Origin of the sequence: Enterococcus pseudoavium NBRC 100491 (assembly GCF_001544295.1) — a bacterium.
GTDB lineage: Bacteria > Bacillota > Bacilli > Lactobacillales > Enterococcaceae > Enterococcus_A > Enterococcus_A pseudoavium.
On sequence record NZ_BCQF01000008.1, the window covers coordinates 1 to 57392 of the forward strand.

Sequence of the window (57392 nt, forward strand, 5' to 3'; positions counted from 1 at the left end):
CTTAGGCTGGCTCTTCAAATAAAAAAGTATTTCTGAACAATCAATTTTTAATCGCTCTTTTACTTAAGATCTTTTCCTTGATAAAACAGTCTCAATGACTTACTTCTTTTTGCGATCATTTTGCATGATCGTGATCGATTGTTTCAACGCACTTAGCGTTCCGCCTTCGCTATAAACTAAGACATTTGATTTGTACAGTTGCGCCGAGAAAACCGTCAATAAAACCGTGAATAAAATCAAGATTCCTAAGGACACAATCGCACTGGAAAGTTCAGCCGTATTTGATGCTAAACGCAGTGGCATACTGTAGGACGATAAGAATGGAATGTAAGAAGTGACTTTGATGATCACGTTGGTCGGATCAGAAGCACCTAGGATTAACCCTAACATATAGCCGATCATCGACAGATACATCACGGGTTGAATGGCCTTAGCGGTATCCTCTGGTTTGCTGACCAATGATCCGCACAATGCTGAAAGGACCGCATATAAAAAGATTCCAATTAACATGAAGGTAATAATCACCAGTACATTGCTACCTAATAGACTTTTGATTGAGGCATTATTGATAAACTCTTTGACCATTGGCATGTCTTTAAATTGCCGATAACCGACAAGTAAAGCTATCCCATAAATCAATAATTGCGTCAATGCCACCAGTAAGACCCCTAATAATTTTCCGTAATAATGAGTTTTGGCCTTCATACTAGAAAGTAAAACTTCCATAATCCGAGTTCCTTTTTCTGAAGCAATCTCTTGGGCAATAATCGATGAATAACTCATAATAAATACAAACATAATAATCGTCGTTAAGAAGCTCAAAGCAAATTGGACACTGGAATCGCCACCGTCGCTTTGCATCTTGCCCTTTTCAAACGTGACTTTGTTGGCTTTAAAGGTAGCCGGTTCCATCACCTTTTGAACTTGCGCTGTCGTTAACTGTAATTGACTCGCGCGGATACTAGTTTGCAGAGAACTCAAAATTTGTTGCAGCTGACTTTCGGTCGAGGTTCCTAAAGCAGACTTGCTGTATAGTTGACCGGATACTCGATCCTCACCCATTTCCAATTTAAGATAGGCATCAATTTTTTTATCTTCTAATTGACTTTGAGCCTTTTTTTCAGAGCTAACTACTTTAAAGCTATAATCTTTATTTTTAGTTTTGGCCAGTTGCTCAGCAATTGTCGATTGCTCACTAACAAGTCCGATTTTATTAATGTCATTGGCATCGCCAAAAAAATGCTGCGACAGATAAAAAATTCCCATCACGAAAAACGGTGCCAAGATCATAATCACAAAGGCAGTAGATTTCACATTTTTTTTATAAACATCTTTGATAATAATTCCCATTTTACTCATCGATCGCACCTGCTTTCCATTTGAAAATTTCCTCCAGCGTTGGCGGTTGTTGATTGAACATCGGGATATATCCTTCTTTAGTCGCTTGAGCAAATATTTCGCGTCCTGCGACTGGATCGGACAACGTGATATCAAAACTGCCATCCTCTTTTTGAACTACCCTTTGGACACCGGCAAAATTTTCTAATTCTGCTTTGGATAGATGGGATTCTAAATACAATTTACTGCGACCAAATGATTCACGAATCTCATGAACCTTGCCATTTAAAACCGTTTCGCCGTTACGCAGCATAATCAGATGATCACAAATTTTTTCCACATTATCCATATTATGACTAGAAAAAATGACGCATGAACCTTTTTCTTTTAGCTCGATGATTCCATTCTTTAATAATTCGGCATTCACCGGATCGAGTCCGCTAAAAGGCTCATCCAAAATAACCAGCTTGGGTTCATGGATCAAGGTCGAAATCAACTGAACTTTTTGTTGATTCCCTTTAGAAAGCGATTTGACTTTATCAGTTTTCTTGCCTTTAACTTGAAATTTTTCCATCCATTCATCGATTTTAGGGGCGATTTCTTGTTTTTTCTTGCCACGTAATGATGCAAAAAAGAGCAATTGATTTTCAATGGTCACTTTGGGGTAAAGTCCTCGTTCCTCTGGTAAATAGCCAATCAGATTGTAATCTTTCCCCGATAATTCATGACCATCCCAAAGTACACTGCCGGAATCCTTCGACAAAAAATCCAAAATCAAACGAAAGGTCGTCGTTTTCCCAGCACCATTTTGTCCAATCAACCCTAGAATTTTCCCGTCTTCAATCGTAAAATTCAGGTCATTCAATGCTTTATACGATCCAAAGCTTTTACTCAAATCTTTAACTTGTAGCATTTTTCTCACTCCTTACTTAAAAATTATAAATTGATTGCCTAAATAGGCAGTCTTCATTAATTGACCAACACATCCACATTTAATTAGGAATTACTAAAGTTTTTTCCCAAAATAGAAATAACAGATTAAGAAGCTGATTAAAAAGACATAAATTAATCCAGCGGCCATCATCATCATTACCTGAGAAATAAAACTTCCGATCACACTCAGTATGGCTAGTGTAAAAATCAAGACATAGCTCGTGACACAGAATGTTTTACTGATGATTTGAATATTCCGTTCATCTGTCTTTTTGATCCGTTCTTGCTTCAACTTGGCTGGATTATTCATGATTCTTTTATTCCTAAAGAGAACAACTACAATTGCCGTACTCATTGACACAAAAAAGCCAGTCAAAAACCCTCTCGTTCGCTCATGGGGGATTTGTTGGTTTTTAATCCCAATGGCTAAAATGATCAAGCACACAATAATGAAAAGAAGCGATGCGAGATATAGTCTATTCAACTTTCGTAGTTTTTCATAATACTCACGATCGGCTTTAGTTAAATCTTTCTTCATTCTTCATCCTCCTCATCAAAAATGAATACCTCTTCTATCGTTAAATCAAAAAAACGGGCAATTTTATGGGCTAAGACCAACGAGGCATTATAGCGCCCACTCTCTAAAGAAATGATTGTTTGCCGAGTTACTTCTAAATAATTTGCTAATTCATTCTGAGTCAGCTTACGCTCTTTACGCAGTTCATGGATTCGATTATGCAAACGATCAACTCCTCAATGTATAGTAACCTTTACATTTGTTAAAAAAAGTATAGCACCCTTTACTTTTTATGTAAAGGGTGCTATACATTATTTTTTTTGCAATTGCTGCTGCGTATTCTCAGCGACTGCTTTTGGCAGCCCAACTTTTTGTAATTCTTCTACTGAGGCTGCTTGAATATTCTTTAAAGATTTAAATTCCTTCAGCAACATTTTTTTCCGTTTCGGACCTAGCCCTTCAATATTATCTAATTTTGATGCAAAACTATTTTTGCTCCGTAGTTGGCGGTGGAAAGTGATGGCGAAACGATGGACTTCATCTTGAATTCGTTGCAATAAAAAGAATTCTTGTGAGTTTCGTTCCAAGGGAACCACAGTCAATTCAGGGCCAAAAAGCAATTCGCTAGTTTTATGTTTATCGTCTTTTGCTAGTCCAGCGATGGGAATATCTATCCCCAATTGATTGGCTAACACATCTTTGGCCACATCGACTTGGCCCTTCCCACCATCGATCACAATTAAATCAGGAAACGGTAAGCCTTCTTTTAATACCCTAGAATAGCGGCGATAGATAACTTCCCGCATGGAAGCATAATCATCGGGGCCTTTAACCGTTTTAATCTTATACTTGCGATATTCCTTTTTAGCAGGTTTTCCATCGATGAAGACGACCATCGCAGAGACCGGATCTGTTCCCATGATATTCGAGTTATCAAAGGCTTCAATCCGGATCGGAGCAGGAATATTCATGGCATCGCCTAATTTTTCCACTGCACCGATTGTTCGTGCTTCACTGCGACCGATTAAATCAAACTTCTCATTCAACGCAACTTGTGCATTTTTACCAGCTAATTTAACAAGTTTTTTCTTTTCCCCTCGTTGTGGCTGTAAAACTTTGGTGTCCAACAGCGCTTCAACACTTGGTTTGTCAATATTATCAGGAATCAAGACCTCTTTGGGAATAAAGTGTTCATTTTCTTGGTAAAATTGACCAATATAGGTCAAGAAATCATCTTCCGCGTCATTATAAAAAGGAAACATCGACACATCTCGTTCAATCAGCTTTCCTTGGCGGACAAAAAAGACTTGGACACACATCCAGCCTTTGTCGGTAGCATAACCAAAAATATCTCGATCAACTAAATCTGTATTGGTCATTTTTTGCTTCGTCATTACCGTCTCAATTGCTTTAATCTGATCTCGATATTCAGCTGCTTTCTCAAATTCCATATCGGCTGCCGCTTGATTCATTTTTTCTACTAGTTGATCCTGGATCTGATTATGACCGCCATTTAAGAAGTTTTTGATTTCCTCCACCATATCTTTATAGACTTGCGGATCCACATGAAAGGCATAGGGACATAGACACTGCCCCAAATGATAGTACAAACATGGCGTTTTCTGTGATGGCTTACACTTTCTTAGCGGGAATAGACGGTCTAATAATTTTTTCGTTTCATTCGCTGCATTAACATCGGGATAAGGACCAAAATAATGAGCTTTGTCTTTCAAAACCTTCCGCGTAATCATTAAGCGTGGATATTTTTCATTCGTGATCTTCAAGAATGGATAGGTCTTATCATCCTTTAGCATGATATTGTACTTAGGGTCATTTTTCTTGATCAAATTGATTTCAAGTAGCAAAGCCTCAATATTTGATTCCGTCACGATGTATTCAAAATCTGTAATCTCACTAACTAAACGTTCAGTTTTGGTATTGTGGCTACCAGTAAAATAAGAACGGACACGATTCTTTAAAATCTTGGCTTTCCCAACATAGATGATCGTACCATTCTTATCTTTCATCAGATAACAACCGGGTTGATCTGGTAAAAGCGCTAATTTATTTTTGATTCGTTCGTTCATAGTCTACTTCCCTTCTCGAAAAGTCTTCGTGGCAAAAATTTGCTTCGGAAAAAGTGGGTGTGGCATCAGCCACACCCACCTTCATTTTACATGTGAGCTTGGATTAGCTCTTTTAATTGATCTTTACTGTGAACACCGATTACTTTGTCCACAACTTGTCCATCTTTTTTCAAAACTAGTGTAGGAATACTCATGATACCAAATGAAGCTGGCGTTTCTGGATTTTCATCAACGTCCATTTTCACTACTCTAAATTCATCTTCATCATATTCCTCAGATAATTGTTCTAAGATTGGTGCTTGCATCCGACAAGGGCCACACCAAGTTGCCCAAAAATCGATTAAAACAAGACCTTGATCTGTTTCTTCATTAAATGTCTTATCAGTAACTACTTGTGCCATTCAAAATTCCTCCTAATCGCTTGGATGCTACCAATTAGGCATCCAATTTTCTTACTAAAAGTAGTATAGCACGCTGACTTTTTCTATGCTACTCTTCTGCTTACACTTGTAAACTATTTAAAGGTCACCACGGTTGCCCCGCTGCCCCCTTGATTAGCTGGTGCAAATTCAAAACTTTTGACATTACGATTATTTTTCAAATACTCCGTAATCCCTTTGCGCAACGCTCCGGTCCCTTTACCATGAATAATCCGAACTTGCGCAAAATTTGCGAGCAAGGCTGCATCGATATATTGATCGACTTCTGCTAAGGCTTCTTCGTAGCGTTTGCCTCGCAAATCAAGTTCTGGTTTAACTTTAGCACTAGCTCCGCGTTGCACTCCAGTGATTACCCGTTGTTTTGGTTCTTCGATCGGTGTCGTCAAGGTCATATCATCCTCGGAAACAGTCATCTTTAAAATACCTAGTTGGACTTGCCAGTCTTTTTCGCCAACTTTTTTGATTAATGTCCCCCGTTGACCGTATGTTTCGACGATTACTTCATCGTTTGGTTTGAATGTCTTCTGAGCCTTGGCTTTTTGTAAAACTTTATTTTTCTTCAGTTGTTCGTCTTGTTTCAAATCAGCTAATTGTGTTTTAGCATCGATTAATTGATGCTCTTTGACGTGTCCTTGACCGGCTAATTGCATTTGACGAATCTCTTTAATAATCTTTTCAGCTTTTTCTTCTGCCTCACTGACGATTTGATTGGCTTCTTTACGAGCTTGATCCATTTCCTTTTCACGTTCGTCGAAGAAATAAGAATAGGCATTTTTCAAATCACGATAGAGCTTTTCGGATTCATCTACGTAATGACGAATCTCTAAATATTCTGTCTCCGTGGCTTTCCGCTGATTTTCAAGGTCGGAGATCATCTCATTCAAGTCTTGGCTTTCTTCATCAATGATCTGTTTCGCACTTTCAATTACCAGTGGATCCAGCCCAAGACGACGAGAAATCTCAAAGGCATTACTACGGCCAGGGACACCGATCAACAGACGATAAGTTGGACTTAAGGTATCTACATCAAATTCCATACTAGCATTTATGGTATTCGAACGATTGTAGCCATAGATTTTCAATTCTGGATAATGAGTGGTCGCCATAACATAGGCAGATTTAGCTCCAACAGCATCTAAAATCGCAATGGCCAGCGCCGCGCCTTCTTGTGGATCTGTTCCCGCGCCTAGCTCATCGAACAATACTAAACTATGTTCATCGATTTTATCTAAAATTGAAACAATATTTGTCATATGAGAAGAAAAGGTGGATAAACTTTGTTCAATCGATTGCTCATCACCGATATCAGCAAAAATTTCATCAAAGATTCCCATTTGACTCTCTTCCGCAACTGGTAACGGGAATCCCGTTTGCCCCATCAATTGTAATAATCCCAGTGTTTTCAAGGAAATCGTCTTCCCACCCGTATTAGGACCTGTAATCACGACTGCTTGGAAATCTTGGCCGATCATAAGATCATTTGCCACGGCTTTTTCTTGGTCCAACAGCGGATGACGGGCTTGCTTGAAGAAAATATGATTCGCTTGATTGATCGTTGGCACAACCGCCTTTAGATTTTTAGCAAAACGAGCCTTGGCGTTCATTACATCAAAACGACCTAAAACGTAAGCATTATGCAAAATATCTTTCCGCGGTGCGACGAGCTCTGCCGATAATTCTGCCAAGATTCGTTCAATCTCTGTGCGTTCAGCAATTTGCTGCTGACGCAAACGATTATTCAGCTCTACGATTTGTTTAGGTTCCATAAACAAAGTTTGACCGGAAGCACTTTGGTCGTGGACCACACCGCCAAAAATACCGCGATACTCTTGTTTTACTGGAATCACGTAGCGATCATTCCGCATTGTAATCAAACTATCACTCAAATATTTGGCATTTTTACCGCGAATCAAGCCGTCTAACTGCTCACGAATCGTTTGTTCGCTGCGGCGAATTTGACTGCGGATTGTCCGCAACTCTGGCGATGCTTCGTCCCGCACCCGTCCATCTTCTTCCACCGAGCGACGTAACTTCCCACTTAATTCAGGTAAAGTTGTCAACTGTTCTTCCCAAAAATACAGACGTAAAAATTCTAGCTCACTGTCTTTTAAGTCATCGATAAAGCGCACCAATTCACTCGTAGTAGATAACACACGGGAAATCTCTGCTAGCTCCAGCCCATTGAGATTGGCACCAATCTCAATTCGTTTCATATGGGGTTTGATGTTATTTAGTTTGGGAATCGGGAGTCCTCCACGTAAACGTTGAACTTTCATGCCATCTTCTGTCTCATCTAACCAGGCCTGTACCGTTTCTTCATCACTTGAAGGGGTTAATTGGCGGAGTTCTTCTTCCCCTGCTTCCGTAGTTAAATATTGTTGAATCATTTTTTTTACTTGTTCAAACTCTAAAGTATTTAGAATGCGTTCATTCATTTTTTTCACCTTCTGTACATAAATAAACCGAAACCTGTCAAACAGCGTCCCGGTTTTTCTACTTTATCCAATAATTTTTGTGACCCACAAGTTGTCAAAGTGTGAACTTAAAAACAGCGAATGCTCAATCATAAAACGAGCGTACCAACTGCCTTCCAGCTGATTTTGAACTAGCGCCATCGGTACAAAACTGACTAGTTTCAAAATCAAAAAGATTCCTACATAACAGATGATTAATTGCAAGATCCCTGCAACGATTCCATCATACTGAGGAACGATTACTTTAAATAATAAATCTTTAAAAAAGATCGCGATTAAATGGGTCAATAACCACCCCACCGCTAAAATCAGCATGAAAGCAAATCCAGCGTAAAAGGCTTTATCTAGATTAAACGCTTGCTCTGTCGAATAATAAAGCATCTTGGATTCGCTGACGACCGATGGATACGGTACAAATAGATCCAAATGCGAGCCTAATCTTTGATAAAAGATCCGCGCGACAATAAATGATAGCAAATAACCAACTGAAAATACGATCTGATAAGCTGTCCCTCGGCGATATCCCGTGTAAAAAGATAGCAGTAATGCAAATAAAATTACCAATGTTAACATAGTATCCCTCACTTATTTATTTGCCGCTCTTTTTTGAATCTCACGCTTCCGATTTTCATTGACGATTTGTTGCGCCTCTACGTGATTACGGATTGGAACATTTTCTTTTCCATTTTTCCGCATGATTTCCTTAGCTTCGGCTTCAATGGCTTCGATTTTTTTAATTCGATTCTCTAATTCTAAATTATGAGCAGCTTGTCCCTCAAGTGTTGTTTGCTGCTTTTCTAACTTCATCAATGCTTCTTGCTTTTTTATTTGGTCTGAGATTGCATTGATTGCCAGCAACATTGCTGCCTTTTCTTGCGTAATCTCAGGTGACAACGCTAATATCTCTTCTAACTGTTCATTGACCACAGCCGTAACCATATCCATATGTTGCTTGGATTCTTGTCCAATGATAGTATAAGTCTGACCGGCAACAACTGCCTTATAGCGATTTTGCGCCATATTGATCAACCTTCCTAAAAACTTTTTTAAATAGCCTAGTAACAAAAATACTAATTTATTATATGCTAAAACCTTTCATATGTACAACTTTCATCAATTAAAAGTAAACGAATTTAAAGAAAAGAGAGAAATTATGAGTTCAGCTGTCTTAAAACTATCAAAAACTGAAATTCAAAAACTAAAAGACTATTACGCCGACTATTTACTAAATAAAAAGGTCCCTTACAGTGAATTCTCCGCCAAAAAAAATGGGATTAGTATTACCGCCTACACCTCCGGAAAAGTTTTGTTCCAAGGCAACCAGGCGGAACAAGAAGCCGCTCGCTGGGGTAAAACAGAAGCTTCAGCTACAAAAAAAAGCAGCAGTCTCCCTGCTAACTTTGCCTCCTTATCAGTTCTAGGCAGCGACGAAGTGGGAAATGGCAGCTACTTTGGACCATTATGTGTTTGTGCTGCTTACGCTGATCGAGAACATCTGGCTGTTTTAAAACAACTAGGTGTGAAAGATTCCAAAATGCTGACCGACGAACAGATTCGTCAAATGGCAGTAAAACTCAAAGAATTGATACCCTATCGCTTGTTGGTGGTTAAGCCCGAAAAATATAACCAGATCCAGCCTAAATACAATGCCGTGCGCATGAAAGTCGCGCTCCACAATCAAGCGATTCGCTTGCTGTTAGCAGAAATCTCCCCCATCAAACCCGAGGCAATTTTGATTGATCAATTTACTTCGGAAGCAAATTATCTAAAATACGTGAAACAAGAAGCACAACCAGTCAAAGAAAAAATTTATTTTGTCACTAAAGGCGAGCAATATCATTTAGCGGTTGCCGCCGCCTCTATTATTAGTCGTGCAAGTTTCCTTGAAGAATTAGATAATGCTTCCCTTGAACTTGGAACCAAAGTCCCTTCTGGAGCGGGTACCCCTTCTGACCGTTTGGCTGCGAAATTATTACGTCAAGGTGGTATGGATTTACTGGGTAAATATGCAAAGCTTCATTTTGCTAATACCGAAAAAGCTAAAAAAATGATTTAATCAACAGAAAAACGAGTAGCTTGAAAACGGCATGAGCCTTTTTAAGCTACTCGTTTTTTTACTTATCTCAATGCTATTAGCAATTACGCTGAAAAATCGACTAGATTACCACAACCTAACGATAATAAACCGGCAGTTGGAATCCATAGGCAGACTCAAACAACTTCCCGACTTGCAACAATAAATCTTCGCGACCCCGCGCTGCCATAAACTGAATTCCTAATGGCAAGCCTTTTTGTGTCAAAGCCGTTGGCAAACTAATCGCCGGTTGGCCGGTCAAATTAGCCAGTTGGGTATACGGGGTAATCTGCAAGCTCTGATCAAACATTTGATCGATTAATTCCGCTAATTCCAGCTCAGAGAGTGTATCTGCGCCTTCTAAAGACTGGCGAATCTCATTACTTTGCAACTCTTGATTGATTTTAGGCGCAGCCGCGGCAGTTGTTGGCGACAATACCAAATCATAGGTTTTAAACAGTTGCTCCATTCTAACCGTTGCCTGATCCCAAATGTTTAACGCACGAATATAGTGACTGGCCGGAATTTTTTTGCCATATTGATAAATCCCCCAAGTCATTAACTCCATATCCTGTTTTTCTACTGCCCGTCCGATCCCTTGTTCAATGCCCGCAAACATTGCAGCAGTCTCAGCCCCATTCATCAAATAGTAGCTGTCGATCAAGACTTGACCATCAAGCGGGTAATCAAGAATCTCTACTTGATGCCCTTGTGCCAATAAAAAATTATAAGCCTGTTCTACTGCCGTGATAGCTTCGCCAGAGACCGGTGAGCCAATCGGCGACTCAAGCATGACTGCAATTTTCAATTGTTTTAGATCAGCTGCCTGTGTATGGCTCCATTCTGTGATTGGTGCTTGGTAAGGCGCTGCTGAGTTGATTTTCCGCATCCCATAAAAAAGTTGTTCCGTATCCCGCATGGAAACAGTCAAAGCAAAATCAATGGCGGCGCCTTGCCAGCCGCGCCAACTACCTGGGCCAACCGGCATCGCTCCACGCGTTGGTTTCAAGCCAATCAAACCGCAAAAAGAAGCCGGAATACGGATCGAACCACCGCCATCGCTCGCACCAGCTATAGGAACAATCCCGGCAGCTACGGCGCTTGCGGCCCCACCACTCGAACCACCAGAATAATAATCGAGATTCCAAGGATTTTTAGCAGGACCATAAACTTGCGCATCCGTGATATTCTTAAACCCAAATTCTGGTGTATTGGTCTGAGCAAAGGGAATCAAGCCATTGCTGAGCAATTGATTGGTATAATTACTATTCTCAGTGGCACGATGAGCCAACAATAGTTTAGAGCCTGAAGTACTTAACCAATCCTTCTTTTCTTGACCTAACATTTTTAAGGGAATCGGCAAACCCGCAAAGGGCCGTTCCAATATTTTCTCTTGATTATGATATTCTGCCAATGCTTCCTGATCCAGCATAGTGACAAAGGCATTCAGCGTCGTGTTTTGTTGCTGAGCCCTAGATTTAAACTCTTCTAATAATTCTTGAAAGCTGATTGTTTTATCACGTAATTTTTCAGCCCAGTACAAACCATCCTTCATTTTCAACACCTCTTCAGCGACTTTGTCTTATTATCACAAATTCTGTTTAATAATACTAGACTTGACCATTCAGTGAAAAATAATGACTCAATCAAAAACAGTTTGTTAAAGGATTGTCATGGCTTTAATCCTTTAACAAACTGTTTCGGCTTAATCTAATATTTTCTCAAAACATCAAACTCAGGAACGTGTAAGAAAGAGCATTCTCGTTCTTTCACAAAAATATTATAAGAATGATAGTTTCGCTGAGAAGAACAGGATAACTCTGTATCTTCGATAACACCTGTGAAAATAGTTTCTGCGACTCTAAATTGTACATGGTCATTCATAGCAAATTTCAAAGGTGGTAACTCCATCGCTGACACATCCAATCCTTTTTTAACCTTAGTTTACCACTTGTTTAAGTTAAGACTGTATTTTACCTAAAATTATCAGTAAATCAAGAAAAAAGGATTGATACTAAAACGTTGTAAAGATAAAATCGAGTCTTTTGAGGGAAGTCCACTGGTCACCAAGCATCACTAAATTTTACTTGTGCTGATCTTTTTTAACCATTGCATCACCATACTAAAACGATTTCTCAGCGATATTTTGCTTGAAAATAGTCTTCTAAACGGTGTTGAATCAACCCAATGCCGATGCACAAAAGCCAATAAATTAAGGCAACTAACAGGTACATCGACAAGTAATCAAAAGTACGGCCACCAACGATTTTAGCTTTTTGAAAAATATCTGGAACGGTAATCATCGCTGCTAATGACGTCCCTTTCAACAGATCCATCGCAACGTTGCTTAAGGCTGGAAGTGAGATTCGCAAGGCTTGCGGCAAAATGATATAGCGCATAGTCGGCCAAAAACGATTTCCCAGTGCATAGGCTGCATCCCATTGACCTGTAGAAACGCCTGCAATCGATCCGCGATAAATCTCACCAATGAAGGCACTACTTGTCAGACTAAAACAAATAATTGCAGCGACTACCGCATTTAATTGATAAGGCAGTCCAAAATATAGTAAGAACAGCAAGACTAAGGCTGGTGTCCCTCGTAAAAAGGATAAATAAAAGCGGACAACTGTTTTTACAAAGCGCCCAGGAAGCAGTCCCAAGACTGTGATTAAAACTCCTAGCACATTACCAAAAAAGAAGGCGGTCAAACTGATTCCTATTGTATACCCTAAGCCAGTTAACAGAAATGGCAGTGATTCCAGCATCAAGGCTAGATCAATTGTCGGAATGTACATTAATCCGCCGCTACCTGCTCAGTAACCGTCTGTTTTGGTTTTACTGAAACATTCGTACCAAAATATTCTTCAGCTATTTTCTTTAGCGTGCCCTCTTTTTTTAGTTCCACTAAAGCACCATCAATTTTCTTTTTTAATGCTTGATTCTTTTTATCAAATAGAAAACCAGTTGAATTGGCATTAAAATAAACATCCTCTAAAATTTTGACTGGGATCTCTGGCAACGCAGCAAGCGACATTTTTTGTAAATAATAATCATTTAAAATCACATCCGTTCGCCCATTTGCAACATCAGTCAAGTATTGGTCGTTAGTCGCATTGTCATAAGTCACTGCTTGAGCCCCATATTTTTCAGCAATCTTCATATAACTGGTATTAGGTTCCCCCGCAGCTTTTTTGCCTTTTAAATCTTCCAAAGAATGGATCCCAGAATCATCACTTTTTCTGACAATCATACTATCAAAGGAATATTTAATTGGTGAAGATAAGGAAAATTTCTTACTGCGAGCCTTTGACATTCCAAAATCGTTGGCTGCAAAATCGGCTTCTCCGCGACTAACCGAGGTTACTTGACCATCGACATTGTATTCTTTGAATTTAACTTTCAAATCTAGTTTTTTTGCAACTGCCTTGGCAACGTCTACATCATAACCAATCAGTTGATTCTCATCATTATAATAGGAAGTTGGAAATAGCGTTCCGGAAGTTGCCACTGTCAGTTCCTGTTTGTCGGCCACTTTTTCCCAACTATCATCCTTACTCGACTGTCCGCTTCCACAAGCCGCCAAAATTAAACCTATTGCTACAAGGGTTAATGCTAATAATCCTTTTTTCAATCTTATCGTCTCCGTTCATATATTCTCCATTTCGAAATGTTGGTTTATTTATAACATATAAAAAACAACAGACGATAGAAAGTTGCTCATGAAAAACACGAGTAACACAGCAAAGTCAAACTATTTACGTGTACTAAAACATAAATTAGATAACGCGTATTATTAAACGGCCAGAAATTTTCCCATGGAAATACTTTAGTCGATTCGCTGCAATCGAAAATCTTTGATCTCATATATTTCATCTGCGACCTTCTGAATAAAATAGCGATCATGAGAAATGAAGATCACTGTCCCAGGATAGGAAGTCACCAATGTTTCCAGAGCTTCGGTCGTCTGAAGATCAATAAAATTAGTTGGCTCGTCCAACAGTAATACATTTGAGGGGCGAGTAAAAAGTAAAGCGATTTGAACCCGTGTCGCCTCACCACCACTTAGTTTATTGATTGGCTTGCTCATCTCTATTTGAGAAAAACCTAAATTATGCAAAATGCTGCGTACAAGCGCCTCTTTATATTCCGACTTTTCCATCAAATAAGCTAAAATTGACTGATTTCCTTGCAGATTGTAGGACATTTGCTGATAAGTTGAAAAAACAACTTTAGGCGACAAGACGATTCCGGTATCATTCGCCAAAATACTTTTTAGAAGAGACGATTTCCCACTGCCATTTTTTCCAATAATCGCGATTCGTTTCCCTAAGCCAAACTGGAAATCACAGCCTTCAAATAATCTTTTTTCGCCCTTAGTTAGATAGAAATCCTCACCCCGGATCGGAAATTTATTATGGATTTCAACTGTTTTTGAAATTGGAAACTGGATCGACCGAGTTTCCTCAATCGTCGCCACTTCCTTAAGTTGCAAGAGTCGGCTCTCCATTGCTTTAGCCGTTTTTTGCAGATTTTTTTGAACCGTATCTTTTTGTTTCGACGAAGATAAGCGGTCAGGTCGAATACTCTGCTGCTTTTTCTTTGTTGAAATCTTTTTATTTTTTTCAGCCTGTTCTTTCTTTTGATTGATTGCCATAGTCAAACGTTGCTTTTCCTTTAAAAAAAGTTCAACAGCTCGCTCATTTTCAAGTTTTTCTAATTTCTTTTGTTGCTGATACTCTTCATAATTCCCTGTATATTCCTTAATCTCCTCATCCTCGATTACCCAAAGCTTGGTCGCCAGCTGATTCAAAAAGTAGCGATCATGGCTTACAAAAAGCAAGGTTCCATAATAATAACGTAGTTCTTCAATCAATTGTTCAATGCCATTTTGATCTAAATGTGTAGTCGGCTCATCTAAAAGCAGACCCATTTCATAAGTCGACAGCACTCGTGCCAAACGATATTTCGTCAGCTCACCGCCACTGAAAGTATTTAGCGCATTTTGTGGGACGGAAAATCTTCCCAGCAATTCCCAATCTAGTTCATTTGTCTGATCGTTTTCTTCTTCGATGTCCGAAATTTGTCTAAAAGAATGAAAGGCAATTTCTTTTTGAATCGTTCCAGAATCTGGTTTTAATTCCCCTGCAATCAACTTTAAAAGGGTTGATTTCCCTTGTCCATTCGAGCCAATAATTCCTATTCGTTCTCCTTGATAGGCCGACAATGACTCAATTGAAAAAAGTTTTTTAGCACCAAAACTGTGCTCAATTTTATTTAATTTTATAGCTAAATTTTCCATTTTTTTCTTTCCCTTCTCGCTAGGAAAAGGGAAAAAGTGTACAAAAAAAGGCATAGTCTAGCACTATGCCTTGCATTTCTCATTTAGAAAAGTATACACTCATCCCCTGAAATTGCTGCTCCTAGACTTTTGAATTGATATTCAATTAATCATTCAAAAGTTTCTTGCGCAATTTCATTGATGCAGTCATTCCTTTTCCTCCTCTACCTATCTTTCTTAATAAAAAGATAGCACGGGACAAAGAAATAGTAAAGAACAAACTCTGAAGCGACGAATGCTTTTTAGCAGCTTATAAATAACGATTTTCTCTTAAAGTAGCAGTTTTAATATCTGCAATCGTCTGTGTACCAGCCAGTTGCATCACCATCTCGAGTTCTTTTTTAAAGAAATCAAAAACTTGTTGCACACCAACTGATCCACCTAAAGCTAGACCATAAATAACTGGTCGACCAATTGCTACTAAATCAGCTCCTGAAGCAATTGCTTTAAAAATATGTTGACCGCGTCTTACACCGCTGTCAAAAACAATCGGGACCCTTCCGGCTACGGCTTCTGCCACATATTGCAGTGAATCAAAAGCAGCAGGACCTCCATCTAACTGACGTCCGCCATGATTGGAAACCCAAATCCCCGACGCCCCTGCACCAAGCGCTCGTGTGACATCTTCTGCTGATTGTACACCTTTGACATAGACCGGTAATTCAGAATAGTTAGTAATAAATTCCACATCTTTTGGACTTAATTTTTGTTTTGAGGAGCCGTAGACAGCATCCATGGTTTGACCAATTCCTGACTGATAAGCTTGAACGATCGGCATCGCTAATGGAAAAGTAAAACCATTCCGGCGATCAGTTTCACGATTCCCGCCAACAGTAGCATCGGCGGTCAAGACGATCGCTTTTGCCCCATTGCGTTTAGCCATGTCTAGAATATCTCGGTTGATACCATCATCTTTACTCATATAAAATTGAAACCATTGGGGCGCATCAGACCCACCGGCTTCACGGATTTCTTCTAGCGTACAAGACGCGTATGAACTTGCCGTATAAATCGTGCCAAAGCGTGCAACCCCTTTAGCCGAAGCTTTTTCAGCAGCCACATTGGCCAGACCATGGGCCGCCACGGGAGCCATAATGATTGGAGCCGTTAAAGCTTCTTCTGCAAAGCGCGTACTGGTATCTGGTAATTCCACATTCTCCAAGACATGAGGAATGACTAATTTATGATTAAAAGCCCTTTCATTTTCCTGATAAGTAAAACCATCCCCTGCTCCACTACTAATGTAGCCGTAGCCCCCTTCAGGTATGACCTCCTTGGCCGCTTCCTCAAGATCAGACGTATTAATAAAGTCGACGGCACCCTCTGCTGTGCTAGCTTGATAAATCTTTTCCATTTAAATCCCACCTTCAAAAGTATGCGTTTACAAAAATTATGTTACGCTTCCAATTAACTGTTGACAAACAATCTGTTTGCGCTTCATTTTTGTTGATTTTTCGCAAAAAATATCCTGTATTTAGACAAAAAGAGACCAAATCTCTAATTAGAGATTTGGTCTCTTTAATTTTTATTCTTCTTCTTCGGTCATGAATGTGTTGAAAACTTCTTCAATCATATCCCATTCAGCGTCAGTTTCGATTTGTTGTAATTCACCTTCGCTACCGTCTTCGTTTTCAACGTATGCGTATGCTTGCAATTCAACATCTTCCTCTTCCGGTGCGCCGGCTGGGTAAAGCAAAACATAGTTACGATTGAATTCTTCTTGTCCGTCAATCGTTAATAGAATTTCATAAAGTGTTTCATTTCCTTCATCATCAACCAAAGTAATTACTTCATGTTCGTGGTCGTGATCATGCTCGTGATCGTGGTCATGTGTGTGTTCGTGTGCCATTCTTATTCCTCTTTTCTAAAGTTTATTGCCGGTTCGATCAAGATAATTTTGTAAAATCATGACCGCCGCTAGTTTATCGATTACTTTTTTTCTTTTGGAACGTGAGACGTCCGCCTGTTCAACTAACATCCGTTCTGCTTGGACCGTGGTTAGCCGCTCATCTTGAAATTCGACGGGCAAAGCAAATAATTCTTTGACTTTCTCGGCATAGGCCATCGAAGCTTCCGCTCGAGGACCAATCGAATTATTCATGTTCTTCGGGAGCCCTATCACAAATTTAGTTACTTGATACTCTTTGACTAGTTCAGCAAGTCGCTCAAGACCAAATTTGCCTTTTTCTTCATCGATGCGGATGATTTCAACTCCTTGAGCTGTCCAACCAAATGGATCACTAACTGCAATTCCAACCGTCTTCGAGCCAACATCTAATCCCATCACTCGCTTCAAATATTAATACCATGGTCTTTCAAATAATATTTAACTAAAACTTCCATGACTTCATCGCGTTCGTGACGACGAATCAAGTTTCGTGCATCTTGATAACGAGGAATATACGCAGGATCGCCTGATAATAAATAGCCGACGATTTGGTTGATCGGGTTGTAGCCTTTCTCGGCTAAAGCGTTGTAGACGATCGTCAATGTTTCGCTGATCTCTTTTTTGCGGTTGTCGTCAAAATCAAAACGGACTGTTTCATCTGTGTATCCCATTCTTTCACACCTCTCCTTGAACTTATCACCATCTATAGTTTACTAAAAGAAGACAAAACTTACAAACTTTGTAAGTTGCCAATCTGTTGGCTTTAGAAAATCTTCCGAATTATTATAACATGCTTTTACTCAAAACAGACGGCTTTTCTTAAGCATCTTTTTTAATTTAACTTTTTTCTCTTTCGAGCGCTTAACAGTCAACAATCAAAAAGAAAACCTTCTTCTTACTTATTTTTCTCTATAACAATTACCTCAGTATTTTAACACTAACAAAAAAGATACGCCTGAGAAAAATCTCAGGCGTATCTTTTTTGAGTTAGGATTAGTAAAGTTCTAAGTATTGATCGCGTTCCCATTCTGAAACAGTTTGACGGAAAGCTGCCCATTCCATGCGTTTTGCTTCATTGAAGTTCGTATAGATATGATTGCCTAAAGCATCAATCATCGTTTGGTCTTTCCGCAATTCTTTGATAGCATTGTGGATCGTAGAAGGTAAATCATAGATTTCTGCTTCTTTACGTTCTTCTTCTGTCATCACATAGATGTTACGATCAACCGCTGCCGGCGGTGTTAATTTATTACGGATACCGTCTAACCCTGCTTCTAACAATACAGCCATTGTCAAATATGGATTAGCCGCTGGGTCAACTGAACGTAATTCTAAACGAGTTGACAAGCCACGTGATTCAGGAACTCGGATTAACGGTGAACGGTTGCGTCCGCTCCAAGCAACATAAACAGGTGCTTCAAATCCTGGAACTAAACGTTTGTATGAGTTAACAATCGGGTTACATACTGCCGTATATGCACGCGCGTGTTTCATTAACCCAGCAAGGAATTGATACGCCGTTTCACTTAATTGCATAGGACCATCTTCATCATAGAAAACATTGCCTTCGTCGTTGAATAAAGACATGTTACAGTGCATACCAGAACCGTTAATACCGTAAAGTGGTTTAGGCATGAACGTCGCATGCAAACCATGTTTACGAGCGATCGTTTTAACCACTAGCTTAAAGGTTTGGATATTGTCACAAGCTTCAATGGCATCTGCGTATTTGAAGTCAATTTCATGTTGACCAGGCGCCACTTCATGGTGAGATGCTTCAACTTCAAAGCCTAAACTTTCAAGTTCCAATACGATATCACGACGACAATTTTCACCTAAATCGGTTGGGGCAAAATCAAAGTAACCACCACGGTCATTCAAATCTAATGTTGTATTGCCATTTTCGTCCATTTTGAATAAGAAGAATTCAGGCTCAGGCCCTAAGTTAAATGAAGTAAAACCAAATTCGTCCATTCCTTTTAAGACCCGTTTCAAGTTCCCGCGAGGATCCCCAGCAAATGGTTGACCGCTTGGTCCATAAATATCACAGATCAATCGTCCTACTTTGCCATGATTGCTTTCCCAAGGAAAAATCATCCAAGTCGTCAAATCTGGATATAAATACATGTCACTTTCTTCAATTCGAACAAAGCCCTCGATTGATGAACCGTCGAACATCATTTTGTTATCTAGAACTTTTTCCATTTGGCTGACTGGCACTTCAACATTTTTGATTGTCCCCATAATATCTGTAAACATTAGACGTAAAAAGCGGACGTTTTCTTCTTCAACAATTCGTTTAATATCCTCTTTACTTAGATCTCTTTTCGGCATAGTATCTAATCCCTTCCTCACACTTCATTTTTTTATATTCCACAACCACTAAAGTTTAGGCCCTTGTGATTGATATGGATTATTTTGTTGAAAGCCACCTTGTGTCAACATTTCATCATAAAAGATTCGACGAACATCTTTATCCGTCAACGGTGGTTTCGCTTTAGCAGCTTTGACCTCTTCTTGACGCATTTGGTAGACCCGTTTGATTCCGGCCATATTTAAACCATCGGATAGATAATCTTTGATTTCCAGTAGCACATCAATATCATTTAGAGAATACATCCTACGGTTTCCTTCGCTTCGTTCAGGATGGATCAGCTCTTGTTCCTCATAGTACCGAATCTGTCTGGCAGTCAAATCAGTCAATTTCATAACTGTACCAATTGGAAAAACAGCAAGTGAACGACGTAGTTCTTTTTCCCGCATAACCATTCCTCCTTGTTCCTTGATGTTGAAAAAAGAATACCATCCGATAGACCAATCGTCAAGAGTTAATGTCAGATTTTCTTACATAAAGAATCGGAATGTTCGTTTTTTCTAAAAACGCCTTATCCCATCAACGTTTCAACACTACAAAAAAATCTGATATACTACTAAAAAAAGTAGAAGGTGAACTTTTGTCCAAATTTAATATTGGTGAACTAGTTAAAATTAATGATTACCATTCAATGGCCGGCTTAGTTGGAATCGTTACAGCTTGCTATAAAGAGAACCATACCTATCTTGTCCGTTTCAGTCGCGACCTAGAATTATTACTAAAAGAAGAAGCCATAACTATCGAAAAAAGATAAAAAAACCGAAGTCCAGAATGACTTCGGAATGCTCATTATTGATGATACACTTCATTCACTGCATTGGTTACTGCAACTTTTACATGCTCAAAAGTTAGCCCACCTTGCAAATATAATGAATAGGGTTCACGCAATGGACCATCTGCACTTAATTCAATACTAGCACCTTGAATAAAAGTGCCGGCCGCCATGATAATATCATCTTCATAACCGGCCATATAAGACGGAATTGGAGCGACATAAGCATCGATCGGTGAGTATTTTTGAATTGCTTGGCAAAACTGGATCATTCGGTCGCGATCACGAAAATCGATCAACTGAATCAGATCGGTACGCGGTTGATCCCATTTGGGGGTTGATTCTAAATCATACTCAGCTAATAACGCTGCTGAAAAAATCGCCCCTTGAATCGCCTGGCTCACAACATGCGGTGCCAAGAAAAAACCTTGCAGCATATCAAAAACACTGCCTAGCATCGCACCCCCTTCAGCCCCGACTCCCGGGGTCGTTAGCCGATAGGCACAGCGCTCGATTAAGGCTTCTTTACCTGCAATATACCCCCCCGTTTTCGCAATTCCGCCACCAGGATTTTTAATTAACGAGCCCGCCATGATATCTGCTCCAACTTGTGTTGGTTCCAACAGTTCAGCAAATTCTCCATAACAATTATCGACAAAAATCACAACTTCAGGGGCAACGCTCTTAACAAAATCACACATCTCTTTGATTTTTTCAATCGTAAAAGATGGACGTGCGGCATAGCCGCGAGATCGTTGGATCGCAACAACCTTCGTTTTAGCTGTGATCTTTTCTTTTACTTGATCGAAATCAACATTTCCATCCGCTAAAAGCTCAACCTCATCATACCCAATATTGTATTCCTTAAAAGAACCAATGCCATTACCTTGTACACCAATTACTTCTAATAACGTGTCGTAAGGCGTGCCGGTAATGTAAAGCAAATCATCCCCAGGCCGTAGCACACCAAATAATGAGGTGGCGATTGCATGCGTCCCTGATACAATTTGTGGGCGGACCAAAGCAGCCTCAGCGCCAAAGACCTGGGCATAAACTGCTTCTAACACATCTCTTCCTTGATCATCATTTCCATAACCTGTTGAAGGTAAAAAATGACTTTCCGAAACATGATTTTCTCGAAAAGCAGTTAATACTTTGGCTTGGTTTGATAATGCTACTTCCCGTACTTCTTGCAGTCGTTGGGAAATTTGTTGATCCACTCGGTCAACTTTTGCAACTAGTTCTGGTGCTAACTCAGCTGTCCAATTCATCTTCCATTCTCCTAATCCAAAGAGAGTTTTTCTTAGCAAAACCTCGGACGATGTATTGTTCCTTCTCCTCATCAAAAGTTTCGCTCAAGACCAGCGTCTCTCGTTTCATTTCACTTAAAGCCTGACCTTCATCAGCGCCTACCGTTAACAAATAAGGTTCTAATAGGTTCATGATTTCACGCTTAATTGCTTCAGCTAACTGCTCTTTGCCTTTCGTCGTCTTAGCAGAAATCAAGACGTTAGGAAAAAGCGTCGGAGCAAAGCGAAATTCATCAATCCGATCAGCCTTGTTGTAAATCGTTAAAACAGGAATATCATCCATCTCAAGTTCCTTCAACAAATCCATCACAGTTTTTTCCTGTTGTTGCCGATCTTCCGCGCTAGCATCTACGATATGTAGTAAAAGATCCATTCCTTTACTTTCTTCGAGTGTTGATTGAAAGGCATCGACCAATTGCGTCGGCAAGTCCTGAATGAAGCCGACCGTATCCGTAATTGTTGTTTCCATTCCTTGCGGCAGGCGCCAACGTTTCGTCAGCGGGTCCAAGGTTGCAAAAAGCTGATCTTCTGAATAAGTATCGGCATTGGTCAGTAAGTTCAAAATCGTTGACTTACCGGCATTGGTGTAACCGATCAAACCCATTTGAAAAATGCTGGATTGTTGTCGCTTTTGTCTGCTACGCTCACGATGCGCTTCGACTTCTTTCAGATCTTTTTTTATGGCTGTGATCCGCCGACGAATATGCCGACGATCGGTTTCCAATTTCGTTTCCCCAGGTCCTCGGGTTCCGATTCCGCCACCAAGCCGTGATAAACTCTGCCCCTGTCCAACTAGACGCGGTAACAAATAATCTAATTGGGCCAACTCAACTTGCAGCTTGCCTTCTTTTGATCGCGCACGCTGAGCAAAAATGTCCAAGATTAACTGGATTCGATCAATCACAGGGACACCCACTTGATCCTCAATCGTCTGACTTTGACGAGGAGACAAAGCGTGGTTGAAAATGACCAACTCTGCTTCATGAGCCTCAACCAATTGGGCTAGCTCCTCCAATTTGCCTTTTCCAATAATCGTTTGTCGATCAACTTTCGGCCGTTTTTGGGTCAATGAAAAAACAATCTCGCCGTGAGCCGTCTTGGTCAGTCCTGCCAACTCATGCATTGATTCTAAATAGTTACTTTTACTCTCGTCTGTCTCGACGCCGACTAAAATGACTCGTTCTGACAATTCGTTCCCTCCTCGTTCCTCTTTTGGCAATTACTTTTTTTCTGTTTATCTTTATTGATCAATCGAAGACTCCTCAGCTAACCAATTTTCAATCGCTGTTTCAATCTCTTCAATTACATCTGGTTGTTGGACTAAGTCATACCAATGAACTGACATCCGATTGCGAAACCATGTCAACTGACGTTTGGCATAACGTCGTGAATGCAATTTAACTTCTTCGATTGCCGCTTCTAATGAAGACTCTCCTGAAAAATAAGGAAACAGTTCTTTGTAACCAATCCCTTGAGCCGCTTGAACATTCGGGGTTGCTGCTAAGCTTTCCGCTTCCTTTAAAAGGCCTTCTTCAATCATCAAATCAACCCGCTGATTGATTCGCTGATACAAAACGGCGCGATCCGTATTCAATCCAATTAAGAAACTATCATACAGTTTTTGGGGCTGTTCTTTGGGAGCCATAATCGAATGACCAGTCAATTCAAAGACCTCTAAAGCACGGATTATTTTTTTTCGATTATTATAGTGGATTTTTTCGGCTGCCAATGCATCGTTTTGCCGTAGCTTTTCCCACAATGCTTGATTTCCTTTTTCTGCTGCAAAACGCTCATATTTTTCTCGCAAGGAGGAGTCTTCGGGTTCACCTTCGCTACCAAGCTTGTAATCCCATAACAGCGACTGGATATACAGCCCCGTACCGCCCACAATAATCGGTAGCTTCCCCCGCTGAGTGATTTCTTGAATGGCTTGTCTCGCAGCTTTCTGGAAGTCAGCTACTGAATATTGTTCATCGATCTCGCGAACATCAATCAAGTGATGGGGAATTCCTGCCATTTCAGCAATGGTAACTTTAGCTGTCCCAATGTCTAAGCCACGGTAAACTTGCATAGAATCTCCACTGATAATCTCTCCGTTAAAACGCTGAGCCAAATCAATGCTTAAGCTAGTCTTTCCTACAGCAGTAGGCCCTACAATTGCGATTACTTTCATTGTTTGTACCTACTTCTCGTCCGAATGGCCTTTTCTGGGAAATCGGTGATGATTCCCGCTAAATTTTTTTCAAAACAGTTCATCAAGGTATCGTACAAATTAGGCGTCCATGGACGAATCGCTTTTTCATAATTTTTTACAATCTCAGGATGCTGCTTCACCCAGTCATAGCTGGGATGTAATCCTTCAAGATAATCAGTGGTCAAAACAGTCTGATACTTATCTAAGTCATTTTTTTGAATCAAATCAAATTGCGCATCCGGCTCGTATTCATGCATAATCTGCAAGGACTCTAAATTAAAACTTGCATACCAATAAGTAAAGGGCCACTCTTTACTGGTCATTACTGCTGAAATTTTTTCTTCGATCCCAGGATAATGATATTTATTCGTTTTAATCTCAATGCATAAAACGCCGCGAAAACGCATTTGTAATAATAAATTCAACACTTCTTGCAGTGTAGAGATTTTAGTTGCTTGATATTTTTCATCGAACCAGCTACCGGCATCCAGCTCCTTGATCTCTGCTAACGTCAACTCACGAACCAATCCTTTACCATCCGTCGTCCGATCCACGCTCTCATCGTGGATTACTACCAATTGCTGATCAGCCGTCAAATGAACATCCAGTTCAATCCCATCTGCCCCTGTCCGGACTGCCTCCATGAACGCAGGCAATGTATTTTCTGGATGGGTTCCTGCACTCCCGCGATGAGCAATGATTACTGTCATCTGTTATCACCTCGTCCATATTTATAAACATTTCTATTTTACAGCACTCAAAACCACCAATTATTGCACATTAAAATAGCGCAACGGTTGTTTCGTTAAGCGCGTCAGCTGTTGCCGCTTCTCTTCAAGGATTTCTAAAAGCTGCTCTGAAAAAGTCTCCATTACAATCCGCCCGCCTTTATAAGTATAGCCGCCGATTTTAACCGTTTCTTCTGGAGACAAAATAACTTTACGATGAGAGATATTTTTGAAAAACTCTTCAATTAAATAATTAGGTAGATAGAAACTATTTTGAGCCGTAAAAGAATTCAAATAAATGAAATCATCAATCGTAATATAACAATCATCAAAGGAATTGAACGCAACATAATCTTGCATCAACACATTGCGTTTGGACAAAATTTCATTAATTTTTTTATTCAAAAGATTAATGGTTTCTATTTCTTTCACTTGATGCTCTAATTCTCTTTCTCGACGCTGACGTAAATCGATATACCTAAAAATAAAAAAGACTGCAATACCTGTTAAAGCCGCGCCAATTAGTACGCCAATCAGCCCCACAAATGCAATTTCCACTTTTTTTCCTCCTCATCTTATTTACCTAAACGTGTTACGTACAACCTAACGATTATTAAAATAAAAGTTCACGCTGCATACTAACCGTATTTTTTTATGCTCAGCATTTTTCTGCTACGATGCTTCCAGTAAAACACTTTAAAAAAGCAGGGTTTACTTAATTGGATAGAAATGTAATTATTTATTTTATTTCTGTCCATTACATTTGATCCTCTGCGCTATTAATAGTACCATATTTTCATGTTTCTAGGATAGTTCGAGTCAGATAAAAAAACGAAGCCTTCTATTTGACCAAAACTGACCAAGGATGTATAATTTCTTTAGCTTTAGCAATCTAACCTTGTTTGTGCTAAACTAATTATGAATATTATTTAAGGAGGATTCACTATGAATTTAGTTCCTACAGTTATTGAACAATCATCTCGTGGCGAACGTGCTTACGACATTTATTCTCGTTTATTGAAAGACCGTATTATTATGTTAAGCGGTGAAGTGAACGATGACATGGCGAACACTATCATCGCCCAATTACTTTTCTTGGATGCCCAAGATTCTGAAAAAGATATTTACCTTTACATCAACTCACCAGGCGGTAGCGTCTCAGCCGGCTTAGCAATTTTTGACACAATGAACTTTGTTAAGGCTGATGTCCAAACAATCGTACTTGGTATGGCTGCTTCAATGGGGAGTTTCCTATTAACAGCTGGTGCTAAAGGCAAACGATTTGCTTTACCGAACGCTGAGATTATGATTCACCAACCACTTGGCGGTGCTCAAGGTCAAGCAACAGAGATCGAGATTGCTGCTCGTCATATCTTGAAAACCCGGGAACGTTTAAACAACATCTTGTCTGAACGTACTGGTCAACCGATTGAAGTGATTGAACGCGATACTGATCGTGACAACTTCATGACTGCCCAAGAAGCAAAAGCTTACGGCTTGATTGATGAAGTTATGGAAAACAGCAGCGCTTTGAACTAAAACATGGAAAAAGGATGTGTGCCAAGATTTTTGGTACACATCCTTTTTTGGATTTTCCAATAGAATCTGAAGGAACCAAAGCAAACGTACTCATTTCTTATTCGACCGCCTTACTTGATAAATAATCCTTCCCCTATCATAAGTATCGCTACGGGAAGACTCCACACGCTGACTCGCTGGTATTTAACTAAAAAAACTGTAGACAGGCTCGTTAAAGCGAACCTACCTACAGCGTCATTTAGAAAATGACTTATTCTTTTTGTGAATACCCATTTTGATAATCAATCTTAATGCTCTCTTGCACGTTATAGATGAATAGATTCAATGAAATCTGATCATCTTCAACGCTTTGGGCCTCCATCTGAACGCCACGGGCGACTAATTCCTCCCCTTTAAAATAAGGCGTTACACGATAACGGACATGGTGATTGGTTTTACGAATATAATTACCGATCTCGATTTCATGGTCATTCATGCCCGGATCATTCAACGAAGCTGTGCCGGTCATTAAATTTTTCAAATTATTATTCTCGCCAGAAAATTGAAAAGCAATCAGATGGGCACGATTATATAGTGGCTTATCTTGATAAAATTTCTGATGCCAACCAGTCGGCTTCACATATAGACGCTCACGTTCTTCCTGCGGCATCAAGTCCTTTCCCAGCATCCCGTTTGCTACACCCACTCGATTCAAATGATCCAAATCGGAAAAACGAGTCCAAGTGCCCTGATCCATGGACAAATCTTCTTTAGAAAATGCCGGGCGATTGTTGTTCAACTCAATCGTTTGATGTTCACCATCATAATCTGGGATTTCCGATAACTGACTGACCTGTACTTCTTTGACTGCCTCCATTGAGTCATTGTCTGGCTTAACTTGTGAATAAACACCGTAAACTCCAGCTAATAATACAACAATCGCAGAGATAATTTTAGGTGTTTGTTTCTTCGTTGCGATGATTCTCCCACTCCTAGCTAGCGGATCCCCTTTTCAGAAAAATTGACGATAACCGCTTATTTCGTTTGCTGCCAAATTTCTTTAATAGCTGGTACATTGCCCAACTCAGTTAAATTACTTGGCATAATGACGGTATTGCCATTATTTTCAACAACATGTTTGAACGCTTCAATTCCTAGATAAGCAATCATTTCGTCGGTTAAATTACTCTCCGCGATGGCTTGGTTAATCGCCTTGATTCGCGCCGTCTCTGCTTCTGTAATCTTAGCGATCCGCTCTGCTTCTGCTGTTGCATCGATACGCGTCCGCTCTGCCCGTGCATCTGCGTCGATTTTTGTTTGGCGGGCCCGCGCTTCAGCATCAATCTGCATTTCAGAAGATTTTGCCTCGGATTCTAAAATAACCGATTGTTTCTTCCCTTCAGAGATCGTAATCAGCGATTCTTTATCCCGACTGGCCGTAATTAATTTGTTCATGGAATTAACAATTTCATTTGAAACAGAGATTTCTCCAATGTTGATCCGGTCAATCGATAAACCATATCCAGCAGTAATATCTTTGACGCTCTCATATAGATTAACGTTGATTTCTTCTGTTCCATTCAACACTTCATTTAATTCCATCTTCCCAATAATCCCACGTAAGTTTGATTGACAATCCTGAATCATTGACGTAACAGCATCTTCGTTGTCATAGACAAAAGCCCGTGCATCGGTTACATGATACTTGATTGCTTCATCAATCTCAACAATTACGTTATCCCGTGTAATCACACTTTGAGGCTCGATTTGAATCGGCGTTTGTTTTAAGGAAACGCGCCGACGCACCACATACAAAATTGGAATCAAGAAATGCAACCCAGGTTCCAACGTCTTAACATACTTACCAAAACTTTCAACAACTTTAACTTCCCCTTGCTGAACAATTACTATTAACTGACTCAGAATAAACAAAAGAATAACTATAAAAACAACAAACAAAATAATATTAAATACGATCAATGTAATTCACATCACTTTCTACTAAATTATTATTGATAACGACTAACAATTCCCGACTGGTAAAGTCAATAACTTCCAGCATGTCTCCAGGCTCGGGCTGCCCATTAACTACTTTATAATCATACCAACTACCTAAGATTCGGATTAATCCACGTATCTCTGCTTGTTTACTGCGAAAACATTTCCCCATTGTCTTTTGCATCTGATAATCCGCCAACACCATCTCCCCCTTTTAGCTAGTATACCAAACTCCTCACAAACAAATACTACATTCTTGCATATTACTTTACACTTTTCAGCAATTTTCTTAAACTATCAAAGGAACGGAGTGGTAACAATGATCGCAAATAAAAAACAACGGTGGGGGCTTTTAGTGCTACCCGCAGAAATGCTGATTGACGAATATATCTTTCCACTTTTACAACCTGATAAAAACCCCAAAGCCGCTTTGTTAGCGTCCTTTTTATTGTTTTCAGCAGGCTTTTTCATTATGATTTGGTTATTCCATGATTTTTTACGTGCACAATGGCAAATTTTTCGCCAAAAACTTTTTCAACGTTTATTATTAAGCATTCTTTTAGTTATCGGAGTCTTTTTGATCCTTCATTTCGTTCGCGCTTTGATTCCCAGTGACTTATTAACAGTTCCAACAAATAGTAGTTCAATTCAATCGCTTTCTGTCGGCTGGACTGTTTTAGCAGCTATGACTCCCTTCATCGCTCCGTTTACTGAAGAATTGACTTTTCGTTACCTACTATTGGAAAAAATTTCTAACAAAATTTTCCGATTTTTCATGCTATTTGTACAAGGAATCTTATTTGGTCTTATTCATTGGCATAATTTCAATGGAAATATTTATGCCATGATTCCCTATATGGCTATTGGCATTTATTTAGGCCTCATTTATTTGATTGTCAAAAATATTTGGGCCCCGCTTATGGTTCATTGGATGTTCAACGCGATGAATTCACTTTTGCCAGCACTATTGCTTTTATTTTTAAACCTATTCGGAATGCTTGTTTAATCCTCACTAGGAGGATTTTTTTGTAGTTTGCCATATACAAGGGCGCAAATAGACAGCCTGACAATGGTAAATTATCTAGTCGCTCCTAGTAGCTGGCAGCAAGTAATACGATATTTCATCTTAACTAAATAAGTTCTACTAAATAGTTGTTGCCGTATTTTCCCAGCTACTGATCACTTCATTACATCCCTGTGAATTTGGGATTATCGTTGACAAACGGGAATAGATCAGTCGTGAAATTTAAAAAAATATTCCTATAAACATTACACTAATTCACTTAGCTCAAAGATAAACCCCGTCTAACCCCTTTCACTGATTTGCACATAGTATATTCCTGGCTCCAATAGAACTCTAGCAAAATCCATTACGAAAAAAACTTTTTTTCAATCAAAATAATTCCTTCATTAAAGAAATGAATGTCCATTGAAAGGACTCACCAGAAAATATTCTTTTCTGCATAATTTGTTTTCAAATACAAAAAAACCAACGCTCAGCCACAAACGTTGGTTTCATCAGAGGATATACCTCTTCACGGATATACTCTTCCGCAACACCTTCAGCATACATCATTTTTCAATTGAATAGCAAGAGCAGGATTTATAAATCTTTTGGGGCCTTTTTACTAAAACAAAGAAATTACTGCAGCCTAAAAAAAGAGCAGCGAAGCCTTATTTTTTATCAGGCTTTCCCACTCTTCAAACTAAGCGGGTGACGAGAATCGAACTCGCGACGGAAGCTTGGGAAGCTTCTGTGTTAACAGCATGGCTCTCAAATTCTTGCTCTATCAGTATTTTTACTATACCAATACTGGCTAGTTTAGATAATAGTTTAGGTTCATAAAGACAAAAAAGGTGTGGGGTATATAGGAAAAGAATGAAGCTAAATTAATAAGTCCCTTTTCACAGTTATAAAAATAATCAAGTTTTATATTGTTACTAGCTGAATATTTAACATCTGATGATATAGTCCCTCTGCTGAAGCACTATTGATATAACAAGTGCTTCATTATTATTCTCAAATGTTTAAAATTTGAAATATCAATCCTTACTGTAAATAGCTTCATGTGTGAAAGAAAACGATAAAATTTTGATAATCAAAAATAATCCGCTTAAATAACGTGACTTCGTTGTTGATTGTTGGTGTCCCCATTTGGCTACATCACAATAAAGATTTCTTTTGAAATTCTACTTGGTGGCGAATTACTTCGGAAATCAAAAAAATTCATTCGATTATTTTATAAACTCATTTTAATGAGCTAATACTATCTATCTGTGTATTATGTAAAAGAACAATAGCGCATAAGCAAATGATTTTACTTATTTATCTCTAATATAATACAATTAATTCAGTACCTACCGATTGGTACAGAAAAATGGAGGGTTTGTATGAATAAGTATGAAAATATTATCGTTGGCTTTGGTAAGGGAGGAAAAACACTCGCAAAAACATTAACAGCTAAAGGTCAATCCGTATTAGTAATCGAAAAATCTAAGAGAATGTATGGTGGAACTTGTATTAATATTGGCTGTATCCCATCCAAGTCATTAATTTTAAATGGTGAAAAAAAAATGAGCTTCAGCACTGCTATAGAACATAAAGAGAAATTGATTGGTATGCTGAGAAATAAGAATTATCATATGATCTCAGATGAAGCAACGGGAGAAGTGTTAGATGGAACTGCTAAGTTTGTTGCTGATCACATTCTGGAAGTGACTTTGCCCGATGGTTCAATAAAACAAGTTGAAGGTGAAAGAATCTTTATTAACACTGGAGCTGTTCCAGTCATTCCTCCAATAGTAGGATTGAGGGAAAGTACTTATTTGCTAGACTCTACTAGTGCAATGGATCAGGAGAAGTTGCCAGACAATCTTGTTATCATAGGTGCTGGATATATTGGGTTAGAATTTGCCTCTATGTTTAACAGCTATGGTAGTAAGGTGACTGTTTTGGATGCTAGTACTGATTTTATTTCTAGAGAAGACGATGATGTTTCAGAATTGATCTATAATGATTTAGTTGAGGCTGGTATTGAATTCCATTTAGGTGTTTCTATTGATAAAGTGAAAGATCATGCGGATTTTGCCGAAGTAACTTATACCGAAAACGGCGAGAAGAAAATCGTCAAAGCAAACAAAGTTCTAGCAGCTACAGGGAGGAAGCCAAATACATCGGAGCTAGGTTTAGAAAATACAAGTATTCAGGTAACTGATCGCGGTGCTATAGTAGTTGATGATTTTTTAAGAACCACTGCTGACGATGTTTGGGCTATTGGAGATGTTAAAGGTGGATTACAATTTACTTATATTTCTTTGGACGATTATCGCATTATTTTAAGTCAATTGTTTGGGGAAGAAGAACGAAAAGTTTCAGACAGAGTAGTTGTTCCTTATAGTGTATTTATTACACCGCCATTGTCTAACGTTGGGTTAACAGAAAAAGAAGCCCAAAAAAGGAATATCGACTATAAAATATTTAAGTTAATGGCTGCTGGAGTACCTAAAGCACAAGTACTTGAAGATGCGAGAGGTGTTTTTAAAATTTTAGTAGATCCTAAAACTGAACAGATATTAGGGGCAACTATTTATGCAGAGGAATCTCATGAAGTAATTAATTTGATTGCCTTAGCTATTAAGGCTAACCTCCCATATACAATGCTACGTGATAATATTTACACACACCCAACTATGAGCGAATCTTTAAATGACGTATTAAAATAGGAATAAAGAAAGAGAGGTTCTCAATTCAAAATTTGAAGTGATTTATAGCAATCTTGACAATAATATCCTCAGTTGCTAGACTTGCCATACTTTAAACAAAAGAGGAGAACACTATTTTGGGAACGAAGGAAAAGATAATTTCGGCGGCACGCAATTTAATTTATAAAAAAGGTTATAACAATACTTCTATTCGGGATATTTTAGCAGCAGCGGATGCAGGTAAGGGACAATTGTATTACTATTTTGATTCTAAAAAAAGTATTGGTATAGAAGTAATCCGTGAAAACGTTAAGTCTTGGCAAAATGAGCTGTTCGATGATATATTGGCTCCCAGTTTAAATCCTCAACATGATTTTGAAGCAATGTTGGATTGGGTTTATTCATTTCATAAAGATCAGAATCGTTATTATGGATGTCCAATGGGAAATTTAATTGTCGAATTATCACTGGAGGATGAGGACTTTCGTGATTTACTAAATGATTTTATGAATGAGTGGATTATTTCTTTAGCTAAAAATTTACTTTCTTTTAGTTCGTTGAGTTTTGAGGAATCTCAAATTGAAGCGAGATCAATTATTGCTCAGATTCAAGGAGGTATTGTATTATTAAAGGTCACACAAGATCTGTCAGTGTTAGATGAAACAATTAACTCATTAAAGAAAAAGTATTTGGTTGTGACAAATTGAGATAGGAAGTGCGGTCCTGAACCAAAATGAGGAATTAATCTGAATCTTGTGTAGAATAGAGTTATCATGCCAAAAGTCGTGTAGGAAGTATCTGGCCTACTCTAATTACAACTAAATCTTCCAGAAAGTTATTTTGAGGAGTCTACCGAGAATGATTTTGGGATTGTACTTTTTAGACGCTTGCGCCAAAGGTGTTCGTCACAGTCTCTTTTTCCGTTCAACCGAAGAATAAGGAGAGCAGATTAGTGTGCTCTCCTTACTTTTTTATTTCTGATTCCCTAACAAAACAATCTTATCTGCCTTATAATACATCGGGTGCCCAGGTCTACTTGGTTGTAAGTTCTCAAATCGGCATTTGACACTCTCGCGCTTCATAATCTCATCATTGTCAATTGGATGGTCTAAGGTATTCACGGTGACTTGTGTTGCTTTTTTACGGAATTGTCCCTCTAGGATGGTCACCGAATATTTGTACCCGATAATCTCATCGGTATAGAAGTTTCTGGGTTTGTTTTCGCGATCTAGAATGACTTGACCGTTTTCATCGGTGCGAGTTTCGGTCGCAAACTTCGGACTGACCTCATCTAGTTCAAAGGTTGGGCCAATGGCTCCGAAATCAAAATCGTTGATACTTAACATTTTTGGCATCGTGTTTTCTTCCTTTCTTTGCTATACTTGATTTAGAAAATTTTTTAACAGAGCGTTCGTTCACTTATTGGGAAGTGACGGACGCTTTTTTGGTGCGTTCTTGGATAAGCGGAATCAAATCGGGACGTTGTTGCTCACTGACGTATTGAATCATGCGATCAGAAAGTTCGGGTGTCCATTCATAATTGGGGCGAATCTCTAACAAACTTGGATCAATCCCGACACCCTCATGATGCAAGAAAAAGAGTGCTTGGGTTAACGCCATGGGTCCACCATATTCATACCAGTTCAAAGAACGGTCAAAGCTACTCACTTGATACTGCCGAGTGATAGTGGGAACCAGACTTGGTTTTAGGTAGTCCTGCCACCAACGACAGACCTGCTTTAAGGAGCTGTCCGTGTAAAAGGTAAGTTCCGTTTGCAGGAAGCCTCGGATTAAGTTTGCGACACATTGATCTTGTGGTAAAAAAGCAATTGTTCGAAAGAGACTTTCTGCCACATCATTTCGTGTTTCAACTTCCAACCGAATTTGCGGAGCCCGTGCCAGGATTTCCTCTTGTTTCACTCCGTCAAAGTCTTTAGCCATTTCTTTGGCTTTATCGTAGGCCCGAAACATACAAGCCGATCCTCGAACGCCGATACTAACCGTTTTTGCCCGTTGTTTGGCATCAAACTCGCTGTCATGGAGTTGATAGCTTCGTCCTTTTGAAAGGAATTGCTTCCGTTTCACCTTATTGTGGAGCTGGTCCACCGTGAAATAGGGTATTTCGTTGTAATCATCCAAGGCTAAATCCAGACGCTTGATTTCAAAGGTGAAGGCGGTTTGACTGGCATACTCGTAAAAACGGGTAGCGAGTTCTTGAAAGACATTCGCCTTTGGGTTATACGAAAGCAAAATCCATTCATAGGTGGTACAGGCTTGCCCGCTCAGGACAAGAGTTCCGCGTTCTTTGGCCTTTTCTGGCTGGTGATAGGTGTAGTATTTGAGAAAGCCACAGGTGTACACAATATCGTATTCTTCATGTTTTAAACTGCCTGCTTGAATCGAGACGGACTCTAAACTGATTTTTAATAAGTCTTGAAAGACCGTCTGATAGCTGACTTGATGCAAGACGGCTTGAAACCAATCTACTTTTCCTAGCACATTCTGGGTACTTTTGGTCATTTGATCACCTCCTTTAAAATTTGAGCTTGTTCGCAAATCATTTTTGTTGTGAAAAAGCTTGGTAGTATCAGCTTTTTTCGCATTTTTCCGGTAGTTATTAGCCATTATTTTTCTCTTTATAAGGTGCTATTAGAAAAGCACCTTATCCTAAGCCAGTGTCTGGTGTTCGCAAAAGACCCGTGCGTTCCACGCTTCCGTAAGCCTCGTCTGCTTGATTGGCTTTCAGCCATCGCAGTCGAGGTAACGGCTGCGGCAACCACACCAACCCGACACCGGCTCCTTTCCTTGGCCCCACACCGTTGTTTAGTTTTGATAGGTTAATAACCATCTTCTCACCGCTTGAATGCTGTATAAAACCATACCTGAGTCCAATCGAATTTCTGGACAGCCCTGAAGAACCCATTCTTTCAATGTATTGACACTCACATCGAAATGCGCCGCACAATATTTTTGTTTGACGATATCCTGCTGGGTTTGTGTTTCTTCCAAGCGGGTTTCTAACAGGGCAAAGAATTGATTGGTTTGATCTTTTTCCCAATTCAGGAGCGCTTGTTCCAATGCCGACATTTTTCTCACCTCCTTATGATTTCCTTTTAAAACTAAAAAGACTATAAATAAATATAATAGTATCTTTTCGTACACTCTACCGCGATTATAAATAGATGTCAAGTATATTTTAAAAGTTTATTAGAAATACTATTTTGTTTATTTTTCACTTGAATTTTTTAGGGAAAGCGCTTATGATAGACCCGAGGTGAAGAAAATGATAGAAAACTTTGGCGACAATGTCGCTCGTTTACGAAAAGAAATGGGACTTTCCCAAACGGAATTAGCGGAAAAGATTGGTGTACAAAAACAAACCATCTCCAATATCGAACGGGGAATCCGTTACCCGACATTTGAGAGCTTGGAAAAATTTGCGACGGTCTTTCACGCGACACCGATTCAACTCTTTGGTTCACCAAAAGAGATTGCGGTATCAGAAACAACGGTTATTCTCGATCGCATCGACGAGTACGATCAAAAAGTTCAAAATTTGTTTACTTTGGCGAAAATTTTGAATAGCCACACAGTGAAAGAAATAGACGAGGTAGCAGAGAAACTCGCCTTTATCCAACGCTTCTTTACCCCACAAATGCGTTTGGATGAAGACGGCAATCCGATTTTGGATCGTCATGGGAAACCAGAGATGAAACCAGTCTTCTTTGACAACTTACCATTTGAGGAAATTGAAAAAACCGCAAAAGACTTAGCCTTCATTCAAGAAGCAGAACAGAACAAGTAACGAAAGTTCATTCCTTTCCTATGTGCCCCACACATGAGAAGGAGAAAAAAATGCCAACATACACACAATATCAAAAAAGCAATGGAGCAAATTTATGGCGAGTGACGGGATATCTTGGAGTAAATCCCGAGACAAAGAAGCAAGTTAACATTAATAAAGGAGGCTTTCTCACTCAGAAAGCTGCTAAAGCTTATTATCGTCAAGTTTCGTATGACATTTTAAAAAATGGGTTTCAAAATCACAAAGATGCAACATTTAAGGAAATCTATGAACTATGGTTAGAGACGTACGAGCTTACCGTGAAAGAATCAAGTTTTGTAAAACTTAAGCAAAAATTTGACACTCATATTTTGCCAACTTTTGGAGAGAAAGAAATCAAAAAAATACGGGTATCCGATATTCAAAAATTTGCCAATGCCATGAGAGAAAAGAATACTCAATTTAAAGAGTATGTTTCAAACGTCTCTCGGATTTTTGATTTTGCTATTAAGCAAGGTTATGTATCCGAAAATCCAGCAAAAAAAATTGTCATGCCAAGAAAGAAAAAGAACCTTCAAGAAAAGGAAATAAACTTTTATACTAAAGACGAGCTTAAAAAGTTATTGGAATATGCAAAAAATAACGAACATTTTCAAATCTATACATTCTTTTTCTTGCTTGCGAATACAAGTTGTAGACAAGGTGAGATTTTGGGTTTGCAATGGGATTGCATCAATTTTGATGAAAAAGTACTTACCATAAAACAGACTTTGACTCGTGGGAAAAACAGAAGGCAATATCTTGAGGAACCAAAAACTAAGAAGTCTAGAAGAAAAATCCCGTTAACCGATGAGACAATTTCTATCTTGAAAAAGTGGCGTCTGATTCAGAAAGAGGAGTGTCTAAAATTAGGTGTCAATATCTTTGATGGGAAACAGTTTGTCTTTTGTGATGAAAAAGGCGAACCCATCCAACTGTCACATCCAAGACTTTGGTTACACAGAATCTCAAAGCATGCTGGAATTCCTAAACTAAGTCCTCACGCACTCCGACACACTTTTGCAACCATTCTAATTGGACAAGGTATTAATTTTAAAACCGTTTCAGAGCTGCTAGGGCACTCCAGTGTTTCAATGACGTTAGATACCTACGCAGGAGTTTATCAAGAAGAGAAAATAGACTCGATTAATCTCTTAGCTAACGCTCTAAGCTAAATAGTTTAGAGTCTAGAAATAAAAAAAGGATTCAATCGTCTCAATCCCTGCTATACAAGCATTCGCTGAGATGACTGAATCCAAAAAGTAGTTTAGATAATAGTTTAGACGGGCTTGATAATTGCTGATACCCAATGATATCAACAAATCAAGACAAAAAGAAAAAACCTTGATACATCAAGGTTTTTAGACTAAGCGGGTGACGAGAATCGAACTCGCGACGGAAGCTTGGGAAGCTTCTGTTTTACCACTAAACTACACCCGCATGTTTGTTATTATAAACCTGTTTATTTCAGATGACAAGTAATAAACAGGCAAAATACTGGCTCAAGTTGTTGGAATCACTTCAGCCATCCTATTATGTTCAAGTAAATTCTTACAGGACAGCCTTCGATCTTAGCTTTTACGGACAACTAAAATAAGAAATGGCCTTTTGCGAACTTTCTAAACTTTTTTATTTTCCAAATCAAGATACCGATCACAATCAACAAAATGACTAATACAACAACTAAAATCAGCACTGTATTATTTTTTTGAGGCCGAACCAAGGTAACGTCTTGTTCATTTAAAAATTGGTAAATTGATTTCAACACTAGGAATAGCAATTCCAGCAACAACTGGATATTTTTTTTGATTGACTAGCTCTTGAAGCGTTGAGGCCGTATCCACCGGTTCTACAGCTGCTATATCAAACGAAACAATCTCGCTGTTAGTTTTTTGCATTTCTTGTTCAACAATCCGCTGATTTTTTTTATCTCTGCTGCGGAAAAATGCTGAACAGTCGCTTTTTTAACATTGTATTCCACGATATAATCTTTTATGGGATTACTAAAAAGCATTAAAATCCCTAAAACAAGAACTATAGATAACAAAATTCTGATTAATTTCCTATAATTTTCTGCCATAAATTCCCCTTCCTTCACATAAAGTAATTTCTAACAAAAAACAAAAGCGCTTTCTTACAAAAAAATTAGCATCATACTCATCAAAGTACAATTTTAAAAGCTGGAAAAAAGTTACAAACAGGAAAAAATCCTTATTTCTAACTACTTAAATTAGTTTTTTTCAAATTTTTCTTTAATTTCATAAAAGTAGCTTGGGCATTTTTATTGACATATATATTTATTTTAAAGAAGCCCCTAGATCGTTTGTTTGATTGAACAGCTAACTTTAGAAGTGATTGAAGTGCCCACCAAATATTAAAATTTTATTATTCAAAAAATGAAAAGAACCTGGGCTCAATTAGCACAGGTTCTAAAAAATGTGACTATAATAAAACAGGAAAATTGACAATCGAGCCAATATTGATTAACTTTCTGTTAGTATGCAAATACAGTCTGGGAAGGAAATGAGATTATGGAACGCTTAAATGCTGTTAAAGAAGCTTTGAATAACCAAACAAACACGATCGTCTTTATTTCTTCTGAAAATTGTAGTATCTGTCATGTAGACGAACCTAAAGTGAAAAAAATGGCTGAAGACAACGCAATTTCTTTTCATCATTTAGACATTGTACAGCAGCCCGAATTAGCTGGCTTTTTTGAGGTATTAACAGTTCCTGCTGTTTTGGTCTATCATGAAGGAAAAGAAGTTGCTCGGCAAGCCCGCTTTATTGATTTCACTTCCTTAGAAAATATGTTAGAACAATTACCCAAGGATTCAGGAGCGCCGGACTATCAATCATTATTCAGCTGATTTCTGCAAGCCAAAACAAATAGGTCCCAAGCCTATACCAAGCTTGGGACCTATTTTCTCTATAATCTTTTATTTGTTCTCGGGGTTGTGATGTAAAAAATAGATCAACGTTTGCAATTCATTCGTCAAATCGACACTTTGAATGATGACATCGTCTGGCGCAGTCAAACGGGCAGCCGTAAAGTTCAAGATTCCTTTGATGCCAGCCTCGGCTAATTGATCAACAACCGGTTGCGCCTGTTGTGCAGGCAAGGTCAAGATCGCGATCTCAATTTGTTGCAATTTGATTTGTTCCACCATGTTATCTAAAGGATAAACTGGGATACCATCTACAATCCGACCAACAATATCTTCTTTAATATCGAAGGCACAGCTAACACGAATACTGTTGCTTTGATGGAATTTGAACTTTAATAAGGCGCTCCCTAAATTACCAACACCGACCAATGCTACATTGGTCAACTGATCATCATTTAGGATTTTACCGAAGAAGTGCATCAAATCTTCGACATCATAGCCATAGCCACGCTTACCTAGCTCCCCAAAATACGAGAAGTCCCGTCGAATTGTCGCGCTATCGACTTGGATGGCCTCACTTAATTCAGTCGATGATACCTTTGTTTTTCCTGCATTATTCAATATACGTAAATACCGATAGTATAGCGGTAATCGTTTAACAGTCGCTTTTGGAATTGATTGTTCCTTCACAATGACTCTCCTCTACTAAAAAATTCGTAATGTTGACTACTGCACTATAATAGCAAGAATCTTAGTGAAATTGCAACGCTCGTGCTCGAAATTATGTGAAAAAATCACGATTCAAATGAAATGACCGCTTCCAATCGCGTCGGTGCTAAAAATATGTTAGACTAAATCCATTCGGAAAAATAAATTTAAGGAAGATATCCAATGATTTTACTACAAGCAAATCAAATCGCCCGCTATTTCGGTGCCGATACCCTTTTTGAAAACATCCACCTAGAAGTGGCTAGTAAAGCTCGCATCGGCTTAGTTGGTCGCAATGGTGCCGGCAAATCAACCCTTTTAAAAATTATCGCAGGGATTGAAACACCCGATGCTGGTCAGGTGATTAAAAATAAGCAAGCAACCTTAGGCTATCTGGCTCAAGACACAGGTCTTGATTCCACTGAAACGATCTGGAATGAGATGTTGAAGGCCTTTGAAGGCGTCCGTAATATGGAACAGCGGATGCGAGAAGTTGAAGTAGCTATTGGTGAAACACCAGAAAGTAACAGCCGATATGCTTCTTTAATGAAAGAATACGATCAGTTGCAACACGATTTTAATGATCAAAACGGCTACGGCTATGAAAATGAAATCCGTAGTGTGCTCCACGGTTTCAAGTTCGATGAAAGTTTCTACGATAAGGAGATCAGTACCTTATCGGGTGGACAAAAAACCCGCTTGGCGTTAGCTCGGATGCTGTTAGTCAAACCAGATATTTTAATTCTGGATGAGCCAACCAACCATTTAGACATTGAAACTTTGGCCTGGCTGGAAGATTATTTGCAAGGCTATGCTGGTGCTCTTTTAATCGTTTCCCATGACCGCTACTTTTTAGATCAAGTCGTCAATGAGATTTATGAAATTTCTCGTCATAAGATTCGTCACTACAAAGGAAATTATTCACGTTATCTTGATTTGAAAGCCGCTCAGCTAGCGAGTGATTGGAAAGCGTATGAAAAACAACAAGACGAGATTGGAAAACTGGAAGATTTTGTCGCTCGCAATTTAGTTCGCGCCTCGACTACGAAACGAGCACAGAGCCGCCGCAAAGCATTGGACAAAATGGAACGCTTAGATCGACCAGATGGAAAAGAAAAGTCTGCTAAATTCATGTTTGATATTGATAAGGTTTCCGGCAATGTCGTCTTGCAGCTAGAAGAAGCCGCAATTGGCTACGAAAAAACATTAGCCGAACCAGTCGACTTAGATATTCGTCGCGAAGATGCTATCGCCCTAGTTGGTCCAAATGGCATCGGTAAATCGACATTATTGAAATCATTAATTGGTCAACTTCCCTTCATCAAAGGTGATCCACATTTTGGGACGAATGTTTCAATCGGCTACTATGACCAGGGACAAGCCGATCTTCATGGGAATAAAACCATTTTAGCTGAACTTTGGGACGAACACCCTACTACCCCAGAAAAAGACATCCGCAGTGTTTTAGGTGGCTTTCTCTTCAGTGGAGAAGATGTTGAAAAAACGATCCCGCTACTGAGTGGTGGTGAAAAAGCACGGGTCGCTTTAGCCAAGCTATCCATGAATAAAGAAAATTTCTTGATTTTAGATGAACCAACCAACCATTTAGACATCGATAATAAAGAAGTTTTGGAAAACGCCTTAATCGATTATCAAGGCACACTGCTGTTTGTTTCCCATGACCGTTACTTCATCAATCGGATTGCCAATAAAGTGATTGAATTGTCACCTGAAGGCAGTAAACTCTACCTAGGCGATTATGATTATTATTTAGAGAAGAAAAAAGAAGAAGAAGAAATCGCGGAGCTGCAAGCTAAGGAAATCGAACCGGTGGAAGCTCCGAAAAAGAGATTTTACCAAGACAAGGAACAGCAGAAATTAATTCGAAGTCTTAAACGAAAAATCGAAACAATCGAAGAAAATTTATCATTGCTTGATGAAAAAATCGCCGAACTGGAAACCCAAATGAGTCAGCCCGCTGTTTTAAACGATCATGTCCAGTTGTTAGCATTAACCAACGAATTGGAAGCGAAAAAAACTGAACAAGAAGAACAGCTGGCTAGTTGGGAAGAACTCAGCCTAGAATTAGAAGAATTCGAATAAATTACAACTTTTGCCCGATGACGCCTCTCTCCTTTTTCGTTTTAATAAAGGAATGGAGGTGTTTTTTTATGCGACGACGAACTCGTCCTTTTTCGCTTTTTCTTGGTATTTTTTTAGTCATTGCCAGTTTAGGTATATTAGCTTCCCGCTTTTTTACACTTTCTTCCACCGTAAACAGCCAACAGCAAGATTTTTCTGCAGTTGCTAATCAATATTTACAAGAACACGGACAGGATTTTCCTTTATTGCTCCAAACGGATGCCCGCTGGTCGACTAAGGCCTATGGGAGTGGCTCTGATCAAAATGATTTGGCAACTAACGGGTGCGCAATTACTTCTCTAGCCATGGTGCTTTCTTATTATGAAAAGCGGAGCGTCTATCCCACAGAAATCCTGCAATGGAGCGGGAGTAACTATTATCAGACTGGTCAAGGGACCGCTTGGTCGATTTTTTCCGCCTTCGCTCAAAATTATCATTTAACAATGCACGATCTGGGCAAAGATTCCGCCCAAATTCAGCAGTATCTAAATCAGAATCAGCCAATTGTAATTTCAGTCAATCCAGGTGAATTTACGGAAGTTGGCCACATTATGGTGATTAAAAAAGATCTGCAAAGCGAGTCGCTGATTGTCTATGATCCAAATGATAGCTTCGAAAAAAAGCATTACAGTCAAACATATTCATTGGCTCACTTGATGCCCCAACTCGCTAATGCTTGGGTCTATACGAAATAAAGCTGACGCTTTTTTGCGTCAGCTTTATTTGTGGGGGTTCCTGCTTTTACAGGGGAAAAAGAATTACTTTTAGGGTTATCTTTATATTACCCAAAATAGTTGAAAAAGCCATGAGTATATTGTACAAAAATAAGAAAAAAATGTGTTATAAGTGTGAAGTCTTCTGTCATTCCTTCTAGAAAAGTAAAAACATTTACACCAGATGGCATAAATGTTTTTACTGATTAGCTAATTCAGTTGCTCCACCAAGTTTTTCAACGTCTGGTTCATCGTAATCCCATTATCTTTCATGATAACTTTCTCAGAAAGAATGAAGGATCCGCCAACACCAACAACATTCGGATTTTCTAGGTATTCAACGAAGTTCGTTTCATTGATTCCCCCTGTTGGTAGAAACTTGATATCATAGAATGGACCACTCAAAGCATTGATTGCCTTCAACCCGCCATAAATATCCGCGGGGAAAAACTTCACGACTTTAATACCGTAGTCTGCAGCCATTTGAATATCCCGTGGCGTTGCTGTTCCCGGAAAAACAGGGATATCATGTTCCAAACAATACTCAATCACATCCGGTACGACTGCTGGTGAGACAACGAATTGTGCACCGTTTTCGACCGCAATCTTCGCTTCGGCTAAGGTCCGAACAGTTCCCGCACCTACCATCAATTTACCGGAAACTGCTAATTGCTTGATTGCTGCAGCAGCCAATTCACTGCGAAAAGTTACTTCAATCAATGGGACTTCATTTTCTAATAAGATTTCTTCTACTTTAGGTAGATACGCCAAATCTGTCGCGGTATAAAGCGGCAATAATTTCGACTTTGCGACTTGCTGATAAACTGGATGCTTCATATTTACTGACATTTTTCTCTCTCGCTTTCTACACAGCTATGCTTAGCGACTCTTCGTGATTGCTTCATGAAGACCTTGCATATACGTGATCCCCATCGCCCGGTCATACAACCCGTAGCCCGGTCTAGCTACCTCGCCCCAGAGTGTTCGTCCGTGGTCTGGACGAATCACACCGTCATAGCCTACTTCGACCAATGCTTCCATAATAGCATACATGTCTAGTGACCCCTCCGTGGATAGATGCGCCGTTTCCTTAAATTTCCGATAGCCTAAGAATTCCACATTTCGGAAATGGACAAAGTTGATCCGATCACCAATAGCATGAATGATCTCGACCATATCGTTAGCAGGATCAGCCCCCAACGCTCCTGTACACAGCGTCACCCCATTGTATGGGGAATCGACCATACTGATGATTCGTTGTAAGTCGGACAGATTTTTTGTGATCCGTGGAAAGCCGAAAATTTCCCACGGTGGATCATCCGGATGAATCCCCATTTTCACACCCGTTTGTTCACAAATCGGAATGATGCGTTCAAGGAAATATTTTAAATTATCAAATAGAATTTCTTCAGTTACCCCTTCATACATTTCAACTAAAGCGTTGAATTTATTCAGCCGTTCTTCTTCCCAGCCAGACATTTGGAAACCTTTTGACTGACTGCTAATCAATTTGTACATATCTCCAGGTTCCATATTATCCACGACTGCTTGATCATAAAGCAGAGCAAAACTACCATCTTCATTTTCATAGTTTAGCGTTGTTTTAGCCCAACCAAAAATTGGTTTAAAACTGTAGCATATCAAATCCACACCGCATTCAGCCAAATTTTTAATGGTCTGAATATAATTATCGATGTAATGGTCTCTTTCATCTGTACCTGCTTTGATTGCATCATGGATTGCCACACTTTCAATCCCTAATAATTCTAATTCTTCTTTTTCAATCGTTTCTTTTAACTCACGAATCTCTGCTACTTCCCATACGTCACCGGGAAGTTTATTTAATAACGTTCCAACGACTCCATTCATTCCTGGAATTTGTCGGATATTATTCAAGGGAATCGGGTCACCCTTTTCCCCATACCATCTAAAGCCCCACTTCATAGACTTAGTCTCCTATTCCTATTAATATGTTCGATTTTTCTGACTTCACAATTTGAGATTAGAAATCATCCTCATCGTCGTCCTCAGCCATTGCCGAGATATGCCAAACATCTAGACTGTCAGCGCCTTGTGCTAGGACAGCAGGTGCAATTTCCTCCACTGGCGTGCTTAACAGCTGATGATTGATTGTTTCTAAAAGCATTGGTAAGTTAACGCCGCCGATTACATAGACATTCGCCTGCAATTCCGGCTCTAAACCATTGGTAATCAAAACGGATTGATTGTACGGGCTTGCACTGACCAGATCAGTCAATACGATCACACCTTCATTTTGATCGACTTCTTTTACCGCTGTTTCGATTTTACTCCCTAAAGCTTGTACATCATCCCCAGGATTTAAATTGACTGTTGCAATATTATTGGTTGTCCCAACGATCACTTCTGCGGCGTCTTTTAACCCATCACTTAACTTTCCATGTGTAGCAATAACAATTCCTAACATAATAGCCTCCTTGTTCTTACTTAGTCCTTAGACCTTGCTTACTGAAACAAATCTGTTACCGCAACAATATTTTTCATATTTAGCTGTTTTGCTTTTAAATCAGCTGAATTTAAGAAAAAACGGGAGGTTTGCTGATCTTTTCTAGCACTAAAAAGATAACTAACCTTTTGATCAGCTGATTGATAATCAATCGCTTCGTTGTATCTTCCACCTTTAGGCAGCTCACCTAGCAGATGTAGCGGTGCTGAGGCACCCACGCTATCCAAATAATAAATTTTAGCGTTTCTTTTAACTTGAGCTTGCACTTCTTCCAACCCTCGATTGCCATAACTACCTTCATCTAGAAAAGCATAAGCAATGTTTTCTTGCTTATTCTCTCCAATCATTTTTAGCATGGCTAAGATTGATGAAGTGTTGCGAACCAAAGTCTTTCGATTAGACAGACCTTTGGTTACTTTCCCCAATAGATAAAAATAGATCCCATAGATGGCGATAATCAGCAATGTACTCACAGAATTGAATTGAAACGAATTTGGTGAAAAATACATGTAGATCAATGTCCCGATAATACCGAAAAGAAAGGCGATAATCGTACTGACTAAAATGAAGCTCGTTGTTTTTTTCGCCTGATCCTTCCGGTCAAATAATTGATACGAACCAAAACTTTCAGGAGGAGTATCATAAAAGGTGCAGATCACTTGATCAGCTTGTTTGATGTTGCCAACATAAACATTCCGAGAAGCATATTTTTTTTGGCGATCAAATTCGATTACTTGAATATCTTCCCGCATTTTAGCAAGATCGGTTACCAAAGCAGTCAGAAATCTTTTTTTGCTTTTTTCTGTTCGGCGCAAGCGATAAACATATTGGTAGCGAAACAGCCAATCTTTAAATACTTCTGATTGCTCCATCGATTCTTCCTCCTAATTATTAAGTGGTTTTTATAAGCCGAATTGTTTTAAAACATCTTTTAAGCTTGATTTAGGTGCAGATGGGGTTGCTTGGAAATAGATGTTTTCTACTCCATAGTTTTCATTCATATCTTTTAATTTTTCTGCGTCTTCTTTATTTAAATAAACAGATTTTGTAACTAAAAGGTCCTTTTCGGGATCTTTTTGTGCAATCCCACCGATATTTAACTCTTTCATCGGCACACCATGTTTTACTAGATCATAGATGACGCCCACTGTTTTTGTAATCAAGATACAGTTATATTCTTTAAAATTGAATTCATCCCAATAGAATTTTGCTTTTTCTGGCGTGATTACGATCGTTTTTTGCCCTGTACGACTCCCAGCATTCTTATACAAATCACGCATAAATTTATCTTTTGCTACTACTTCGTCAACGACAAAGATTGAATTTACTCCACTTTTTTGTGATAAAGTCACCATTACTTGACCGTGGATCAAACGTTCGTCCACGCGAGCTAAATTAATTACGCCCATTTAAAACACTTCCTTTCGAAATTTATAAGATACCGAAGCCGGCTAAAACAATTAAAATCAACGTCAACCACAGTAATGCTTGCGTGACTTTCAACCCTTTTTTCGTATAGAACCAATAGACACCCATTACTACTGCTAACGGTAAAATACCTGGTACAATCTGATCGAGAATTTCTTGAATCACGAACTTCCGACCTGAGATAGCAAACTTCAAAGTCGATTCGACTTTTACATAATTTCCAGCTAAAATTCCCATCATGAACAGACCTAAAACAGACAATGCTTCAATCGCCGTTTGAACACCGGCACTTTGCATCAAGCCAGTTGCATTTCGTCCCATGGTAAAGGACTGTCTAGCAAAGAACACACCCAACGCTGCTTGGTAGATTGCAAAACATACGAATGGGAACAATGCGCCTAATGCGCTCCCTTGTTGCGCCCATGGTACAGCAATCGCGATGAAAATGTACTGAACTGTTCCTGAGTCAATCGCATCCCCGATCCCAGCTAACGCACCCATCAACCCGGCTTTTGTGTTATACATCAGGTCATCTTGCATCAAGATTTCCTTATTTTCATACTCCTCTTGTGCCCGTTGTTGTTCCATTGAAGACATCAGGCCGGTAATGACACCACCGCCCCAACTTAATTGGGTATTGAAGAAAAGCAGTTGCCGTTTGTAAGCGGCCTTCAAGGCATCATCGTCTTTATATAATTTTTTCAAAATCGGCATCATCCCATAGAGTAAAGAAGGTGCCAGATAGCGTTCAAATGAATGTGGAATTTCATTAGCGAAATGCCATCTCAGATACGCTTTAGTAACATCTTTGCTAGTAATCTCTTCTGGTGCTAAGCTTTTATTTTCTGCTTGATTGGTTGATACTTCAGTCATCTTTTTTCCTCCTTCTTAAAATCCGTCATCATAGTCATCATCATCGTCATCAAAAGTAGTTGAACTATGACCTGCCGATTCAGCGGCTGGTGCAGCACCTTTACCCTTTTGCGATTGAACAAAGATCAAGGCAATTAAGACGCCGAAGATTGCGTAAGTAACCATTGTGATTTCAAGTGATTTCAATACGACACTCATAAAGTAAGCTAGGAAGAAAAAGACCATGTAATCTTTCCGTCCAATAACATAAACCGTCGTGGCAATACCAATCGCAGCTAACCCACCACCAACTACTTCTAAAATATGGATTACTACGGTGCCTTCTAAAGCATTGATTACGTCAGCAATGATCGGAGCTCCCAAATAAAGAGCGATAAATACTAATGGGACAAACAAGACAAATGAAGCAAGTGTTGGATACAAAATAATCGAACGTTTCATCGCCTTAGCATTCAAATCTTCTACTGCTTTATCGGTATACTTCCCTAAAAAAGTATTGATGAAGAAACGGAATTGATATAAGTAACTTCCTAATAAACCAACTGGCACAGCTACCGCAATCGCTGCTTCCGGTTTTAAATTCCCTAGCAATGCTACGGGAACGGCAATCGCTGCCGCAATTGATGGTTCTGCCGGCATTGATCCGCCGGGTGAGAAAACTCCCATATAAATCATTTGCAAAGCAGCCGTAACAATCATGGCTTGTGCCACATCTCCCATTACAATCCCAACGACTAATCCAGTCATCAGTGGTGAAAAACGAAGAGTTAAGGTTGCCCCTCCTCCTAGCCAACGTGACATGACCGCAGCGACCCACAAAGCAATCAGTAGACTCTGCATTACACTTAAAGTATCCATAAGCTCCTCCTTTTAACGCTTGATATAATTTTCTAATTCATAAATCGATTCTTTTAATAATTCCTTTGTAATTGGTATCGGCAATAAATGAACTTTCTTCTTTGAATCTATGAAAGTTGCGATTCGATCGATGATTGCTTCATCTTCAGGAAAGATCTGCATTTGTTCCATAGACATGGGTAATTTCAACTCACGATAAAAGGGTAATAAATCATCGATTTGCGTCCATTTTTTCTCGACCGCTAATTGATAGAAAATACCGTAAGCTACCTTTTCCCCATGCAAGAAAGCATGACTTTCTGGAATGTATTTACTCATGCCATCATGCATCGCATGGGCAATCGCATTTCTCGCATATTTATCACCTAAACCACCAACTAAACCGGCTACTGCGAAAACAATTTCGGATAAACGGACAAATTCTTCTGTGACTTCACCTTTTTCCATATCCGAGATGGCTTTAGCTGATTGTTCTAAAATTGCTACTTTACAAAGATCTGCAGTATAGCCTGCTACTTGTAAAAAAGGTTCATTTTGCAAGTGTGCTTGTTGTAAAATAGCATCTGATTCGTACCACTTCGCGAGTGTGTCTGCTAAACCGGCCACAAAGTTATTTACCGGTGCATCAATCACTAACTTTGGATCTGTAATGAAGAAAGCCGCTTGACGTAAGAAATGTTCACTTTTCCCTTCTGATTCGCCGCTTTCCTTATACATAACTGACAGTGGTGTCCAGGGGGCACAGTTACTGGCCAGTGTCGGAATCACACCGAAGTTAATATTGACTAGATGGGCTGCATAGCCAACCAAATCTGCCAGCTTTCCACCACCCACGCCGATCATAAAATCATTCTGCTTTTCATTTACCACTTCAGCAATTCGTTCAGCCCCGTAATAACTGCATTCACCCGTATACTGCAAAAAGCTAAAAGTATAATCATCTTGCTGTAAAAAATGTAGAAACGGTTGGGCCTTCTCATAAGAAATTCCGCCATGAACGACTAGAACATTCTTTGCTGAAAATTCCTGCAATACTTCGGGCACAACATCAATTGCCCCAACATGATAACGATAAAACTGAGGACCTACCTTAACTTTCAAATCCGTTAACATCGATCTCCTCCTCATCTGAATTCTTCCAAACTTTAGCTAAGCCATTTGCTTTCAGCTTGTACAGCTCGCTCCGGAAGTTTCCCAGCGACCACATCTTCAACGTCACGCAAACATTTCGCACCCATTTCTTGGAGACATTCCATCGTATACGCTGAAGTATGAGGAGTCATAACTACATTAGTAAAGGCTAGATACGGATGGTCTTTCCGCCCTGGTTCCTCTTCTAAAACATCAGTAGCTAATCCAGCGATTTTCCCAGTAGCTAAAGCGGTAACAATTGCCTCTTCATCCAATAATGCGCCACGCGCGCTATTTGAAAGATAGACATTGTCTTTCATTTGAGCGATTTCTGCCGTTGAAATCATATGATGATTGTCGTTATTTAAACTAGCGCAAAGACAAATGATATCCGACTCTTGCAACAATTGAGTAAAATCAACTTTCTTAGCCCCATAGCTTTCAATATGCAAAGCCGACTTATACGGATCATAAGCTAAGACGTTACAACGAAAACCATTTCGTAAGATCTCTACGACACAGCTACCAGTATTTCCAACCCCAATAACGCCAACTGTTTTATTAAATAGTGCTCGACCAACAAAGTTTGCTCGGTCTTCCCATTTATCATTTCTAACACTCAAATCTGCTTCAACTGTTTTTCTCAATAGAGCCAATAGATTCGTAATATTATTTTCAGCTACTGCATCTCTTTCAACTAAAGCAGGAATGATCGTAACCAGCGTGTCATGTTTGCGCGCTGCTTCAATATCAATATTGTTATAACCAATCCCATGTCTAGTAATTAAAATAAGTTCATCTTTATGATCAAAGAATTCTTGGGTAAAAAATGGTGTAACGCTCGCAATAATGATATTGTAGCCAGTTAATAATTCTGCTAGTTCTTTTCCGCCGATTTCTCCATCGACAGTAAAGGAAGCAACCTCACCGATTTTTTCTAGCTGCTCCATTTGATCCTTGAAAATTTTGCCGAAACTACTTGAATTTACAATTGCAATTCGATATTTTTCCATTTCTGAAAGCTCCTTTTAACACTGTATCCGACTATCGTCTATCTACTATTCCAACAAATTTACTTTTAATCTTTTCTATTGCACAAATCCTTTCTATCGAAATCATCAAAGTGTCAGTCAATCTGAACGCGAATACAGAAACCGGTTTCTGATAACGCATTCATTTATAACTCTATTATACAAAAAAATATTTTTTTGTAAACAGGAAAATAAAAAAATATTTTTGTTGATTTTTTTTTCATTACCGAGTATCTTAAGAATTATAAGACTATTCGGTATAGGAGGTGTCATATGTCTAATCCCATCGACTTACAAATCAAATCGATGTATAGCGACTTTAGTCCAAAAGAACAGACCATTGCAGATTACATTTTAGAACATCCCAATAAAGTCAGTCACAGCTCGATTAGTGATCTTGCAGCTGAACTGGGGATTGCAGATTCAACTTTTTTTCAATTCACCAAGACATTAGGCTTTAATGGCTTCAAAGATTTTAAACTGGCCTTATTAAAACAAGAAAATGACTTATCTGCCGTAACGATCCACGAAAATGTCCAAGAATCTGATTCGGAATTAGTCATGGCCCAAAAAGTTTTTGATTCCAATATGAAAACGCTGATAGATACAAGGAAATTATTGAAAGAAGAGGATTTACAAAAGGCCGTCAACATGATCTCTCTGTCTAGGCGCCTCTACTTCTTTGGTGTCGGTGGTTCAGAAATTGTCGCAACTGATGCCTATCACAAGTTTTTACGTTCACCAATTCCCGTAGGACATAGCACAGATTATCATATTCAATTGATGGAAGCTTCTCTACTAACTGAAGAGGACTGTGCTCTATTCATTTCGCATACCGGCAGATCAAAAGAAACGATTCATATTGCGGAAGCCGCAAAAGCAAATGGAGCTAAAATTATCGTAGTCACTAGTCAAGCGAATTCGCCATTGGCAAAACTAGGAGATGTGGTCTTTATCTCACTCTCTGAAGAAATTGAATTTCGTTCTGAAGCGTTGGCTTCTCGAATTGCTCAATTAAGTATCATCGATTCGTTGTATGTTATTTTGATGTTCTATAATCGTAGCAATGCTCAGGAAACTATCTCAAAAGTTCGAAAAGTCATTTCAAGTGTGAAAGAAAATAAAACTGAATAATCAAAGAAATCTGACTAGTGATTAGAAAACTAGTCAGATTTTTTGCTTTGATTGGCTTCCCCCTTTTTTCACACTCATTTATACAAGAAATTCGTCGAAAGAAAAACACTCCAGCATTTCTAGCTTCTTAGTTTAATGAAAGAAAAATTAGATAGTATTGTAATAAAGAAATCGTTTTACTATACTGCTAATTGAAGATTCCCGTTTAAATTCAATTGGAGGTGAAGGATTTGTTGGTATCACATTTATGACTATGAATTACAAACAAACTTAGAGTATCTAAGAATGTAAATGAATCCTTCCTTCCAACTCTATTCTTTTATTAGTAAATGTGAAAACACTCACTACTAGTAGGATTATTGTGAATCCTCTACTACGACGACTCTTTTTTTGTGTGAAAAAATACAGCCGGTATCTTCTACTTTGGATGGAATAGTTCTTCATTTATTTCTAAACACAAGCTTTTTACGAATTGATCAACTCAGAACATTAGGAGGATTATTATGAAAAAAGTTTTAACGTTAGCACTTCTAACAATCAGTTTCATTCTTACAGGATGTGGCAATACAAATAATTCCACAGACGACTCTACGGCAGAAACCACTCGTGCCAAAACAAGCTTTACAGGAGAATACATCGTTGATGCAGATTATGTTAAGGAACATTTAGACTCTATTATTCTTATTGATGCTAGAGGTGAAGATGCCGCCAAAAAAGGCACGATTAAGGAAGCCGTCCCGATGGCATGGCAATACTTAGCTGATGTTGAGAATGGTGCTTCTGGTGATGAAAACTGGGGATTGGTTTTGGCACCTAAAAAATTAGCTGAACGCTTAGGTGATAAAGGGATCGCTAAAGATAAGGAAGTCGTGTTATTTGCCTCAGCTCAAGAAGGTTGGGGAGACGATGGTCGGATCGCCTGGGAATTGCTCGCGGCTGGCTATCAAGATGTCAAAATGGTTGATGGTGGTTTCTCAGCGCTAAAAGAGGCTGGTTTAAAAACCAATAAAACAGGCACTGAATTAAAACCGGTGGATGTTAACATTGAAGCAATTAATCAAGACCATCTGATTAAAACCGATGAACTCAAAGCGGACTACGATGATTACAAAATTGTAGATGTCCGTGCTGATGAGGAATATGATGGGGAAGTATTGTATGGCGAAGCGCAAGGCGGCCACCTTCCAGGCGCGATCCATGTTCGCTACACTGATTTATTCAATAAAAACGGCACACTCAAAGACAATGAACAATTAACTAAACTTTTTGAAGATGCCGGATTATCAAAGAACGATAAAATAGTCACTTATTGTACCGCGGGTATTCGCTCTGCTTATACGCAATTAGTGATGGATATGTGTGGCTTTAAAAATGTGAAGAATTACGATGGCTCATTTTATCGTTGGGCTAAAGTAGCAGATGTAGAGAAATGATCAAGTCACTGAATAAAAAACAAGTCGCTCGAATCCTATTAATCCTAGTTATACTAATATGTATCCTTTGCTTCTTGTATGTCCCTGCGTTTAAATCTAAACTTACACAAGTTTTAATGCTCTTTCGTTCCATGAGTGTCGAGAGTATTGTTGGATATATCAAATCCTTTGGTGTTTGGGCAGTATTGATTTCATTTTTACTAATGATGTTTCAATCGGTTATTGCACCACTCCCGGCCTTTTTACTTACTTTTGCTAATGCCGCCATCTTTGGCTGGTGGCAAGGAGCGATCCTTTCTTGGACGAGTGCGATGGCGGGAGCCTTATTATGTTTCTATATCGCTCGGATTGCTGGTAGAGATGTCGTAGAAAAAATGAATAAAAATTTTTCATTACAAACATTAGACGACTACTTTGATCGCTATGGAAAGCATACCATTCTGATCTGTCGATTATTACCCTTCATCTCTTTTGATTTTATTAGTTACGCAGCGGGATTAACAGCCATCAAACCACTTGCCTTTCTGATTGCAACCGGATTGGGACAATTACCTGCAACGCTTGTTTACTCTTATGTCGGAAGCAATTTAACCGGTAATAGCCAAAAAGTGATGTTTGGATTGATGAGTATGTTTGCCTTATTTATCGGAATTTATGTGATTAAAAAGATCTATACTGATAAAAAGAGAACGTCCTAGATTATGCAATACTTGAGTCAGGCCTGATCATCAGGCACTCGACCGGCTATCTTTTGCTAGTCGGTCGTTTTAGTTCGTGAATCATTCAGCTAAATAAAAAAATACGTGATCAAAATTCTGAATGAATCAGCTTTTGATCACGTGTTTTTTTCTTGATTAGTGACGAATTTATTCTCTTTCAGGAAAGCTAACAATAATAAGACTACTTTGCCTTATTTCCTGTACATCTTCAACAGGAGCAACTCAACCAAAAACACTGGTACGAAAGCATTTGTCTGTCTTCTGGTAGCGTAGTGGAAAACTCAGACTGGTAATAAATCGTCATTTTTCGAAAGAATAGCGCCCTCTTGAACATAATCAATCGCGTTAACTACTTGTTGATCTGACTTCGCATATAAGTGACCGTAAGTTCCTAAAGTGATTTGGATATTCGCATGGCCCAATCGCTCTTGAATCGATAGCGGTTGAATATTCTGCTCAATCAGAAATGCAACATGAGAATGTCGTAGCGCGTGAAGTTTAATCGGTTTGACACCCGCTTTTTTAGCAGCCTCTTTTAACCAGTTTGCGAAAGAATAAGGTGGCGTAAATGTTCCGTCCAACTGAGCAACATATTCAAAATTTCCAATTCGTTTTTGCAAGTCATACCACTGTCTGAGCTTTAATGAAAGTTTCTTTCCCATCCCAATCGTTCGATAAGCACATTTCGTTTTTGGAGTCGAGAAGTACCAATCATCTTTTGTATTATAAATTAGTGTCTTCTCAATCGTTATCGTGTTTTTTTCGAAATCTACATTCGACCAAGACAAAGCTTCAAGTTCTCCAATCCGAATGCCAGTATAAAAGAGCATTTCATACACAATCTTCCGATGGTGGGTTTGAATCTTATCGTCCTTCAATTCATTCATCACTTTTAGAAACTCACTGTGTTCCCAAAACTCAACTTTCTTATTATCAGAAAGAAGTGAAGAAACATCATCAACGGGATTTTTAGCAATCACCCCCTCTTTAACAGCCCGATCCAATACAATTTTTAAGTGTCCCCGAATCCGATTGATATAAGATTTTGATAACGTTTCGCCATTGACTTTTTTCCGCGAATTGCGTGACTCTGTCTGGCTTAGTTCAAATAACCAATCCTCAATATCGTGACTTGTAATATCTCGAACACGAAAATGATAGAAAAACTGCATTCGCTTTTCGAATATGAATTGCGCATTCTCATATGTTTGACTCTTCACCTGTCTCTCGTACCATTTTACAAACCTATCCTTGTAAAACTCTTCGAAAGTCATTTGATTGGTAGAACACAGTTGATTAGGAACTGTCTTGTTGAAATCATGTGTTTCCATATACTTGTCATAAGCAATTTTGGCATCTTTTTGTGAAGCATAACCTCGTTTAGTCTTCTGAACCTTTCTTCCATCTTCATCTATGCCCAGATATGCTCGGAAGAACCATTTTTTTGTCTTTTTATCTTGGTAAATATTTTTAATTTTTGGCATCGTACCATTCCTCCCTGTGCTTGAGAAAAGCTACTTTAATAGTACCGCGCTTGTACTGTTTATTCCGCAACTTGAATGTGAAAAAGATGTTCAATTACTCGAGATGGCACCACACCAACTTGGCGATTATTATAAAAATCTATTCCTTCAACCCGTGCAAGATACGTTTTGCTCTCTTTAATCATTCGTGCAGCTTGACTAGGTTTAAAGCCCATTTCTATCAAAATTGCACGATTTACCATGAAATCACATTTTGTTTCCAATCTCTCACCCCCTGATACTTTACTCCTTTTAAATTAATCCTCTTTATAATCAATTGTTTCTCATTCAATGGTTGTGTTATACTCGTCTTGTCGAGGCGGAGTACGTTGCACAACTTGTTGTGTAAGCAGTACTTTGCTTTTTTAGTAGCTTGTTTTCTCATTTGATATACTTTGTAGTTTTCGTTCATAATACTCAACCTCCTCCTGATAATATTCTGGGTCTGCCTTCATATTTTGGAGAAGTTTAATCTGTCTTGGATTCATTTCTCCTTATTCAATAATCAAAGACAACAAGGAAGAATGAAACATTTGATCCACTTGTGCAATAAAAGCTAGCGATGGCGAAACACCATGAATTAACCAATTCATACTTTTCTCAAAGCTTTGAGGAATTGTCTCTAAAGAAATGGTGATTGCGCCATGATTGCCAATAAAGGCTGCCCATTTTTTATCAACTTTTGCCCCTGGATCATTTGGATCACGGTCATAAAAACAAATTGCTCCATTAAGTAACTCAAAGAACAGTTTGGTTAAATCATGGGTTCTTGAAATAATCTTTGCTAAGCTTTGCGCTTTCTCTTTTCGATACCGTAGTTCAAAGCGATTTTTCACTTCTGCCTCTTCTAAAGGAATTCCTCGTCGCTTTCGTTGTTCATAATCCTTCTGATAAAAACAAAAGCGACATTGACTCTTCTTTGAGCCTAAATACAAGGTCTCGCCATTTGATTCATTATTTGTGATATCCGTCCCGCCATGGGATTCACTCACTTGAAAAATGGTCCACACATGGCCTAGCGTTACCTTACGCTTTAGTTCTGGAATGCTGAGACTCCCCACAAAATCATCTAAAGTAAAATCAATCCGTGTAAAGTTTCCCTGATAATCTAATACCTTACGGAAGAACTCTTGCCAGTTTGATTTTGCGGTCTTCAAACGCATGGCAAGATGTTTACAGCCTTGACCTGAAAACTCCATCACGGTTCCTTTTACCGTATCGTCAATGGAATACCGAATTGTGATTACTTGATTCCATACGTATTGGCCAATATAGCCCTTTGGCGCATAATCCAGTTCCTCAAAGCGTTCAATGGGCATGCCAATGATTGCCTCAATCAGTTTTAAATGTTGATTCGAGAAAAAGTGAATGGTTAGATAATCAATCAAAACACGATTAACTGGAACTAGCTCTTCTTGCAAACTATCCAGTATAAGATTCAATTTTTCTGCACTTAATTGTCTCGTTCCTTTTTCTACTTTCGATAATAACGATCTCGAAATTCCCACTTTTTCTGCTAAATATCGCTGGGTCCACCCCCTTTCTTCTCGAGAAACTCGAATCGATTCCCCGAGATCATGTTGATTCACTTGATTCATAGAAAAACCTCCTTCTGCTATTTACTTGTCAAAGAACTACTGGACTTATTTTAAGTACATATTAATTGTACGCTTGTATTTATTTTAAGTCAATATGTTTTGACTTTTTTTAAGTACGCACGTATACTAAATTTAAGAATTCATCCTGAGGAGGAGTTTTCATGGAGATAGACAAGCAAGCAGTGGGCAATCGAATTCGGCAGATTCGCCAAGAGTTAAAGTTGAGTATGGAGAAATTTGGCAAACTAATTGGTGATTTACCACGAAGTACAGTCAATAACTGGGAACGTGGAATTAACCTTCCAAAAACCGAAACCCTTCACCAAATTGCAGAGGTGGGTCATGTCACAAACGAATATCTTTTGTATGGTGATCAAGAAAATCAATACATTTTAGAAATGCTTCAAAAAAAGGCTGGTAAGCTTGATCCTAAGATTGAAGGACTGATAGTAGACGAAATGAAACAAGCCGGTCTTGTTAGTGAAAAAGAAATGGATCGGATGATTGAATTTTTTATTACAAACCTCATTCCACCAACCGAACAAGACCAGTTTACTTTCCAATGTATCGATGAGAAAAAGCAACTTTACCTTGGTTCAACTAATTTTGGTAAAGAAGCGCAACTCTATTTACAACATGATAATCAAAATCATATTCTGCACATAATGCCCTTTACCTTCTCCAACTTTAGTGTGGATCGCTTACTCGTCTATTTAGCAAATCAAGAATCCTATTCCTATTTTGGGAAACATTTGCCCAAGAAACTTGTTGAAAAAGCCATCCTTCTATACTCGATCAATCAATCAACCGGGGATGTGCGAATTGCCCCGTTGGTCTATTCAAAAGAAACCGCTTCTTATCAGTACACAGAGGACAATCAATATCTACTAGAACAACGATATCTTTATCTACCATTCGTGATGGAAGTCGAGAAAGAACGTCTGTTAAACGCAGCGTATCCATCATCAAAATAAAGTGACAAGCTTTATAAGCATGTGACAAAGAAAATACTGCTAGGACACTCCCCAATGGGTAGTTGTCACAGTTTCCTGTTCTTTGTTAGCCCCCTGTTAGAACCGGGGGCTTTATTCATGCAGTCCGGCTACGCCTTCCTGCAATAGACAAAACTCCAGATCGGGTATTTCGCTTGTGGCGAAACCCGACCTGGAGTTTGTCTTTACAGTATTATTTTGTACTTCTTTCGAATATCTCGAAACATC

The 57392-nt window shown here is 39.0% G+C and carries 60 protein-coding genes and 1 tRNA gene; 15 read left to right on the plus strand and 46 right to left on the minus strand.

The genetic code is table 11. The features are described 5' to 3' along the window. Positions 1-99: 99 nt before the first annotated feature. From EP1_RS05220 to zapA, 9 genes are all read right to left on the minus strand, one after another. A complete protein-coding gene (locus tag EP1_RS05220) occupies positions 100-1359 on the minus strand; it encodes an ABC transporter permease (RefSeq protein ID WP_067624550.1) in 1260 nt (419 codons plus the stop codon). Next, positions 1352-2251 (minus strand): ABC transporter ATP-binding protein, encoded by a 900-nt coding sequence (locus EP1_RS05225; protein WP_067624553.1) that lies wholly within the window; start codon positions 2249-2251, stop codon positions 1352-1354. Before EP1_RS05225 ends, EP1_RS05220 begins: the two co-directional genes overlap by 8 nt. 93 nt (positions 2252-2344) lie before the next feature. Further along, positions 2345-2809 carry a hypothetical protein gene (locus tag EP1_RS05230; protein ID WP_067624556.1) on the minus strand — a complete coding sequence of 155 codons (465 nt, stop codon included), beginning with the start codon at positions 2807-2809 and terminating at the stop codon, positions 2345-2347. Next, complete coding sequence (locus EP1_RS05235; protein ID WP_067624559.1) at positions 2806-3012, minus strand: helix-turn-helix transcriptional regulator; 207 nt, start codon at positions 3010-3012, stop codon at positions 2806-2808. Before EP1_RS05235 ends, EP1_RS05230 begins: the two co-directional genes overlap by 4 nt. A gap of 87 nt (positions 3013-3099) precedes the next feature. After that, complete coding sequence (gene uvrC / locus EP1_RS05240) at positions 3100-4875, minus strand: excinuclease ABC subunit UvrC (protein ID WP_067624562.1); 1776 nt, start codon at positions 4873-4875, stop codon at positions 3100-3102. 86 nt (positions 4876-4961) lie between these two features. Continuing rightward, positions 4962-5276, minus strand: coding sequence for a thioredoxin (gene trxA / locus EP1_RS05245; protein WP_067624565.1), 315 nt, complete (start codon positions 5274-5276; stop codon positions 4962-4964). 113 nt (positions 5277-5389) lie between these two features. Then, positions 5390-7750, minus strand: a complete 2361-nt coding sequence (locus tag EP1_RS05250) for an endonuclease MutS2 (RefSeq protein WP_067624568.1) — start codon at positions 7748-7750, stop codon at positions 5390-5392. Between the two features lie 63 nt (positions 7751-7813). Further along, positions 7814-8362 carry a CvpA family protein gene (locus EP1_RS05255; protein WP_067624572.1) on the minus strand — a complete coding sequence of 183 codons (549 nt, stop codon included), beginning with the start codon at positions 8360-8362 and terminating at the stop codon, positions 7814-7816. Between the two features lie 12 nt (positions 8363-8374). Beyond that, the gene (zapA, locus tag EP1_RS05260) at positions 8375-8809 is read right to left on the minus strand and encodes a cell division protein ZapA (protein ID WP_067624576.1); all 435 of its coding nucleotides are present in this window, start codon (positions 8807-8809) and stop codon (positions 8375-8377) included. Positions 8810-8942: 133 nt separating this feature from the next. On the opposite strand from zapA, the gene rnhC reads away from it, so the two are divergent. After that, positions 8943-9845 (plus strand): ribonuclease HIII, encoded by a 903-nt coding sequence (gene rnhC, locus EP1_RS05265; protein ID WP_067624579.1) that lies wholly within the window; start codon positions 8943-8945, stop codon positions 9843-9845. Positions 9846-9960: 115 nt separating this feature from the next. Here rnhC and EP1_RS05270 read toward each other — a convergent pair whose 3' ends face one another. The 10 genes from EP1_RS05270 to EP1_RS05315 form a co-directional block, all read right to left on the minus strand. Then, positions 9961-11418 (minus strand): amidase, encoded by a 1458-nt coding sequence (locus EP1_RS05270; RefSeq protein ID WP_067624582.1) that lies wholly within the window; start codon positions 11416-11418, stop codon positions 9961-9963. 580 nt (positions 11419-11998) lie between these two features. Next, positions 11999-12658, minus strand: a complete 660-nt coding sequence (locus tag EP1_RS05275; RefSeq protein WP_067624586.1) for an amino acid ABC transporter permease — start codon at positions 12656-12658, stop codon at positions 11999-12001. Further along, positions 12658-13494: a transporter substrate-binding domain-containing protein gene (locus EP1_RS05280; protein WP_067624590.1), complete on the minus strand. Its 837-nt coding sequence runs from the start codon at positions 13492-13494 to the stop codon at positions 12658-12660. The genes EP1_RS05275 and EP1_RS05280 overlap by 1 nt, the downstream gene beginning before the upstream one ends. Positions 13495-13689: 195 nt before the next feature. Further along, entirely contained in the window at positions 13690-15162 is a 1473-nt protein-coding gene (gene abc-f / locus EP1_RS05285) for a ribosomal protection-like ABC-F family protein (RefSeq protein WP_067624593.1), read from the minus strand. Between the two features lie 289 nt (positions 15163-15451). After that, complete coding sequence (locus EP1_RS05290; RefSeq protein WP_067624596.1) at positions 15452-16555, minus strand: alpha-hydroxy-acid oxidizing protein; 1104 nt, start codon at positions 16553-16555, stop codon at positions 15452-15454. Positions 16556-16726: 171 nt separating this feature from the next. Further along, positions 16727-17050, minus strand: coding sequence for a DUF1292 domain-containing protein (locus tag EP1_RS05295; RefSeq protein ID WP_067624599.1), 324 nt, complete (start codon positions 17048-17050; stop codon positions 16727-16729). Between the two features lie 15 nt (positions 17051-17065). Next, positions 17066-17485, minus strand: coding sequence for a Holliday junction resolvase RuvX (gene ruvX / locus EP1_RS05300; RefSeq protein ID WP_067624602.1), 420 nt, complete (start codon positions 17483-17485; stop codon positions 17066-17068). Between the two features lie 8 nt (positions 17486-17493). Continuing rightward, a complete protein-coding gene (locus tag EP1_RS05305) occupies positions 17494-17760 on the minus strand; it encodes an IreB family regulatory phosphoprotein (protein WP_067624605.1) in 267 nt (88 codons plus the stop codon). 322 nt (positions 17761-18082) lie between these two features. Then, complete coding sequence (glnA, locus tag EP1_RS05310) at positions 18083-19423, minus strand: type I glutamate--ammonia ligase (RefSeq protein WP_067624609.1); 1341 nt, start codon at positions 19421-19423, stop codon at positions 18083-18085. 48 nt (positions 19424-19471) lie between these two features. Further along, positions 19472-19852, minus strand: coding sequence for a MerR family transcriptional regulator (locus tag EP1_RS05315; RefSeq protein WP_067624612.1), 381 nt, complete (start codon positions 19850-19852; stop codon positions 19472-19474). Between the two features lie 191 nt (positions 19853-20043). On the opposite strand from EP1_RS05315, the gene EP1_RS13520 reads away from it, so the two are divergent. Then, positions 20044-20217, plus strand: a complete 174-nt coding sequence (locus EP1_RS13520; protein ID WP_167540746.1) for a hypothetical protein — start codon at positions 20044-20046, stop codon at positions 20215-20217. Positions 20218-20252: 35 nt separating this feature from the next. Here EP1_RS13520 and EP1_RS05325 read toward each other — a convergent pair whose 3' ends face one another. The 5 genes from EP1_RS05325 to EP1_RS05345 are packed head-to-tail and all read right to left on the minus strand — an operon-like array spanning position 20253 to position 25025. Further along, positions 20253-21506 carry a methionine gamma-lyase family protein gene (locus tag EP1_RS05325; RefSeq protein ID WP_067624618.1) on the minus strand — a complete coding sequence of 418 codons (1254 nt, stop codon included), beginning with the start codon at positions 21504-21506 and terminating at the stop codon, positions 20253-20255. Then, complete coding sequence (gene hflX, locus EP1_RS05330) at positions 21490-22734, minus strand: GTPase HflX (protein ID WP_067624621.1); 1245 nt, start codon at positions 22732-22734, stop codon at positions 21490-21492. Before hflX ends, EP1_RS05325 begins: the two co-directional genes overlap by 17 nt. Before the next feature lie 51 nt (positions 22735-22785). Continuing rightward, positions 22786-23718, minus strand: coding sequence for a tRNA (adenosine(37)-N6)-dimethylallyltransferase MiaA (miaA, locus tag EP1_RS05335; protein WP_067624624.1), 933 nt, complete (start codon positions 23716-23718; stop codon positions 22786-22788). Continuing rightward, positions 23715-24449 (minus strand): glycerophosphodiester phosphodiesterase, encoded by a 735-nt coding sequence (locus tag EP1_RS05340; protein ID WP_067624628.1) that lies wholly within the window; start codon positions 24447-24449, stop codon positions 23715-23717. Before EP1_RS05340 ends, miaA begins: the two co-directional genes overlap by 4 nt. Before the next feature lie 60 nt (positions 24450-24509). Then, positions 24510-25025, minus strand: coding sequence for a hypothetical protein (locus EP1_RS05345; protein ID WP_067624630.1), 516 nt, complete (start codon positions 25023-25025; stop codon positions 24510-24512). 387 nt (positions 25026-25412) lie between these two features. Here EP1_RS05345 and clpP point away from each other — a divergent pair, with 387 nt between their 5' ends. Further along, complete coding sequence (clpP, locus tag EP1_RS05350) at positions 25413-26006, plus strand: ATP-dependent Clp endopeptidase proteolytic subunit ClpP (protein ID WP_067624632.1); 594 nt, start codon at positions 25413-25415, stop codon at positions 26004-26006. Positions 26007-26256: 250 nt separating this feature from the next. Here clpP and EP1_RS05355 read toward each other — a convergent pair whose 3' ends face one another. From EP1_RS05355 to EP1_RS05365, 3 genes are all read right to left on the minus strand, one after another. After that, positions 26257-26862: a DNA/RNA non-specific endonuclease gene (locus tag EP1_RS05355; RefSeq protein ID WP_245630584.1), complete on the minus strand. Its 606-nt coding sequence runs from the start codon at positions 26860-26862 to the stop codon at positions 26257-26259. A gap of 158 nt (positions 26863-27020) precedes the next feature. Beyond that, positions 27021-27965: an SPFH domain-containing protein gene (locus EP1_RS05360; protein WP_067624638.1), complete on the minus strand. Its 945-nt coding sequence runs from the start codon at positions 27963-27965 to the stop codon at positions 27021-27023. After that, positions 27952-28188 carry a hypothetical protein gene (locus EP1_RS05365; protein ID WP_245630585.1) on the minus strand — a complete coding sequence of 79 codons (237 nt, stop codon included), beginning with the start codon at positions 28186-28188 and terminating at the stop codon, positions 27952-27954. The genes EP1_RS05360 and EP1_RS05365 overlap by 14 nt, the downstream gene beginning before the upstream one ends. A 114-nt stretch (positions 28189-28302) precedes the next feature. Here EP1_RS05365 and EP1_RS05370 point away from each other — a divergent pair, with 114 nt between their 5' ends. The 3 genes from EP1_RS05370 (at position 28303) to EP1_RS05380 (ending at position 32392) form a co-directional block, all read left to right on the plus strand. Next, complete coding sequence (locus tag EP1_RS05370) at positions 28303-28989, plus strand: CPBP family intramembrane glutamic endopeptidase (protein ID WP_067624640.1); 687 nt, start codon at positions 28303-28305, stop codon at positions 28987-28989. Between the two features lie 1385 nt (positions 28990-30374). Then, entirely contained in the window at positions 30375-31706 is a 1332-nt protein-coding gene (locus EP1_RS05375) for an FAD-dependent oxidoreductase (protein WP_067624642.1), read from the plus strand. A gap of 116 nt (positions 31707-31822) precedes the next feature. Next, positions 31823-32392: a TetR/AcrR family transcriptional regulator gene (locus EP1_RS05380; RefSeq protein WP_067624645.1), complete on the plus strand. Its 570-nt coding sequence runs from the start codon at positions 31823-31825 to the stop codon at positions 32390-32392. Between the two features lie 264 nt (positions 32393-32656). On the opposite strand, the gene EP1_RS05385 is transcribed toward EP1_RS05380, so the two are convergent. The 4 genes from EP1_RS05385 to EP1_RS05400 all read right to left on the minus strand — a co-directional run bounded on the left by EP1_RS05385 (position 32657) and on the right by EP1_RS05400 (position 34772). Next, a complete protein-coding gene (locus tag EP1_RS05385) occupies positions 32657-33040 on the minus strand; it encodes a hypothetical protein (RefSeq protein WP_048720914.1) in 384 nt (127 codons plus the stop codon). A gap of 64 nt (positions 33041-33104) precedes the next feature. Next, a complete protein-coding gene (locus EP1_RS05390) occupies positions 33105-34205 on the minus strand; it encodes a replication initiation factor domain-containing protein (RefSeq protein WP_048720918.1) in 1101 nt (366 codons plus the stop codon). Positions 34206-34347: 142 nt separating this feature from the next. Further along, positions 34348-34533, minus strand: a complete 186-nt coding sequence (locus EP1_RS05395; protein WP_048720913.1) for a hypothetical protein — start codon at positions 34531-34533, stop codon at positions 34348-34350. After that, entirely contained in the window at positions 34509-34772 is a 264-nt protein-coding gene (locus EP1_RS05400; RefSeq protein WP_048720911.1) for a hypothetical protein, read from the minus strand. Before EP1_RS05400 ends, EP1_RS05395 begins: the two co-directional genes overlap by 25 nt. A gap of 196 nt (positions 34773-34968) precedes the next feature. On the opposite strand from EP1_RS05400, the gene EP1_RS05405 reads away from it, so the two are divergent. Then, positions 34969-35490 carry a helix-turn-helix domain-containing protein gene (locus EP1_RS05405; RefSeq protein ID WP_067624648.1) on the plus strand — a complete coding sequence of 174 codons (522 nt, stop codon included), beginning with the start codon at positions 34969-34971 and terminating at the stop codon, positions 35488-35490. Between the two features lie 50 nt (positions 35491-35540). After that, the gene (locus tag EP1_RS05410; RefSeq protein WP_067624652.1) at positions 35541-36683 is read left to right on the plus strand and encodes a tyrosine-type recombinase/integrase; all 1143 of its coding nucleotides are present in this window, start codon (positions 35541-35543) and stop codon (positions 36681-36683) included. Positions 36684-36877: 194 nt separating this feature from the next. Here the strand turns inward: EP1_RS05410 and EP1_RS05415 are convergent. Together EP1_RS05415 and EP1_RS05425 are read right to left on the minus strand one after the other, a co-directional pair. Beyond that, positions 36878-36948 (minus strand) — tRNA-Gly (locus EP1_RS05415). A 418-nt stretch (positions 36949-37366) separates the two neighbouring features. After that, a complete protein-coding gene (locus EP1_RS05425) occupies positions 37367-37588 on the minus strand; it encodes a hypothetical protein (protein ID WP_067624658.1) in 222 nt (73 codons plus the stop codon). A gap of 451 nt (positions 37589-38039) precedes the next feature. Here EP1_RS05425 and EP1_RS05430 point away from each other — a divergent pair, with 451 nt between their 5' ends. Beyond that, a complete protein-coding gene (locus tag EP1_RS05430) occupies positions 38040-38378 on the plus strand; it encodes a thioredoxin family protein (protein ID WP_067624661.1) in 339 nt (112 codons plus the stop codon). 69 nt (positions 38379-38447) lie between these two features. On the opposite strand, the gene EP1_RS05435 is transcribed toward EP1_RS05430, so the two are convergent. Continuing rightward, positions 38448-39086 (minus strand): redox-sensing transcriptional repressor Rex, encoded by a 639-nt coding sequence (locus EP1_RS05435; RefSeq protein WP_067624664.1) that lies wholly within the window; start codon positions 39084-39086, stop codon positions 38448-38450. 201 nt (positions 39087-39287) lie between these two features. Between EP1_RS05435 and EP1_RS05440 the strand changes: the two genes are divergently transcribed. Next, entirely contained in the window at positions 39288-41207 is a 1920-nt protein-coding gene (locus EP1_RS05440; protein ID WP_067624667.1) for an ABC-F family ATP-binding cassette domain-containing protein, read from the plus strand. 68 nt (positions 41208-41275) lie between these two features. Beyond that, positions 41276-41941 (plus strand): C39 family peptidase, encoded by a 666-nt coding sequence (locus tag EP1_RS05445; protein WP_067624671.1) that lies wholly within the window; start codon positions 41276-41278, stop codon positions 41939-41941. 228 nt (positions 41942-42169) lie between these two features. On the opposite strand, the gene EP1_RS05450 is transcribed toward EP1_RS05445, so the two are convergent. The 9 genes from EP1_RS05450 to EP1_RS05490 are packed head-to-tail and all read right to left on the minus strand — an operon-like array spanning position 42170 to position 49747. Continuing rightward, the gene (locus EP1_RS05450) at positions 42170-42808 is read right to left on the minus strand and encodes a bifunctional 4-hydroxy-2-oxoglutarate aldolase/2-dehydro-3-deoxy-phosphogluconate aldolase (protein WP_067624674.1); all 639 of its coding nucleotides are present in this window, start codon (positions 42806-42808) and stop codon (positions 42170-42172) included. A gap of 30 nt (positions 42809-42838) precedes the next feature. Further along, positions 42839-43903, minus strand: a complete 1065-nt coding sequence (gene uxuA / locus EP1_RS05455) for a mannonate dehydratase (protein ID WP_067624677.1) — start codon at positions 43901-43903, stop codon at positions 42839-42841. A gap of 58 nt (positions 43904-43961) precedes the next feature. Then, complete coding sequence (locus EP1_RS05460) at positions 43962-44405, minus strand: PTS sugar transporter subunit IIA (RefSeq protein WP_067624680.1); 444 nt, start codon at positions 44403-44405, stop codon at positions 43962-43964. A gap of 38 nt (positions 44406-44443) precedes the next feature. Then, entirely contained in the window at positions 44444-45316 is an 873-nt protein-coding gene (locus EP1_RS05465; RefSeq protein WP_067624683.1) for a hypothetical protein, read from the minus strand. A 30-nt stretch (positions 45317-45346) separates the two neighbouring features. Continuing rightward, a complete protein-coding gene (locus EP1_RS05470) occupies positions 45347-45853 on the minus strand; it encodes a PTS sugar transporter subunit IIB (RefSeq protein ID WP_067624686.1) in 507 nt (168 codons plus the stop codon). Between the two features lie 22 nt (positions 45854-45875). Then, positions 45876-46745: a PTS system mannose/fructose/sorbose family transporter subunit IID gene (locus EP1_RS05475; RefSeq protein ID WP_067624689.1), complete on the minus strand. Its 870-nt coding sequence runs from the start codon at positions 46743-46745 to the stop codon at positions 45876-45878. A gap of 15 nt (positions 46746-46760) precedes the next feature. Next, positions 46761-47603, minus strand: a complete 843-nt coding sequence (locus EP1_RS05480) for a PTS mannose/fructose/sorbose/N-acetylgalactosamine transporter subunit IIC (RefSeq protein WP_067624692.1) — start codon at positions 47601-47603, stop codon at positions 46761-46763. A gap of 12 nt (positions 47604-47615) precedes the next feature. Next, on the minus strand, positions 47616-48716 hold the full coding sequence (locus EP1_RS05485) for an iron-containing alcohol dehydrogenase family protein (RefSeq protein ID WP_067624695.1): 1101 nt from the start codon (positions 48714-48716) through the stop codon (positions 47616-47618). 32 nt (positions 48717-48748) lie between these two features. After that, positions 48749-49747: a D-isomer specific 2-hydroxyacid dehydrogenase family protein gene (locus EP1_RS05490; protein WP_067624698.1), complete on the minus strand. Its 999-nt coding sequence runs from the start codon at positions 49745-49747 to the stop codon at positions 48749-48751. A 291-nt stretch (positions 49748-50038) separates the two neighbouring features. Here EP1_RS05490 and EP1_RS05495 point away from each other — a divergent pair, with 291 nt between their 5' ends. The 3 genes from EP1_RS05495 (at position 50039) to EP1_RS05505 (ending at position 53030) form a co-directional block, all read left to right on the plus strand. Further along, the gene (locus tag EP1_RS05495; RefSeq protein ID WP_067624701.1) at positions 50039-50899 is read left to right on the plus strand and encodes a MurR/RpiR family transcriptional regulator; all 861 of its coding nucleotides are present in this window, start codon (positions 50039-50041) and stop codon (positions 50897-50899) included. A 503-nt stretch (positions 50900-51402) separates the two neighbouring features. Continuing rightward, positions 51403-52332, plus strand: coding sequence for a sulfurtransferase (locus EP1_RS05500; protein ID WP_067624704.1), 930 nt, complete (start codon positions 51403-51405; stop codon positions 52330-52332). Further along, the gene (locus EP1_RS05505; RefSeq protein ID WP_083507499.1) at positions 52329-53030 is read left to right on the plus strand and encodes a TVP38/TMEM64 family protein; all 702 of its coding nucleotides are present in this window, start codon (positions 52329-52331) and stop codon (positions 53028-53030) included. Before EP1_RS05500 ends, EP1_RS05505 begins: the two co-directional genes overlap by 4 nt. Before the next feature lie 302 nt (positions 53031-53332). Here the strand turns inward: EP1_RS05505 and EP1_RS05510 are convergent, their stop codons facing one another. From EP1_RS05510 to EP1_RS05525, 3 genes are all read right to left on the minus strand, one after another. Then, positions 53333-54535 (minus strand): site-specific integrase, encoded by a 1203-nt coding sequence (locus EP1_RS05510; RefSeq protein ID WP_067624707.1) that lies wholly within the window; start codon positions 54533-54535, stop codon positions 53333-53335. A gap of 59 nt (positions 54536-54594) precedes the next feature. Beyond that, the gene (locus EP1_RS05515) at positions 54595-54798 is read right to left on the minus strand and encodes a DUF3173 domain-containing protein (RefSeq protein WP_002295027.1); all 204 of its coding nucleotides are present in this window, start codon (positions 54796-54798) and stop codon (positions 54595-54597) included. Between the two features lie 270 nt (positions 54799-55068). Next, positions 55069-56172 carry a replication initiation factor domain-containing protein gene (locus EP1_RS05525; RefSeq protein ID WP_281176163.1) on the minus strand — a complete coding sequence of 368 codons (1104 nt, stop codon included), beginning with the start codon at positions 56170-56172 and terminating at the stop codon, positions 55069-55071. Positions 56173-56333: 161 nt separating this feature from the next. Between EP1_RS05525 and EP1_RS05530 the strand changes: the two genes are divergently transcribed. Beyond that, the gene (locus EP1_RS05530; RefSeq protein ID WP_067624709.1) at positions 56334-57146 is read left to right on the plus strand and encodes a helix-turn-helix domain-containing protein; all 813 of its coding nucleotides are present in this window, start codon (positions 56334-56336) and stop codon (positions 57144-57146) included. Positions 57147-57392 lie beyond the last annotated feature (246 nt).

What these genes read in the sequence shown, in the direction of transcription:
- EP1_RS05220 (WP_067624550.1), bottom strand. Translation starts at nt 1,359, where the DNA reads ATGAGTAAAATGGGAATTATTATCAAAGATGTTTATAAAAAAAATGTG.
- EP1_RS05225 (WP_067624553.1), bottom strand. Translation starts at nt 2,251, where the DNA reads ATGCTACAAGTTAAAGATTTGAGTAAAAGCTTTGGATCGTATAAAGCA.
- EP1_RS05230 (WP_067624556.1), bottom strand. Translation starts at nt 2,809, where the DNA reads ATGAAGAAAGATTTAACTAAAGCCGATCGTGAGTATTATGAAAAACTA.
- uvrC (WP_067624562.1), bottom strand. Translation starts at nt 4,875, where the DNA reads ATGAACGAACGAATCAAAAATAAATTAGCGCTTTTACCAGATCAACCC.
- trxA (WP_067624565.1), bottom strand. Translation starts at nt 5,276, where the DNA reads ATGGCACAAGTAGTTACTGATAAGACATTTAATGAAGAAACAGATCAA.
- EP1_RS05250 (WP_067624568.1), bottom strand. Translation starts at nt 7,750, where the DNA reads ATGAATGAACGCATTCTAAATACTTTAGAGTTTGAACAAGTAAAAAAA.
- EP1_RS05255 (WP_067624572.1), bottom strand. Translation starts at nt 8,362, where the DNA reads ATGTTAACATTGGTAATTTTATTTGCATTACTGCTATCTTTTTACACG.
- zapA (WP_067624576.1), bottom strand. Translation starts at nt 8,809, where the DNA reads ATGGCGCAAAATCGCTATAAGGCAGTTGTTGCCGGTCAGACTTATACT.
- rnhC (WP_067624579.1), top strand. Translation starts at nt 8,943, where the DNA reads ATGAGTTCAGCTGTCTTAAAACTATCAAAAACTGAAATTCAAAAACTA.
- EP1_RS05270 (WP_067624582.1), bottom strand. Translation starts at nt 11,418, where the DNA reads ATGAAGGATGGTTTGTACTGGGCTGAAAAATTACGTGATAAAACAATC.
- EP1_RS05275 (WP_067624586.1), bottom strand. Translation starts at nt 12,658, where the DNA reads ATGTACATTCCGACAATTGATCTAGCCTTGATGCTGGAATCACTGCCA.
- abc-f (WP_067624593.1), bottom strand. Translation starts at nt 15,162, where the DNA reads ATGGAAAATTTAGCTATAAAATTAAATAAAATTGAGCACAGTTTTGGT.
- EP1_RS05290 (WP_067624596.1), bottom strand. Translation starts at nt 16,555, where the DNA reads ATGGAAAAGATTTATCAAGCTAGCACAGCAGAGGGTGCCGTCGACTTT.
- EP1_RS05295 (WP_067624599.1), bottom strand. Translation starts at nt 17,050, where the DNA reads ATGGCACACGAACACACACATGACCACGATCACGAGCATGATCACGAC.
- ruvX (WP_067624602.1), bottom strand. Translation starts at nt 17,485, where the DNA reads ATGGGATTAGATGTTGGCTCGAAGACGGTTGGAATTGCAGTTAGTGAT.
- EP1_RS05305 (WP_067624605.1), bottom strand. Translation starts at nt 17,760, where the DNA reads ATGGGATACACAGATGAAACAGTCCGTTTTGATTTTGACGACAACCGC.
- glnA (WP_067624609.1), bottom strand. Translation starts at nt 19,423, where the DNA reads ATGCCGAAAAGAGATCTAAGTAAAGAGGATATTAAACGAATTGTTGAA.
- EP1_RS05315 (WP_067624612.1), bottom strand. Translation starts at nt 19,852, where the DNA reads ATGCGGGAAAAAGAACTACGTCGTTCACTTGCTGTTTTTCCAATTGGT.
- EP1_RS05325 (WP_067624618.1), bottom strand. Translation starts at nt 21,506, where the DNA reads ATGAATTGGACAGCTGAGTTAGCACCAGAACTAGTTGCAAAAGTTGAC.
- miaA (WP_067624624.1), bottom strand. Translation starts at nt 23,718, where the DNA reads ATGAAAGTAATCGCAATTGTAGGGCCTACTGCTGTAGGAAAGACTAGC.
- EP1_RS05340 (WP_067624628.1), bottom strand. Translation starts at nt 24,449, where the DNA reads ATGACAGTAATCATTGCTCATCGCGGGAGTGCAGGAACCCATCCAGAA.
- clpP (WP_067624632.1), top strand. Translation starts at nt 25,413, where the DNA reads ATGAATTTAGTTCCTACAGTTATTGAACAATCATCTCGTGGCGAACGT.
- EP1_RS05355 (WP_245630584.1), bottom strand. Translation starts at nt 26,862, where the DNA reads ATGGAGGCAGTCAAAGAAGTACAGGTCAGTCAGTTATCGGAAATCCCA.
- EP1_RS05365 (WP_245630585.1), bottom strand. Translation starts at nt 28,188, where the DNA reads ATGGTGTTGGCGGATTATCAGATGCAAAAGACAATGGGGAAATGTTTT.
- EP1_RS05370 (WP_067624640.1), top strand. Translation starts at nt 28,303, where the DNA reads ATGATCGCAAATAAAAAACAACGGTGGGGGCTTTTAGTGCTACCCGCA.
- EP1_RS05375 (WP_067624642.1), top strand. Translation starts at nt 30,375, where the DNA reads ATGAATAAGTATGAAAATATTATCGTTGGCTTTGGTAAGGGAGGAAAA.
- EP1_RS05385 (WP_048720914.1), bottom strand. Translation starts at nt 33,040, where the DNA reads ATGCCAAAAATGTTAAGTATCAACGATTTTGATTTCGGAGCCATTGGC.
- EP1_RS05390 (WP_048720918.1), bottom strand. Translation starts at nt 34,205, where the DNA reads ATGACCAAAAGTACCCAGAATGTGCTAGGAAAAGTAGATTGGTTTCAA.
- EP1_RS05395 (WP_048720913.1), bottom strand. Translation starts at nt 34,533, where the DNA reads ATGGTTATTAACCTATCAAAACTAAACAACGGTGTGGGGCCAAGGAAA.
- EP1_RS05400 (WP_048720911.1), bottom strand. Translation starts at nt 34,772, where the DNA reads ATGTCGGCATTGGAACAAGCGCTCCTGAATTGGGAAAAAGATCAAACC.
- EP1_RS05405 (WP_067624648.1), top strand. Translation starts at nt 34,969, where the DNA reads ATGATAGAAAACTTTGGCGACAATGTCGCTCGTTTACGAAAAGAAATG.
- EP1_RS05410 (WP_067624652.1), top strand. Translation starts at nt 35,541, where the DNA reads ATGCCAACATACACACAATATCAAAAAAGCAATGGAGCAAATTTATGG.
- EP1_RS05425 (WP_067624658.1), bottom strand. Translation starts at nt 37,588, where the DNA reads ATGGCAGAAAATTATAGGAAATTAATCAGAATTTTGTTATCTATAGTT.
- EP1_RS05430 (WP_067624661.1), top strand. Translation starts at nt 38,040, where the DNA reads ATGGAACGCTTAAATGCTGTTAAAGAAGCTTTGAATAACCAAACAAAC.
- EP1_RS05440 (WP_067624667.1), top strand. Translation starts at nt 39,288, where the DNA reads ATGATTTTACTACAAGCAAATCAAATCGCCCGCTATTTCGGTGCCGAT.
- EP1_RS05445 (WP_067624671.1), top strand. Translation starts at nt 41,276, where the DNA reads ATGCGACGACGAACTCGTCCTTTTTCGCTTTTTCTTGGTATTTTTTTA.
- EP1_RS05450 (WP_067624674.1), bottom strand. Translation starts at nt 42,808, where the DNA reads ATGTCAGTAAATATGAAGCATCCAGTTTATCAGCAAGTCGCAAAGTCG.
- uxuA (WP_067624677.1), bottom strand. Translation starts at nt 43,903, where the DNA reads ATGAAGTGGGGCTTTAGATGGTATGGGGAAAAGGGTGACCCGATTCCC.
- EP1_RS05460 (WP_067624680.1), bottom strand. Translation starts at nt 44,405, where the DNA reads ATGTTAGGAATTGTTATTGCTACACATGGAAAGTTAAGTGATGGGTTA.
- EP1_RS05465 (WP_067624683.1), bottom strand. Translation starts at nt 45,316, where the DNA reads ATGGAGCAATCAGAAGTATTTAAAGATTGGCTGTTTCGCTACCAATAT.
- EP1_RS05470 (WP_067624686.1), bottom strand. Translation starts at nt 45,853, where the DNA reads ATGGGCGTAATTAATTTAGCTCGCGTGGACGAACGTTTGATCCACGGT.
- EP1_RS05475 (WP_067624689.1), bottom strand. Translation starts at nt 46,745, where the DNA reads ATGACTGAAGTATCAACCAATCAAGCAGAAAATAAAAGCTTAGCACCA.
- EP1_RS05480 (WP_067624692.1), bottom strand. Translation starts at nt 47,603, where the DNA reads ATGGATACTTTAAGTGTAATGCAGAGTCTACTGATTGCTTTGTGGGTC.
- EP1_RS05485 (WP_067624695.1), bottom strand. Translation starts at nt 48,716, where the DNA reads ATGTTAACGGATTTGAAAGTTAAGGTAGGTCCTCAGTTTTATCGTTAT.
- EP1_RS05490 (WP_067624698.1), bottom strand. Translation starts at nt 49,747, where the DNA reads ATGGAAAAATATCGAATTGCAATTGTAAATTCAAGTAGTTTCGGCAAA.
- EP1_RS05495 (WP_067624701.1), top strand. Translation starts at nt 50,039, where the DNA reads ATGTCTAATCCCATCGACTTACAAATCAAATCGATGTATAGCGACTTT.
- EP1_RS05500 (WP_067624704.1), top strand. Translation starts at nt 51,403, where the DNA reads ATGAAAAAAGTTTTAACGTTAGCACTTCTAACAATCAGTTTCATTCTT.
- EP1_RS05505 (WP_083507499.1), top strand. Translation starts at nt 52,329, where the DNA reads ATGATCAAGTCACTGAATAAAAAACAAGTCGCTCGAATCCTATTAATC.
- EP1_RS05510 (WP_067624707.1), bottom strand. Translation starts at nt 54,535, where the DNA reads ATGCCAAAAATTAAAAATATTTACCAAGATAAAAAGACAAAAAAATGG.
- EP1_RS05525 (WP_281176163.1), bottom strand. Translation starts at nt 56,172, where the DNA reads ATGAATCAAGTGAATCAACATGATCTCGGGGAATCGATTCGAGTTTCT.
- EP1_RS05530 (WP_067624709.1), top strand. Translation starts at nt 56,334, where the DNA reads ATGGAGATAGACAAGCAAGCAGTGGGCAATCGAATTCGGCAGATTCGC.